This is a genomic window from Phormidesmis priestleyi BC1401 (assembly GCF_001650195.1).
Classification (GTDB): domain Bacteria; phylum Cyanobacteriota; class Cyanobacteriia; order Leptolyngbyales; family Leptolyngbyaceae; genus Phormidesmis_A; species Phormidesmis_A priestleyi_B.
Genome location: NZ_LXYR01000007.1, coordinates 1 through 56,574, shown reverse-complemented (window position 1 = coordinate 56,574; position 56,574 = coordinate 1). Strand labels below are relative to the sequence as shown.

At 49.1% G+C, this 56,574-nt stretch carries 59 protein-coding genes and 1 riboswitch (1 of these 60 only partly in view); of the genes, 25 read left to right on the top strand and 34 right to left on the bottom strand.

The features are described 5' to 3' along the window. Positions 1–877: the 3' end of a two-component system sensor histidine kinase NblS gene (gene nblS / locus A8707_RS05890; protein ID WP_068815871.1), read on the top strand. Its footprint begins 1,094 nt before the window's first position; 877 of the gene's 1,971 nt are visible here — the last part of the coding sequence; its start codon lies beyond the left edge, outside the window; it ends in the stop codon at positions 875–877. Between the two features lie 111 nt (positions 878–988). Here nblS and A8707_RS05885 read toward each other — a convergent pair whose 3' ends face one another. From A8707_RS05885 to A8707_RS05870, 4 genes are read right to left on the bottom strand one after another with little or no spacing between them, the layout of a single operon-like run. Next, the gene (locus A8707_RS05885; protein ID WP_068815870.1) at positions 989–1,678 is read right to left on the bottom strand and encodes a cysteine hydrolase family protein; all 690 of its coding nucleotides are present in this window, start codon (positions 1,676–1,678) and stop codon (positions 989–991) included. 4 nt (positions 1,679–1,682) lie between these two features. After that, positions 1,683–3,230, bottom strand: coding sequence for an ABC transporter ATP-binding protein (locus A8707_RS05880; protein WP_068815869.1), 1,548 nt, complete (start codon positions 3,228–3,230; stop codon positions 1,683–1,685). A 36-nt stretch (positions 3,231–3,266) separates the two neighbouring features. Then, on the bottom strand, positions 3,267–4,214 hold the full coding sequence (locus tag A8707_RS05875; protein ID WP_068815868.1) for an ABC transporter permease: 948 nt from the start codon (positions 4,212–4,214) through the stop codon (positions 3,267–3,269). Between the two features lie 47 nt (positions 4,215–4,261). Further along, positions 4,262–5,356, bottom strand: a complete 1,095-nt coding sequence (locus tag A8707_RS05870; RefSeq protein ID WP_068815867.1) for an ABC transporter permease — start codon at positions 5,354–5,356, stop codon at positions 4,262–4,264. Between the two features lie 154 nt (positions 5,357–5,510). Between A8707_RS05870 and A8707_RS05865 the strand changes: the two genes are divergently transcribed. After that, complete coding sequence (locus tag A8707_RS05865; RefSeq protein ID WP_068815866.1) at positions 5,511–6,977, top strand: ArnT family glycosyltransferase; 1,467 nt, start codon at positions 5,511–5,513, stop codon at positions 6,975–6,977. Next, entirely contained in the window at positions 6,978–7,346 is a 369-nt protein-coding gene (folB, locus tag A8707_RS05860) for a dihydroneopterin aldolase (protein WP_068815865.1), read from the top strand. On the opposite strand, the gene nfi is transcribed toward folB, so the two are convergent. Beyond that, entirely contained in the window at positions 7,332–7,991 is a 660-nt protein-coding gene (gene nfi / locus A8707_RS05855; protein ID WP_068815864.1) for a deoxyribonuclease V, read from the bottom strand. The two genes, folB and nfi, sit on opposite strands and share 15 nt — an antisense overlap. Positions 7,992–8,057: 66 nt before the next feature. Here nfi and A8707_RS05850 point away from each other — a divergent pair, with 66 nt between their 5' ends. Then, complete coding sequence (locus A8707_RS05850) at positions 8,058–10,361, top strand: bifunctional serine/threonine-protein kinase/ABC transporter substrate-binding protein (protein ID WP_068815863.1); 2,304 nt, start codon at positions 8,058–8,060, stop codon at positions 10,359–10,361. Here A8707_RS05850 and A8707_RS30145 read toward each other — a convergent pair. The 3 genes from A8707_RS30145 to murG all read right to left on the bottom strand — a co-directional run bounded on the left by A8707_RS30145 (position 10,347) and on the right by murG (position 12,111). After that, a complete protein-coding gene (locus A8707_RS30145; protein WP_269452673.1) occupies positions 10,347–10,469 on the bottom strand; it encodes a hypothetical protein in 123 nt (40 codons plus the stop codon). The genes A8707_RS05850 and A8707_RS30145 overlap by 15 nt on opposite strands. A gap of 110 nt (positions 10,470–10,579) precedes the next feature. Continuing rightward, on the bottom strand, positions 10,580–10,993 hold the full coding sequence (locus tag A8707_RS05845) for a type II toxin-antitoxin system VapC family toxin (RefSeq protein ID WP_068815862.1): 414 nt from the start codon (positions 10,991–10,993) through the stop codon (positions 10,580–10,582). 17 nt (positions 10,994–11,010) lie between these two features. Then, positions 11,011–12,111 carry an undecaprenyldiphospho-muramoylpentapeptide beta-N-acetylglucosaminyltransferase gene (gene murG / locus A8707_RS05840; RefSeq protein ID WP_068815861.1) on the bottom strand — a complete coding sequence of 367 codons (1,101 nt, stop codon included), beginning with the start codon at positions 12,109–12,111 and terminating at the stop codon, positions 11,011–11,013. A 148-nt stretch (positions 12,112–12,259) separates the two neighbouring features. On the opposite strand from murG, the gene A8707_RS05835 reads away from it, so the two are divergent. Further along, positions 12,260–13,108 carry a hypothetical protein gene (locus A8707_RS05835; RefSeq protein WP_068815860.1) on the top strand — a complete coding sequence of 283 codons (849 nt, stop codon included), beginning with the start codon at positions 12,260–12,262 and terminating at the stop codon, positions 13,106–13,108. 161 nt (positions 13,109–13,269) lie between these two features. Next, positions 13,270–13,491: a type II toxin-antitoxin system HicB family antitoxin gene (locus A8707_RS05830; protein WP_068815859.1), complete on the top strand. Its 222-nt coding sequence runs from the start codon at positions 13,270–13,272 to the stop codon at positions 13,489–13,491. 131 nt (positions 13,492–13,622) lie between these two features. Here the strand turns inward: A8707_RS05830 and A8707_RS05825 are convergent, their stop codons facing one another. From A8707_RS05825 to A8707_RS05800, 7 genes are read right to left on the bottom strand one after another with little or no spacing between them, the layout of a single operon-like run. After that, the gene (locus A8707_RS05825) at positions 13,623–13,841 is read right to left on the bottom strand and encodes a type II toxin-antitoxin system HicB family antitoxin (RefSeq protein WP_068815858.1); all 219 of its coding nucleotides are present in this window, start codon (positions 13,839–13,841) and stop codon (positions 13,623–13,625) included. Continuing rightward, positions 13,838–14,104, bottom strand: a complete 267-nt coding sequence (locus tag A8707_RS05820; protein WP_068815857.1) for a type II toxin-antitoxin system HicA family toxin — start codon at positions 14,102–14,104, stop codon at positions 13,838–13,840. Before A8707_RS05820 ends, A8707_RS05825 begins: the two co-directional genes overlap by 4 nt. 34 nt (positions 14,105–14,138) lie before the next feature. Continuing rightward, positions 14,139–14,309, bottom strand: a complete 171-nt coding sequence (locus tag A8707_RS28935) for a hypothetical protein (protein ID WP_197484639.1) — start codon at positions 14,307–14,309, stop codon at positions 14,139–14,141. After that, positions 14,306–15,778: a tetratricopeptide repeat protein gene (locus A8707_RS05815; protein WP_068815856.1), complete on the bottom strand. Its 1,473-nt coding sequence runs from the start codon at positions 15,776–15,778 to the stop codon at positions 14,306–14,308. The genes A8707_RS28935 and A8707_RS05815 overlap by 4 nt, the downstream gene beginning before the upstream one ends. Before the next feature lie 17 nt (positions 15,779–15,795). Continuing rightward, positions 15,796–17,097, bottom strand: coding sequence for a P-loop NTPase fold protein (locus A8707_RS05810; protein WP_068815855.1), 1,302 nt, complete (start codon positions 17,095–17,097; stop codon positions 15,796–15,798). 22 nt (positions 17,098–17,119) lie between these two features. Then, entirely contained in the window at positions 17,120–18,163 is a 1,044-nt protein-coding gene (locus tag A8707_RS05805) for a tetratricopeptide repeat protein (RefSeq protein ID WP_068815854.1), read from the bottom strand. A gap of 45 nt (positions 18,164–18,208) precedes the next feature. Beyond that, positions 18,209–18,874, bottom strand: coding sequence for an RNA polymerase sigma factor (locus tag A8707_RS05800; protein ID WP_197484638.1), 666 nt, complete (start codon positions 18,872–18,874; stop codon positions 18,209–18,211). A gap of 258 nt (positions 18,875–19,132) precedes the next feature. Here A8707_RS05800 and A8707_RS05795 point away from each other — a divergent pair, with 258 nt between their 5' ends. Beyond that, positions 19,133–19,657 (top strand): glyoxalase-like domain protein, encoded by a 525-nt coding sequence (locus A8707_RS05795; protein WP_197484637.1) that lies wholly within the window; start codon positions 19,133–19,135, stop codon positions 19,655–19,657. 354 nt (positions 19,658–20,011) lie between these two features. Here A8707_RS05795 and A8707_RS05790 read toward each other — a convergent pair whose 3' ends face one another. Further along, the gene (locus A8707_RS05790; RefSeq protein ID WP_068815851.1) at positions 20,012–20,326 is read right to left on the bottom strand and encodes an AbrB/MazE/SpoVT family DNA-binding domain-containing protein; all 315 of its coding nucleotides are present in this window, start codon (positions 20,324–20,326) and stop codon (positions 20,012–20,014) included. Positions 20,327–20,569: 243 nt separating this feature from the next. After that, positions 20,570–21,202 carry a transcriptional repressor LexA gene (gene lexA / locus A8707_RS05785; RefSeq protein WP_068815850.1) on the bottom strand — a complete coding sequence of 211 codons (633 nt, stop codon included), beginning with the start codon at positions 21,200–21,202 and terminating at the stop codon, positions 20,570–20,572. Between the two features lie 138 nt (positions 21,203–21,340). Between lexA and mnmG the strand changes: the two genes are divergently transcribed. The 3 genes from mnmG (at position 21,341) to A8707_RS05775 (ending at position 25,561) form a co-directional block, all read left to right on the top strand. Next, positions 21,341–23,266, top strand: coding sequence for a tRNA uridine-5-carboxymethylaminomethyl(34) synthesis enzyme MnmG (mnmG, locus tag A8707_RS05780; protein ID WP_331711683.1), 1,926 nt, complete (start codon positions 21,341–21,343; stop codon positions 23,264–23,266). 623 nt (positions 23,267–23,889) lie between these two features. Continuing rightward, positions 23,890–24,036: riboswitch (cobalamin riboswitch) on the top strand. Positions 24,037–24,272: 236 nt separating this feature from the next. Then, positions 24,273–24,425 (top strand): hypothetical protein, encoded by a 153-nt coding sequence (locus tag A8707_RS27910; protein WP_231947952.1) that lies wholly within the window; start codon positions 24,273–24,275, stop codon positions 24,423–24,425. 74 nt (positions 24,426–24,499) lie between these two features. Beyond that, on the top strand, positions 24,500–25,561 hold the full coding sequence (locus A8707_RS05775; RefSeq protein ID WP_331711682.1) for a methyltransferase domain-containing protein: 1,062 nt from the start codon (positions 24,500–24,502) through the stop codon (positions 25,559–25,561). A 130-nt stretch (positions 25,562–25,691) separates the two neighbouring features. Here A8707_RS05775 and A8707_RS05770 read toward each other — a convergent pair whose 3' ends face one another. Continuing rightward, a complete protein-coding gene (locus A8707_RS05770; protein ID WP_068815849.1) occupies positions 25,692–26,777 on the bottom strand; it encodes a phosphotransacetylase family protein in 1,086 nt (361 codons plus the stop codon). Between the two features lie 187 nt (positions 26,778–26,964). Next, positions 26,965–27,342 (bottom strand): type IV pilus biogenesis protein EbsA, encoded by a 378-nt coding sequence (gene ebsA / locus A8707_RS05765; RefSeq protein ID WP_068815848.1) that lies wholly within the window; start codon positions 27,340–27,342, stop codon positions 26,965–26,967. A 197-nt stretch (positions 27,343–27,539) separates the two neighbouring features. On the opposite strand from ebsA, the gene A8707_RS05760 reads away from it, so the two are divergent. After that, positions 27,540–28,409: a GDSL-type esterase/lipase family protein gene (locus A8707_RS05760; RefSeq protein WP_068815950.1), complete on the top strand. Its 870-nt coding sequence runs from the start codon at positions 27,540–27,542 to the stop codon at positions 28,407–28,409. Between the two features lie 49 nt (positions 28,410–28,458). Here A8707_RS05760 and A8707_RS05755 read toward each other — a convergent pair whose 3' ends face one another. The 3 genes from A8707_RS05755 to A8707_RS05745 are packed head-to-tail and all read right to left on the bottom strand — an operon-like array spanning position 28,459 to position 30,354. Then, the gene (locus A8707_RS05755; protein WP_068815847.1) at positions 28,459–28,908 is read right to left on the bottom strand and encodes a hypothetical protein; all 450 of its coding nucleotides are present in this window, start codon (positions 28,906–28,908) and stop codon (positions 28,459–28,461) included. 46 nt (positions 28,909–28,954) lie between these two features. Beyond that, positions 28,955–29,584, bottom strand: coding sequence for a HEAT repeat domain-containing protein (locus A8707_RS05750; protein ID WP_068815846.1), 630 nt, complete (start codon positions 29,582–29,584; stop codon positions 28,955–28,957). Continuing rightward, positions 29,581–30,354: a hypothetical protein gene (locus A8707_RS05745; RefSeq protein WP_068815845.1), complete on the bottom strand. Its 774-nt coding sequence runs from the start codon at positions 30,352–30,354 to the stop codon at positions 29,581–29,583. The genes A8707_RS05750 and A8707_RS05745 overlap by 4 nt, the downstream gene beginning before the upstream one ends. Positions 30,355–30,668: 314 nt before the next feature. On the opposite strand from A8707_RS05745, the gene A8707_RS05740 reads away from it, so the two are divergent. After that, positions 30,669–31,871, top strand: a complete 1,203-nt coding sequence (locus A8707_RS05740) for a 4-hydroxy-3-methylbut-2-enyl diphosphate reductase (protein WP_068815844.1) — start codon at positions 30,669–30,671, stop codon at positions 31,869–31,871. Positions 31,872–32,117: 246 nt separating this feature from the next. Here A8707_RS05740 and malQ read toward each other — a convergent pair whose 3' ends face one another. Then, positions 32,118–33,641: a 4-alpha-glucanotransferase gene (malQ, locus tag A8707_RS05735; protein ID WP_068815843.1), complete on the bottom strand. Its 1,524-nt coding sequence runs from the start codon at positions 33,639–33,641 to the stop codon at positions 32,118–32,120. 124 nt (positions 33,642–33,765) lie between these two features. Between malQ and A8707_RS05730 the strand changes: the two genes are divergently transcribed. The 3 genes from A8707_RS05730 (at position 33,766) to A8707_RS05720 (ending at position 35,436) form a co-directional block, all read left to right on the top strand. Continuing rightward, positions 33,766–34,224, top strand: coding sequence for an NUDIX hydrolase (locus tag A8707_RS05730; RefSeq protein ID WP_331711681.1), 459 nt, complete (start codon positions 33,766–33,768; stop codon positions 34,222–34,224). A gap of 114 nt (positions 34,225–34,338) precedes the next feature. Continuing rightward, positions 34,339–34,950: a hypothetical protein gene (locus tag A8707_RS05725; protein ID WP_068815842.1), complete on the top strand. Its 612-nt coding sequence runs from the start codon at positions 34,339–34,341 to the stop codon at positions 34,948–34,950. 3 nt (positions 34,951–34,953) lie between these two features. Continuing rightward, complete coding sequence (locus A8707_RS05720; protein WP_068815841.1) at positions 34,954–35,436, top strand: DUF1643 domain-containing protein; 483 nt, start codon at positions 34,954–34,956, stop codon at positions 35,434–35,436. A 278-nt stretch (positions 35,437–35,714) separates the two neighbouring features. On the opposite strand, the gene A8707_RS05715 is transcribed toward A8707_RS05720, so the two are convergent. The 3 genes from A8707_RS05715 to A8707_RS05700 form a co-directional block, all read right to left on the bottom strand. Further along, entirely contained in the window at positions 35,715–37,358 is a 1,644-nt protein-coding gene (locus A8707_RS05715; RefSeq protein WP_068815840.1) for an ArnT family glycosyltransferase, read from the bottom strand. 339 nt (positions 37,359–37,697) lie between these two features. Beyond that, positions 37,698–38,525, bottom strand: coding sequence for an SGNH/GDSL hydrolase family protein (locus A8707_RS05710; protein WP_068815839.1), 828 nt, complete (start codon positions 38,523–38,525; stop codon positions 37,698–37,700). Between the two features lie 381 nt (positions 38,526–38,906). Next, positions 38,907–39,983: a tetratricopeptide repeat protein gene (locus A8707_RS05700; protein WP_068815837.1), complete on the bottom strand. Its 1,077-nt coding sequence runs from the start codon at positions 39,981–39,983 to the stop codon at positions 38,907–38,909. A gap of 321 nt (positions 39,984–40,304) precedes the next feature. On the opposite strand from A8707_RS05700, the gene A8707_RS05695 reads away from it, so the two are divergent. Further along, on the top strand, positions 40,305–41,282 hold the full coding sequence (locus tag A8707_RS05695) for an N-acetylmuramoyl-L-alanine amidase-like domain-containing protein (protein WP_068815836.1): 978 nt from the start codon (positions 40,305–40,307) through the stop codon (positions 41,280–41,282). Here A8707_RS05695 and A8707_RS05690 read toward each other — a convergent pair. Both A8707_RS05690 and A8707_RS05685 read right to left on the bottom strand, forming a co-directional pair. After that, positions 41,279–42,598, bottom strand: a complete 1,320-nt coding sequence (locus tag A8707_RS05690; protein WP_068815948.1) for a D-alanyl-D-alanine carboxypeptidase — start codon at positions 42,596–42,598, stop codon at positions 41,279–41,281. The genes A8707_RS05695 and A8707_RS05690 overlap by 4 nt on opposite strands. A 164-nt stretch (positions 42,599–42,762) precedes the next feature. After that, positions 42,763–42,996 carry a Nif11-like leader peptide family natural product precursor gene (locus A8707_RS05685; protein WP_068815835.1) on the bottom strand — a complete coding sequence of 78 codons (234 nt, stop codon included), beginning with the start codon at positions 42,994–42,996 and terminating at the stop codon, positions 42,763–42,765. A 329-nt stretch (positions 42,997–43,325) separates the two neighbouring features. Between A8707_RS05685 and A8707_RS28930 the strand changes: the two genes are divergently transcribed. The 4 genes from A8707_RS28930 (at position 43,326) to A8707_RS05660 (ending at position 46,325) form a co-directional block, all read left to right on the top strand. Further along, complete coding sequence (locus A8707_RS28930) at positions 43,326–44,105, top strand: hypothetical protein (protein WP_197484635.1); 780 nt, start codon at positions 43,326–43,328, stop codon at positions 44,103–44,105. A gap of 6 nt (positions 44,106–44,111) precedes the next feature. Beyond that, complete coding sequence (locus tag A8707_RS05675) at positions 44,112–44,552, top strand: surface-adhesin E family protein (RefSeq protein WP_231947951.1); 441 nt, start codon at positions 44,112–44,114, stop codon at positions 44,550–44,552. Positions 44,553–44,933: 381 nt separating this feature from the next. After that, positions 44,934–45,146, top strand: a complete 213-nt coding sequence (locus A8707_RS05665; protein ID WP_068815832.1) for a type II toxin-antitoxin system HicB family antitoxin — start codon at positions 44,934–44,936, stop codon at positions 45,144–45,146. Positions 45,147–45,356: 210 nt separating this feature from the next. Next, on the top strand, positions 45,357–46,325 hold the full coding sequence (locus A8707_RS05660; RefSeq protein WP_068815946.1) for a patatin-like phospholipase family protein: 969 nt from the start codon (positions 45,357–45,359) through the stop codon (positions 46,323–46,325). Between the two features lie 650 nt (positions 46,326–46,975). On the opposite strand, the gene A8707_RS05655 is transcribed toward A8707_RS05660, so the two are convergent. The 3 genes from A8707_RS05655 to A8707_RS05645 all read right to left on the bottom strand — a co-directional run bounded on the left by A8707_RS05655 (position 46,976) and on the right by A8707_RS05645 (position 49,238). After that, positions 46,976–47,449: a hypothetical protein gene (locus A8707_RS05655; protein WP_068815831.1), complete on the bottom strand. Its 474-nt coding sequence runs from the start codon at positions 47,447–47,449 to the stop codon at positions 46,976–46,978. Positions 47,450–47,474: 25 nt separating this feature from the next. After that, a complete protein-coding gene (locus A8707_RS05650; RefSeq protein ID WP_068815830.1) occupies positions 47,475–47,900 on the bottom strand; it encodes a hypothetical protein in 426 nt (141 codons plus the stop codon). Between the two features lie 75 nt (positions 47,901–47,975). Next, a complete protein-coding gene (locus tag A8707_RS05645; protein ID WP_068815829.1) occupies positions 47,976–49,238 on the bottom strand; it encodes an FGGY-family carbohydrate kinase in 1,263 nt (420 codons plus the stop codon). Between the two features lie 27 nt (positions 49,239–49,265). On the opposite strand from A8707_RS05645, the gene A8707_RS28925 reads away from it, so the two are divergent. Beyond that, a complete protein-coding gene (locus A8707_RS28925) occupies positions 49,266–49,457 on the top strand; it encodes a hypothetical protein (RefSeq protein ID WP_197484634.1) in 192 nt (63 codons plus the stop codon). Between the two features lie 82 nt (positions 49,458–49,539). Then, positions 49,540–50,034: an FCD domain-containing protein gene (locus A8707_RS28920; RefSeq protein ID WP_082906239.1), complete on the top strand. Its 495-nt coding sequence runs from the start codon at positions 49,540–49,542 to the stop codon at positions 50,032–50,034. A gap of 248 nt (positions 50,035–50,282) precedes the next feature. Here A8707_RS28920 and A8707_RS05635 read toward each other — a convergent pair whose 3' ends face one another. From A8707_RS05635 to A8707_RS05625, 3 genes are all read right to left on the bottom strand, one after another. Next, positions 50,283–50,543: a hypothetical protein gene (locus A8707_RS05635; RefSeq protein WP_156518375.1), complete on the bottom strand. Its 261-nt coding sequence runs from the start codon at positions 50,541–50,543 to the stop codon at positions 50,283–50,285. After that, positions 50,522–50,803 (bottom strand): DUF6444 domain-containing protein, encoded by a 282-nt coding sequence (locus A8707_RS30565; protein ID WP_068815826.1) that lies wholly within the window; start codon positions 50,801–50,803, stop codon positions 50,522–50,524. Before A8707_RS30565 ends, A8707_RS05635 begins: the two co-directional genes overlap by 22 nt. Positions 50,804–50,933: 130 nt before the next feature. Beyond that, positions 50,934–51,599: a 5'-methylthioadenosine/S-adenosylhomocysteine nucleosidase family protein gene (locus A8707_RS05625; RefSeq protein ID WP_068815825.1), complete on the bottom strand. Its 666-nt coding sequence runs from the start codon at positions 51,597–51,599 to the stop codon at positions 50,934–50,936. 124 nt (positions 51,600–51,723) lie between these two features. Here A8707_RS05625 and A8707_RS05620 point away from each other — a divergent pair, with 124 nt between their 5' ends. Genes A8707_RS05620 through hpnH form a run of 3 tightly spaced genes read left to right on the top strand, consistent with a single transcriptional unit; the run spans position 51,724 to position 56,375 of the window. Next, on the top strand, positions 51,724–54,327 hold the full coding sequence (locus A8707_RS05620; protein WP_068815824.1) for an efflux RND transporter permease subunit: 2,604 nt from the start codon (positions 51,724–51,726) through the stop codon (positions 54,325–54,327). Then, positions 54,324–55,313, top strand: a complete 990-nt coding sequence (gene hpnA / locus A8707_RS05615; RefSeq protein WP_068815823.1) for a hopanoid-associated sugar epimerase — start codon at positions 54,324–54,326, stop codon at positions 55,311–55,313. Before A8707_RS05620 ends, hpnA begins: the two co-directional genes overlap by 4 nt. A 45-nt stretch (positions 55,314–55,358) precedes the next feature. After that, positions 55,359–56,375 (top strand): adenosyl-hopene transferase HpnH, encoded by a 1,017-nt coding sequence (gene hpnH, locus A8707_RS05610; protein ID WP_068815822.1) that lies wholly within the window; start codon positions 55,359–55,361, stop codon positions 56,373–56,375. The last annotated feature ends 199 nt before the right edge of the window (positions 56,376–56,574 follow it).

The window sequence follows — 56,574 nt, the reverse complement described above, 5'->3', positions numbered from 1 at the left end:
GAGAATTTTGTTAAACACCGTTCTAGATGCTTCTAAGGAAAATGTCAAAGGTGTAGCGGTGACGGTGCAAGATGTGACTCGCGAAGCGGAGCTAAATGAGGCGAAAAGTCAGTTTATTAGCAATGTGTCTCACGAGTTGAGAACGCCGTTGTTTAACATCAAGTCATTCATCGAAACGCTGTATGAATATGGCGAAGACTTGACCGAGGCAGAACGGCAAGAGTTTCTAGAGACGGCAAATCGAGAGACCGATCGCTTGACTCGCCTCGTCAATGATGTGCTGGATCTGTCGCGTTTAGAGTCATGCAAGATTTACCACCTCGAAGCGGTTGATTTGGCACAGCCGATCGAGCAAATTCTTCGCACTTATCAACTCAATGCTAGAGATAAAGGCATTGAGTTGCTGCAAGAAGTCGAGGTCGATTTACCTCCGGTTTTAGGACATTACGATCTGCTCTTGCAGGTGTTTGCCAATCTAGTGGGCAATGCCCTCAAGTTTACCGAAACGGGCGGCAAGGTGATGATTCGTGCTCATCTACAGGCTCCCGAAATCGTGCGAATCGAGATCACAGATACAGGTCTCGGTATTGATCAGGAAGACCAGAACGCGATTTTTGAGCGCTTTTTCCGAGTTGAAAATCGCGTTCACACGCTAGAAGGAACGGGCTTAGGACTCTCGATCGTCCGCAATATTATTCAACGTCATCGCAGCCGAGTCTGTCTCGTCAGTGAAGTTGGAGTCGGAACGACATTCTGGTTTGATCTGGCGGTTTATCAGGATGAAGTGGCAGCGATCGAAGCTCTAAAGCTAGCCGAAGAATCTCACACGATCGAGGCGGCTGTCTCTGAGCCAAGTGCCGTCAGCGCACGTTTATGAGACGTAAGTGATGGGTTCTAATAGTTCAAATTTGCGGCAGAAAGTGATCTCAGAAACCTCATCGGTAGCTTTCAACCAACCGTTGCCATAAAGTGTTGAACTGCTGCAACTCTAAACTATTGCTGGGTTACTCCAAGATCGCAAGCCTTGCAGAACTCGATCGGTGGTGGCAGTCCAGCCAATAATGCCGCCTTGAGCGCGTACCATCTCTAACGTCGATCGCTTAAATTCTGGAAAGTAGCTCTCGGTTGCATCTTCGACTAAGAGACACTCATAGCCGCGATCGTTGGCTTCTCGCATGGTCGTTTGCACACAGACTTCGGTCGTCACCCCGGTGATCAGCAGGTGAGTCACGTTACGCTCTTTTAACAACGGTTCTAAGTTGGTGTTGTAGAACGCGCCTTTGCCGGGTTTAGAAATCACAATCTCACCGGGAAGGGGAGCCAATTCGGGAATGATGCCGTTCCCCGGTTCGCCCAAGACGAGAATGCGTCCCATCGGTGCAGCATCTCCGATCGTCAGTTTCCCCTTCCCCCGTTTGAGCTTTGAGACGGGACAGTCTGACAAATCAGGTTGATGACCTTCAGTGGTGTGAAAAATGGGAAGGTGCCGCGATCGACAGCCGTCTAATAACCGCTTGAGAGTCGGCACGATCGCCTGTAACAGGCTGACATCGTTTCCCAAAATGTCGCCAAATCCGCCCAGTTCCATAAAGTCGCGCTGCATATCAATGACGATCAGCGCGATGTTGCTGTCTTCAGGCAATTCGTAGTCATAGGGCTGTGCAGAGATAACCGTCATAGGGTTAATGTCCTGCCATGCTGCGTCCGATCGAGGCAAAATCAGCCTCCGCGATCGAGCTTTCATAGGCAAATTTGCCTTCACTGATCACGAGGATGCGGTCGGATAATTTCAGCAACTCGTCTAAGTCTTCGCTGACTAACAGCACGGCAACCCCTCGATTTCGAGCTTCTAAGATTTCACTGTGAATATAATCGACGGCGGCAAAGTCTAGACCAAAACAGGGATTTGCGGCAATCAGAAGGTTGATATGATCCGAGGAAAGCTCTCGTGCCAAAACCGTGCGCTGGACGTTGCCGCCAGAGAGATTGCTGATCGGGGTTTCGGGGGAAGGCGTTTTGATGTTGAAGGTTTTGATCAAACTCTGAGCCGCCTCTCGAATCGGTTTAAACAGCAGCACCCAACCTTTGGATTGGGGAGGACGATCGAACGTTCGCAGTGCCAAGTTTTCTGCCACGCTCATGTGAGGAACGCAGGCATTTTTGAGCGGCTCCTCTGGCAGCACAAAGACTCGATGTTGGAACATTTCGGTGCGGCTAGCTCGATAGACTTCGCCATTCACCAACACCTGCCCATCGGTGGCGGTGCGCTGACCCGCTAACACTTCGACTAATTCGCGCTGACCATTGCCAGAGATGCCCGCGATGCCGACAATTTCGCCACTGTTGACGGTCAGGTCTACGCCCGAAACCGCTTCTAACCCGTTGTCTTTGTTGGCGTGAATCGCTTGAATTTGCAGCACCGGGGCAGGATCGGGATGCAGCGTCTTTTGAACGGTTTGCGGAATGCGCTTTTCGCCCATCATCATCTCTGCCATATCGGCGATCGTCAGATCTTTAACTCTGCCGCTGCCAGCAAATTTGCCTTTTCGCAGAATGGTGATCTCGTCTACAAAGGCAGTCACCTCACGGAATTTGTGGCTGATCAGCAGCACGCTCAAATGCCCCGCGACGACTTCTTCACGAATCAAGCCCAGCACCTCATCGGCTTCACCAGGCGTTAGCACTGAGGTTGGCTCGTCTAGAATCAAGATTTTACTTTTGAGATAAAGCTGTTTGAGAATCTCTAGCTTCTGCTTTTCCCCAGCCGCGAGTTGCGCCACGGGCACGCTTAACGGCAGTTTGAATGGAGCCGTTGCCATAAACGCATTTAGCACTTCATATTCAGCTTTCCAATCAATCAGCGCAGCACTTTCATAGCGACAAAGCACAAGATTTTCGGCTACCGTCATCGCGGGGACAGAGGTGAAATGCTGATAGACCATCCCGATCCCATGTTTCTGGGCATCACGAGGACTGTCGATCGCCTGCACCTGCTGATTAAATCGCACCTCCCCAGAGGTCGGTTTATAAAAGCCCATGACGCACTTTACGAGCGTACTTTTTCCGGCTCCGTTTTCCCCCAACAGCGCGTGAAACGTTCCGGGTTTTAAGGTCAGCGAGACATTATCTAACGCGATCAGTTGACCAAATTGCTTGGTCATATTGACGACTTCGAGTTCGGGAGGCAAAGTAAGTTCTTTCATCTCGATCGTTTTGACGGCTGGCTTCATAGGGTTCACCACATTTAGAATGATACCGATGCAAACTTAGGTCAGAGTTCCTAACGCGCCCGGTGCGCCAGTCAGCGTCTTTTTAGGAGAACAGGTGATAATCATAATCAGCAGAGTCAAAATATAGGGCGACGCGTTGAAAAGATAATAGCCGCCCTCAATGCCGACAGCTTGCAGCGCAGGTCCGATCGATTGTGCCCCACCAAACAGCAGCGATGCCCAAAGACACTGAATCGGATTCCAGCGAGCAAAAATTACTAATGCAACCGCCATCAAGCCCTGACCGCTAGAAATCCGCTCTGTCCAGCTACCGGGGTAGTAGAGCGACAGATACGCTCCGCCGATTCCTGCCAAAAAGCTGCCTGCAATAATGCACAGCATTCGCACTTTCTTAATCGAGATTCCCATCGCTAACGCCGCATCGGGGCTATCGCCCACAGCACGAATAAACAAACCCCAGCGAGTAGACTTAAAGAACCACGCCATTAACGGCGCAATCAACACTCCAACCATCAGCAAAGGACTCACCTTTAAAGCAGACTGAATCTGAGGAATGTTGCTCCATGCGCCCAGTTCAAATGCAGGAAGTTGAGGCGCAGACGGTTGAATAAAGGGTTTACCAAAAAAGAAGGCGATGCCACTGCCGAAGATAATCATGGCGATGCCGACCGCGACATCATTGACTTTGGGCTGTTGAGAGAGCCACGCGTGGATGAAGCCTAACACCATTCCTGCCAAACCTGCGACTAATACGCCCAGCCAGGGTGCGATCGCCGAGCCGACCGTCTTTTCGCTCAGATAGGAAACTGCGTAGGCGCTCATGGCTCCGGTCAACAGCGTCCCTTCTAATCCAAGGTTGACTTTGCCGCTTTTCTCGGTCAAACACTCGCCCAAACTCACAAACAAAAACGGAGCGCTGCCGCGTAACATACCAGCCATGATTCCTAACGGAACGCCCCACCATCCGAGTGCTTCTGTTGCCATTTCAATGTCCTTTTGTTAGATGCGATCGCGAATTAATTTCCGAGAGTTTATCCCGCTAGAGGTGCTGAAGATGTGGGTGGAGTCACTACGTCGGGTTCTTTAAAGATGGCAAATCGTCCGTATAAAGATTCGCTGTAGAGAACGACGAGAAACACCAAGCCTTGAAAGACGTAGACTGTAGCATCGGGTAAGCCTAACTGTCGCTGCAAGATGCTGCCGCTTGCGAGAATGCCACCGAGCAGAATGGCAACGACACTAGCCGCGATCGGGTTATGTCGCGCAATAAATGCCACCAAAATTCCCGCATAGCCGTAGTTGGCGTTGAGTGATTCGTTTGCCCGACCGTGAACTGCCGCAACTTCGACCATTCCCGCTAACCCAGCAGATGATCCGGCTAGAAAGCAGATAGCGATCGTCAACTTCCCAACGGGCAATCCCGCAATTCGAGCGGCTTTGACGTTTCCACCTGCCGTCCGCGCTGCAAACCCGAACGTGGTGCGCTGGATCAAATAGTAAGCAATAATGCACACAACAATGCCATAAAGCAACCCATAATGGACTCGCGTAAAGGGAATCGTACCCAGCTTATCGATATCAGGAATCGGGAAAGTAGAGGGTTTGTTGAGCGAAGACGGATCACGCATCGGACCGCCGACCAGATGGTTGAGCAGCGCGATCGCGATGTAGTTCATCAGTAGGCTACTAATCGTCTCGTTAACGGCTCGATAGTGACGCAATGCTCCAACTGCGCCGATCCATAGCCCTCCGGCAATAATTCCCGCGATCGCCATTGCCAATTGGACGACGATCGGGGGGGCAAAATCGGCGACGCTTAACCCAGCAGCGACCGCGGCGATTCCGCCCATGACGAGCGCCCCTTCGTTGCCGATGATCACCAGCCCCAATCGTGCAGGAAGCGCGGTACACAAAGAGGTCAACATCAACGGTGCCGCCCGAATCAAGGTGTTTTGAAAGGCGAACCAACTGCCAAACGCCGCTTTATAAATCGCCCCATACACCGCGAAGGGATTTGCGCCAGCGGCAGCACAAAACAGCCCAAACAGAAAGAGTGAGAAAATCAGGGCAGCGATCGGAATCGAAACGGCTTCGAGGGTTCTGCGCCAGCGAGAGTAAGTCAGCATACGCAACCGGGTAAGAATGATAAATGAATATAATCCTTTTTGTTGAATAAAAGTGCATCATAGTGGACTAAATTTAACGATCGTGACAGGCGATCGAATGTCCCTAGAAGATTGACGAAAATCTGTGGCGATTGATATCTGACTCTCTACAATAATGCCCAAATCTTGGTTGCCTTCTCTAATTGCCTTTATTTTGCTGCGTCTCGTGTTTTGGTTGACAGCGTTCCCAAATTCTGATGAAGCTTATTATTGGCTTTGGGGTCAGCATCTAAACTGGTCTTACTATGACCATCCGCCCCTAAATGCTTGGATTCAAGGGCTGTTTACGGCAGCTTTCGGGCGATCGACGTTCACGCTGCGGTTACCAACCGTAATCAGTAGCGTCATAATCGCTTATATTTATGGTCGAATCGTTCATTATCTTTATCGAGATTCCATTCAGCAACGGTTTTGGCTCGTAATCAGTTTAGTCGCTGCATCCCCTTTATATTTTTTATTTTTAGCGTTGGCATGGCACGACCATTTATTGATTCTGTTTTCATTAACCTCTGGGTATTTATTCGTTACATTTCTTGATGGTTACACAGTCGATCGAAAAGGAGAGACGTGGCGACTTTATGGATCGGCGGTGGCGATCGGGCTTGCAGTTCTATCCAAATACAATGCGATATTTGTGCCCCTCGGATTTCTCGCCGCTATGATTGCCGATCGCCGACTGCGACCTCTTTTCTGGGATCGACGGCTCTATGTTGCGATCGCGATCGCCGCGACTGCGCTGATTCCAATTTTGCTGTGGAATCTCTCGAATGATTTTCAGTCATTTCATTATTATGTCGATCGCAGTGTTCATCCGGTTAATTCTGGAATTAAATTAGGTTCATTCACTGCATTCGTTGGTATTTCATTTCTAGTTGTTTCTCCATTCTATTGGAGCGGGTTTTATCATAGTCTCAAGCAACCCAGTCAGTTAATTCGCTCTGATTCTGTTTATTCTACTATTGCATTTTGGGTGTTTACTGTTTCGACCGTCATTCTTACCGTTATTTCTCTAATCTCTGCTGCGCTTTATTACTGGAATATTACGGCTTACCTTTTATTATTTCCATTACTTCCATCCGTTTTGATTCGACCTTCAAACGTGAAGCCAAAAGCATTTTTGGGCTTTCAGATTTACGGTTTATTTTTTGCAACGCTGTTGGTTATACATTATTGCTTTTTGCCATTATCTGCGTTGATTAGTAGAGATGCTGATCCAGATTCGCGAATGCTGTATGGATGGCAGGAAGTCGCAGTTGTCGTTAAGCAGCAAGCAGCAGAGTTAGAGCCATCTCCCTTATTGATCACAACCGATTATCGATCGGCATCGGCGTTGGCATATCAACTCAATGACAAAACGGTGAGGGCAATCTCCGATCGAGTCGATCAATTTGACTTCTGGTATCCGAGCGATCGCCCCTTTCAAGGTAAAAACGCAGTCATTTTATCGGATGATTGGTTTCCGGTTCAGTCAAGTTTAGTTGCGAAGTTCGATCGCGTCTCGCAGCCGATCGCTGTTCCCGTAATCCGGTTTGGGGTGTGGATCAAGAACTACTATATTCAAAAAGGCTATGGGTTTAAATAAATGGACTGCATTCACCTCACTAACATTCGCGCGTATGGCTACACAGGCGCGCTACCGGAAGAACAGATCTTGGGACAGTGGTTTGAAGTCGATTTAACGCTGTGGATCGATCTCTCGCACGCCGGACAGAGCGATCGATTGGCAGATACCTTAAACTATTGCGATGTGATCGAAGTCGTTCAACACTTAATCAAGACTTCGCGCCTAGTGCTGCTAGAACGATTAGCGACGCTGATTGCAGACTCGATTCTCACGTTCGATCGCGTCACTCAGGTACGGGTGCAGTTGATTAAACCTGCGGCTCCGATTCCTGACTTTAGCGGCAAAATCACGATCGACCTAACGCGCAGTCAATCAGCCAGACGCTAATTTGTGAGCAAAGCGAGCCGTTTTGGGCAGGCGATATTTTGTGGTGCAGCCCATCACATAGGCGATCGCGGTTTCTAAACTAATGCGATGACCGAGTGAAATGTAGAGTGGAAGCGTGTTGGGGCGGGTTTTGAGCACTGCGCCGATTGTTTCACCGCGATCGGAGAGTGGCTCCCAAGTCCCGCGAATATCTGGCACGTCAGCGTGTTTGCCGATCAAACGAGATTTTGCTACCCCGATCGACGGCAAGTTGATCAACACTCCCAGATGACACGCGATGCCAAACCGCCGAGGGTGCGCGATTCCCTGACCATCACAGAGTAGTAAATCGGGCACGATTTTGACCGCTGCCAACGCGTCTAAAACTGCCGGAACTTCTCGAAATGAGAGAAATCCCGGAATGTAAGGAAACGTGGTGGGACGACGAGCGATCGCCTGATCACACAACTGCAACTCTGGATAACTCAGCACCGCGACCGCCGCACGAGTCACCGTCCCATCTGCCTCAAACCCGACATCGACCCCCGCAACGTAATTCACCACCCCGAATCGATCGTGGGTGACCACCTCTTTTCGTAAGGTTTGCTGAATCTCGATCGCCGCTTCTGCCGTCAACACCCATTCATGTCGCTGCTCAATCTTCATTTTTCATCCCTCGTCCTTCCTCTGCATATCGCTCTACAATCAGGTTGTCTACCATCTGCGGGTGCAATGCTAGGACGATTGCTCAGTTCGCGATATCGAATCGTTAGGGTGCTGGGTTCAGGAGGGTTTGGTCACACTTATGTTACTCAGGATACTCAGCGTCCTGGGCATCCTCTATGTGTCTTAAAGCACCTCAGCTTTGCCAGCCACAACCCCGCTATTTTGCAGCAAGCGAGACGAATGTTTCTCTCGGAGGCAGAAACCCTAGAGAAGCTGGGCGAACACGATCAAATTCCGCGACTGCTGGCATATTTTGAGGAAGACGAAGAGTTTTATCTCGTTCAAGAATTTGTTGAAGGACATCCCCTCAGCGACGAACTGCTGCCAGGGAAAAAGCTGTCAGAAGATCAGGTGATTTTGCTGTTAGAAGATGTGTTGAGCGTCCTGGAATTTGTTCATGCTCAAAACGTGATTCACCGCGACATCAAACCTGATAATTTGATGCGTCGCGATCGGGATCAAAAATTAGTCCTGATCGATTTTGGTGCGGTTAAAAATATCGAACACACGATCGCCGAAGCCACCGGAATCACCGAGATGAGTCTGCCTGTCTACACGTCAGGCTATGGAGCCAGCGAACAGTGTTTAGGCAAACCTCGCTTTAGCAGTGATGTCTACGCCTTGGGCGTGATTGGCATTCAAGCCTTAACGGGGGCACGTCCGATCCAGTTGCCGCAAGACCCCAACACCTGCGAATTAGTGTGGCGCGACCTAATCGACGTGCGGCAAGACCTCGCGGCGGTGTTAGAAAAAATGACTAAATTTCACTTTAGTCAACGCTATCAAACCGCCGCCGATGCCCTTCAGCAACTCCAGGCATTAGAGAATCAAACCAAAGTTCCGCTGTCTCGATTTGATGCCGTTCGGGGTGCAGGAAGTCCCCATCAAGATGCCTCCTTATCTAGGCAACCTCGCCATCGATTTTTAGACAGTGCCTCGATGCCGCTGACGATCGCGACTGGCATCGGCGCGGCTGTCTCCCTAGCGATCGCTGCTTGGGCAATCACTCGCACTCTAACGCCCACGACACTATCGACGACAACTCCGGCTCCAATTCAAAACCAAATCAGTTTTGGCGAGAAAATCCTTACACCGGGACCCGTTTCGCCCCTCAAGCAAGAAGCCGCTGAACAGATTGCCGCCGGAAATTTTGGACAAGCCACCACTCTGTTAGAAAAAGTGCGTCGAGCCGATCGTGCCGATCCAGAGACGTTGATCTACTTGAATAACGCTCAAATCGGTCCGCAAAAATTTTATACCATTGCCGTAATCGTGCCCCTCAGCACTCAACCCAGTTCTTCGGAAGAGGTTTTGCAAGGAGTCGCCCAAGCGCAAAATCAGGTCAATCAATCTGGGGGAATTAACGGAGTCCGGTTGAAAGTCGCGATCGCCACCGACAACAGCAATCCAGAAGTCGCCAAACAAGTCGCCAAGGCGTTTGTAGACGATCCGACAGTCTTAGGCGTGATTGGTCACGGCACCAGCGATACCACCCTCGCCGCCGCCAAGATCTATGAATCGGGCGAACTCGTCGCCATCTCTCCCGTCAGTTCAGCCGTCGCGCTATCGGGGTTCAGCCCCTACGTGTTTCGCACCATGCCCAGCGACCAACTCCCGGCAAAACAGCTTGGCAGCTATATGGTGACGCAGCTTAAGAAACGCAAAGCCGTTGTTTTTTTCAACTCTACCAGCGCTTATAGCAAGTCGCTGAAAGATGAGTTTAGCAAGGCTTTATTTTATGGCGATCAAGGTAAGGTTGTCGAAGAAATCGACTTAAGCAAACCCGACTTTAACCCGGTTGCCAGTGTCGATCGAGCGATTCAGAAAGGGGCACAGGTGATCATGCTGGCACCTAATAATGACTTCTTCGATCGTGCCCTTCTGGTCATCAGCGCCAATCAAAATCGATTGCCTTTGCTAGCAGGAGACGCGCTCTATTCAACCAAAACTTTGCAAATTGGAGGCAGAGCAGCCGCAGGCATGGTTTTATCGGTGCCGTCTTATCAGGTTGAGCTATCAAAATCTGCCTTTCAAAAGCAAGCCAAGACGCTGTGGGGCAGATCTGTGCGGTGGCGAACGGTGTTAGCATACGACGCGACCGAGGCGTTGATTGGGGCACTTCAGCGCACGTCAACTCGGAAGGGCATTCAGCGATCGCTGGCTAGTCCCGATTTCTCAGTCATGGGAGCCATTCATCCCGTCAAGTTTTCTGAAAGTGGCGATCGCACGATCGATCTCGAACTGGTGAAAGTAATGGCAGTACGATCGGGCAAGCAATACGAGTTCAGAGCACTCTCAAAGCAGAAATAAGTAGACAGGCGCAATTAAAGTCGGCTTGTGGGGATGGGTTTCGGCTCCGGTCAACCCGCTGGGAGTTCTAGCTTTGAGCGTTGAGCGGAGCCGAAACGCGTCTTCCAATCAATTCCATCTACCTCCTTAAGAGATTGTTAGCGCTACCCAAGTGTAAAGTTCGATCATTTGCCGCATCTGAATCTAAGAACACCGTTTAACGTCCTGACCCGTTAGAGTTATTTGCCTATGAGTTCGGTTGTGCTCCAGTCTACGATCGCCAACCCCGGCATCTGCTCAAAATCTCGTCGATCGCGGGTGACAACGGTAGCATTCAGGGAAAGAGCGATCGCTGCAATCCGCATATCTTGCCGCAAACGCTTCTTCCGTAAAGGTGGATTGGCTTGAAGGATTTGAACGTAGCAATCATCGGCAGCGGCATCAAATTTAAGCACCCGAAAACTGCGAATAAACTCAACGGTTAGCCGAAGATTCTCATATTCAACTGTTAAATTACGCAGATCAGATAAATTATTCAACCGTCCCATCCATCCGTTGAAGATCTCTTGAACTGTGACGATCGTGCCTGATGGCTGAGTTTCTAGCCTTAGAGTCACTTTTAATCCGCTAGGTTGAGGATTCTGTAGGTTCATAGATTTTCCGAAAGCGCCTAGCCATGATTATATCTATAAGCAGAAGCCTGGATTTGTTGTCGAATCAATTGCGCCAACTGTTCGGCACTGTCCACGATCGCTAAAGAAGCGGCTTGTTTTGTCATTTGCTGAAGTCGATCAGGCGATTTCAACAACCTCAAAACTTGCTTTTCTAAAAGGTCTGGCGTGAGATCTGCCTGTCGATAAACCTCTGCGGCACCTGCTTGGGCAAAGATCGCCGCGTTGAAGGCTTGGTGATCCTCCGCCGCAAAGGGGTAAGGAATCAGAATCGATGGGGTGTGAGTGACTGCCAACTCAGTTAGAGTGCCAGCACCCGATCGACTAATCGCCAAATCTGCCCGTTGAAACAGAGCCGCCATATTGTTGTAGAAAGGCAAGACCACGTAGTGAGGATGCTGAAGACTGGTTGCGTCTGGATCGCTTTCACCCGTGAGATGCACAATCCACGCGCCTGCGTCAAACCAAGTCGAAGCAGCTTGTCGCACCATTTTGTTGAGCGCAACGGCTCCCTGACTGCCGCCAACCACCACAATCAGCGGCACCTGGTTAGGAATGGACAAATCGTCTAGACCGTCTAGGGCAGAGCGAAACTGCGATCGCACGGGAGTTCCCACACAGATCGTTTGACTGCGAGGCAAACAGGTTGCAGCGGCAGCAAATCCGATCGCGACGACACTGCACCAGGGCGCAAACCAGCGAGTCACTTTTCCCGGCAGAGCGTTTGACTCGTGGAGAATCACGGGCAAGCCGAGCGACCGAGCCGCCAAAATCGCTGGAGCCGCAATATATCCGCCCGTGGTGAATACGCCGTCAAAGTTGCCTTGCTTGAGCAGCGCTCTGACCTGACGAATCGAGCGAATCAATCCTAAAAGTATCTTTAAGGTGCCGAGTCCTAATTTTTGTTGAAATCCGGTGACAGAAATAGTGTGTAGGGGATAGCGATCGCCCACCAACTGCGTTTCTAACCGATCGGGCACGCCTAACCACTCGATTTGAAACTCAGGAAGCTGTTCAGCCGTGGCGATCGCCGGAAAAACGTGTCCTCCGGTGCCGCTTGCAGCAATCAATAAACGAATTGGTTTTAAGGTAGATTGCACAAGCAAGTTTGGAAATGACAGAGTGATTTTACCGCTAATTTCGAGTTGCGGTCATTTATGAATTCAAATGATCAATCACACAGAGTTCCGTAAATTGATTACTATCTTAGATGGCTGACCTCTGCCCTAATTATTGAAGCGATTTCCTATGCGTCATTTTCTGACTGTTCGATCGACTCTTGCTTCTCAAAATTCTAGACAGAACCCGTTTCGATCGCTGTTTTTGCTGACGTTGGGGTTGGCGATTGCGGGAGGCGGAAGCTTACGGAGCGATCGGGCAAGCGCTGCCACGCCAGAAACGGTTCCTCCGCAGCTAAAACAGGCGTTGACGCAGATCGATGCGGCGGCAAATCGCAAGAATTTGCAGGGAGTGATGCAGTTCTATAGCCCCACTTTTACGCACTCAGATGGGCTAAATCGGCGCTCGCTCGAACAGGCGTTACAGCAGCTCTGGGCACAGTATCCAAATCTGACTTATCGCACTGAGCTAAAATCTTGGCAACCAGACGGGCGAGGCGTTCGCGCTGAGACGGTGACTTATATTTCAGGCACGCAGACAGTGAATGGGCAACCGCTTAAGCTCGATTCGACGTTGCGATCGCGGCAGCGATTTGAGGGGCAAACCATCGTTCAGCAAGACGTGTTAGCCGAGATGAGCAAAGTCATGTCAGGTGAAAACCCGCCCGATGTGAAGGTGAGTTTGCCAGAGCAAGTGCGAGTCGGGCAAGACTTTAATTTTGATGCGATCGTTCAAGATCCTCTCGGCAGTGATCTGCTCTTAGGGTCAGCGCTAGAAGAATTGGTTAAACCGAGCGGCTACTTAAATCCAACGATCGCAGATTTAGAACTACTTCCGTCTGGGGGCATCTTTAAAATTGGTCGCGCCTCTAACACCCCCGACGCTCGCTGGATTTCTGCGGTGTTGGTGCGGCACGGAGGCACCACAATGGTGACGCAGCGATTGCGAACTGTTTCAAACACCCCAGCACTTAAGTAAATGCATCACGACTGAGACCTGCTAGATACCTGAAAAAATCCTCAATTGAGTGTGATCGTAATAATCGCATTCAAGAATGGTGATGATGTTCCCCTTTATCTAGAAAAACAACTGCGGAAGGCAAAGCTAGAACTGGAATCGGAACAATAGGAGCTAGACGAATGAATTACCGCCATAGCTTAATCATTCAATGGTCAGAAGAAGATCAACTTTACCTCATCACAATTCCTGAATTTTCACAATTAGTGATGCAACCCTGTACGCATGGAGAAAATTATGAAGAGGCAGTTCGGAACGCTCAAGAAGCGATCGAGAGTTATCTAGCCTATTGCCAGGAAGAAGGCATCACCCCTCCTCAACCAATGATTCCACAAGTTGCTTAATCTTTGAGTAATACTTGAAAACAATTATCCTCCAAGAATTGCGGCGCGATCGTCACCCCAAATGATCTTAAGATTGGCATTCAGTTTTACCACAGACTTCAGGCTGACCTTGTAAGGAAAAGGGTTGACTTTTAATTGAGTTGGTAGATTGCAGGTCGATATTTAGGTTCAGGAATTGGCTTCCCTGACGCTTTTGCCGCTTCAATCCATACAGATTTGGCAATCTCGACTTCGTGGACGGCTTCTTCAGGAGTGGCACCAAATGCAGAGCAAAACTTTAGGTCTGGAATGTCAGCGATGTAGCCTTCATCATCTTTGCTGTAGAACACATTGATATGGTAGTTGTTCATTCTTTCTCTCCAGCGTCTTTTATAGTGAGACTATATTGCTCAAGCAGCGTTAGAAATTGTCGAATTTGGTAAGATTTTGCCTGTCCTTTTTGATTTTGAAGGTTGACAAGCTCAGGAATATCAGGATGCTCGAAGACGTGGTGACTTCCTCCCACTCTAGATTGATAGAATCCAAATGCTTCTACCAGTGTAACTATGTCATTGAACGAAACATTTCTCTGATTATTGAGGATTTTTGCGAGTAGCTTACGCTTCTTGGTCATTGCAGGTCACATAGAGTCAAGCTCAATCGCTTCTTTAATATTTGAGTAGTGCTTGAAAATGATCGCTCTGTTGCTGCTGTAGCTTTTCTTTCTGTTGTTGCCAGTACGAAAGTTCTTCTAAAAGCGTCATGTTTTTGGTGTATTCGTGGACTTTTTTGGCTCCCGATCGCTTCATTTCAACACAATGAAAGTCTTTATTCTTCATTTTGGTTGTCCTTGAATTAAAGCTTGAAAACGATCGTCACTGCGAACCCTCTCAAAATCAGCATCGGTTTCTGCCATCTCACGATATTTAGGGTCGAGGTCGATCGCTTGCTTGAGAGTGGCGATCGCTAACTCAACCTGACCCTGCAACCCATAACAACGAGCTTTGATGTAGATTGCGCTATCGTAGTCTGGATTAATTTTTAGGGCTTGGTCACAGCTCGCGATCGCATCTTCGTAGCGTTGTAATTTACTCAGTGCAATGCCACGCACAAGCCAGGCTTCATATTTACCCGGTTTGTATTTCAGTGCTTGGTCATAGCTGACGATCTCATCTTCATAGCGTTGTAGTTTACCCAATGCAGTGCCTCGGTTGTACCAGGCGTAATTGTCGTCCGGTTTGTATTTTAGGGCTTGGTCATAGGTGGTGATCGCTTCCTCGTAGCGTTGTAGCTTATTCAATACCAATCCGCGACTGTACCAGGCATAATGGTCGTCTGGCTTGTACTTCAGCGCTTCGTCAAAGCTAGCGATCGCCTCCTCGTAACGTTTTAACTCAGACAGTGCAATGCCGCGAATGTACCAAGCTATATAGAAATCTGGCTTGAGTTTCAGCGCCTGGTCGTAACTAGTGATTGCTGCTTCGTATCGTTGCAACTTACTCAGGGCGATGCCACGAAAGTACCAGGCGTAATGGTCGTTCGCTTTGTATTTCAGTACTTGATCAAAGTTAGCGATCACCGCTTCATATCGTTCAGAGACAAAGAAAATATTGCCTTGCTCAAACAACAGATGTACCTTGACTTCCGGCGTTTGCTCAGGTTCACTAGCCCAGCATTGGATTTCTGCAACTCTGCGGTTTCTTTCTGCTTGCGTCCAAGTCAGATACTCGTCATATTTTCCCAACAGCCGCAGAGATTCTTGCTCTAAGGCATCTGAATTAGTTGGAAACTCATATACACCCGATCGCCAATCAAAAAAATCGGGCGCACGACGAATCAAATACTTCATCGCAAATAATGGCAGCAGAAACACGAAGCGAATAGGAAAATTATCGCGAAACCGTTCTCGCTGTAGATTGAGATTGCCTAACAGTCGCGGAACCGCTTTCCAACTGTAAGAATAAATCTCCTCACTGCTCCAGCCCTCTTCTCGTTTAGTCGCCTCATAGCTCAACAGCGAATACTCCAACCCCTGCACAAACAGAACCTCAGTGTCGTCATGCGCTTGCAAATAATCTGCAACACACTGATAGAAATTTCCATCCATCGCCGCATCAAACTTTAGAACCTCAATCTTCTGCGGCAAATCCTGTCGAATGCGGGCTATCAGTTTCGTTCCCTCTGATGGCGAACACTGGACAAAATATAAGCCAAAACCTTTTTTGCGGCGCAGCCCTCGCAGCAACCCCTGATATTCGATCGCCGGATCAAGGGGCGGTTCTTCATTCCAATCAAAAGCCTCTTGCATGATTGTTGTCCTAGAACCTATGGATAACGCTGCAACTCCTCAACGCCTCTCAGCAGGGGATGAATGTCATGCCAACGAATCATCTCCCCATTAGTATCAGTATATCGATACTCCAACACACAGCGCTTAAACAGCAAATTTCGATAGTCGTCATCATTCGCAATGCGCTTGGTCTTAAACACAGCCGACAGCTTTTCCCAATCGCCCTCATCCACCGTATCGCGGTAAGTGTTTCGAGCGCGGGCTATGGCTCGTCGCAAAGCACTTGCAGGAATCGGTAGCGTATCTGTCCAATCGAGGGAGCCTTGAATCAACTGCATCAATTCCCGCAGATGTCCCCCACTCATTAAGCAGAGTTGATCGACCGTTCCCGCAGCGTCAAAAATGTCTTGCTCCAACGTCACATTTTGAGCAAATTGAGCAATGCGCTGGTGAATCAGTTCCTTCACTTTAGCGATACCGTCAGCGTAAACATCTCCATTGCGCTGGTGTATCATCAGCATGGGTAAAACTTGACAATCACCATAATTATCTCGCAGCACAGACGCTCGATTAGAATACACGAGTGAAATCGGCACCGTATAAATGACATGACACTCTAAGCCGCGCAGTTGATTGCTGCGATCGATAAAAATCTCGTCATGATTAGTGCGCCCTTCCCCACGCGGCGACGGCACAATGCGATCGAGATTATCCACGATCACCACCAGCTTTTTCGTTGCTAATTTCTGTGTGGCTTCCTGAATAAATTCATTCAACGCTTCAATCAGCGAGATGGAGTGAATATCAATCTGTTCACGAATCTTTTGACGGGTGCTGGGAACTTGCCGCAGCGTTGCCGTCAGCTTTGCAAACTGTGAAACCTGCTGTTCGATTTTCAAATCATCAAATTTGATCTCAGTTAGCGCCAGATCTTTAAGCGACTGCCAACGCGACTTAAGCCAATTGGTTAACGGTGAAGGATTTGCCTGGTTTTGCAAGTCTTCAAGAATGTGGCGAGTGCAAGAGAGCAAAACATCGGTATATTGGGCATCTTCTTCATCAATATCATCATCTGCCGCAAAATAGACGACTTTGATTCCCTTGCTCTCCAGGTCTGCTCTCAGTCGCAGCAGTTCGGTTGATTTTCCGACTCCGCGATGCCCAGTATAAATTTGGCAAGTGGGTTTGTTCGATCGCTCAATCTTCTTTCCCAGTTCGCGCAGAATATCGTCGTTGCCTCGCACTGCATGACAATCGACATAAAACGGGTCTCCTGGCAGAAGCGGACGAAACGGATCAAACGCATTGTAAATATCATCTAACAGTTTTGGATTCATTGATTTGCGCCACTCCTCCACGTCAACGAATAAACTTGCGCGATCGCAGCGTCCCAATTTGCGTCAACAGTCCCTGCTGCTCTTGCGTGTCGTTAATCCCTTGAGCGATGGCGAACGCTTGTTGATAATAGCTATCGGCGGCAGTCAAATCGCCCTTGGCTTTGTAGAATTGCGCCAAACCTTTCAGCGCTGAGATCACCTGTTTAGAATCGTTTTGCTCCAACGCCAGTGCCAGTCGTCGATCGAGGGTTTCAGACGCATTGGAGTTTTGTCCCAAGCCGTAGAATGCGCGAGTCAGCCCTTCTAACGCACGGAACTGACTGGGACGATCGAGACTATTCTGTGAGACAAACAGCGCTTGTCGATAGCTCACCAGTGCCGTCCGATAATCGCGAGTCGCTTGGTAGGCATCGCCCAAATTGTTCAGCGTGTTGGCTACACCCGGATCGCTGGCTTGCTCACGCAACGGTTTCGCCTGCTCATAGTAGCGAATTGCATCTCTGTAGTTGCCCTGTGAGTAGGCGACGAGTCCCAGGTTGCTCAACGACAAGCCTAGCCCAGCGGGATCATTGATGTCTTTAGCGACTTTAAAGCCCTCTGCAAACGCTTTTTGCGCCTCCGAAACGCTGGCACGCTGCAACAGCAAGGTTCCTAAATTGTTAGCGGCATAGATTTGATTTTGGAAATTTTTAGTGTCACGGGCGATCGCTAAACTGCGCCGCACCGCATCTTCGGCTTCAGTAAACCGTCCTACTTGCGAATAGGCTTTACTCAGCGACTCGTAGGTAGTGCCTTCTGCCTCAACTTCTTTAATGGTGTGATAGATTTCTAGCGCTTGCAGCCAAGACCCGATCGCTTTATCAGAATATCCTACTTGCTGCTGCTGATTGCCCAAGCGCACGAGCCGATCGGCTTCAACGCGAGAAGTTCCGCGTGTGCCGTTGTAGAGTTTGATGCTTAACTGATCGCTCAGGTCTGACGCGATCGCTGGAGTCAGCGCAACTCCACCCGCCAACAGTTGAGCGAATCCCATCCCAACCGCCACTCGTGCTAACGTCCAACGCATTTCAGAACCTCCAGCCAGCAATATTAAGCGAACACAGAATCGTGACTAATCCAGACTAGCTTCTAAAGACGCTGAATCCAATCCGTATCCTTGAACGCTAGCGTTCCCATCTAGATAGATAGCTCTAATATCGTCTGGCAAAGTCGTTTCTAGTAGCTGATAGCCCTCACTCAGCCGTGCTTTGACTTCTGCCGGAGGAACGTATTCGCCCTCTGCTTGCAGATAGGCAGAAATTCGCGTGTCGCTCCAACGAAAGGTTTGCGCTAACGTCACCATCAATCGCAGCGTCGGCGGCAGGTGATCGAGTGCTCGATCGAGATAGCACCAAAAGGGCGGCGACATTGCCCGCAGGTTATAGTGAATTTCCTCCACGGGCGGCAGTTCTGCCTGATTAATGCAGAGGGCTGTGACGTTAATCAACCAACTCTGAAACGTGATTTCTTCGGAGCCAAACGATCGCAGATCGAGTCCGCCCATTTCAAAAAAGAGGTGTCGCCACAGCCGAGCAAACAAATAATCAGCCTGGACGGGCGACTTAGCTCGATGCTGAATCAGCGTATAGACCATCGGGCTATATCGGCAAAAAATGGCTGTAAAGTGTTGTCCAGCATCGGGATATCGCTGAAATAGCGTCAGTAATTCTTGGTCATTGTAATGAGACAGCGACTTGACGACCGGGTGATTGGCTTCTGGAAAAGTTGGGATAGCCACAGCTTGGATTCAAACTATAGGACGTGCATTGTAACTATATACAGCGTCTTTCTCGATTGGGAGATCTTTTTTTGCAAAATGTAGCGTCTTTTGAGGCTGAGATGGCTTAGATCTCCGCTCTGATCACCCAAATTTCTAAGTTTTTACCCCCTTTGTTACGGATTTGAGCAGATTGAGCTTGATAGAATGAATAGACTCAGGGATACTGATCACTAAGTTTGTTAATCGGCTCCGATCGTCCACTCGTTTTGGTCTTCTATGGGATTAGATAGTTTATTCTCCACCCAGGGAATCATGGTCATGCTGCTGGGTGCTTACGCGGCTGCTATGTGGATGTTTTTGACCAGTGCGCCCAAGGTGCATACGGTGATGGTGTCAGATGTGGAGTTGGCACGAGATTTTTATGAAGGAATGCTCAATCTTCCGGTGGCGGATGTGCCGCTGCACTATTACTACAACTACGAGCAGTCACTGGGCACCGCAGGCATCAGCCCCATGTATCTGTCTGGCAGTCTGGGCAGCACGACAGCGCGCGGCAATGGCAATGATGGTTTGTGGTATCAGCTTAAAAAGAACACGCAGCTTCATGTCATTTCGGGCGCGAGTTTAGGCGAAAAAGAGCGTCAGCGTCATGTGTGCTTCGATCGAGACTGTCTCGACCAAATTCTGCTGCGCGTTCAAGCATCGAGTTTGAAACACAAGATTCGACGTGAGAAACCGCTTAATTTCTTAGTCAAAGATTTCTCTGGTCATGTTGTCGAGCTTGCAGAAGTTTCTAATTAAAGCAAAGTCGGTAACCATTTAAGAGAGCGGACGCAATGTTCGCTCTCTTTGCATTTTGAGGATTTTAGGCGTTGCTGAATCTAGGGATGAATTCCCTCCTCTTCTGCGGGCTACTGTGTACACACAAGTTGATCGATCCGTCATTGCCAAAATCTTTCGCCCCCTAAATCCCCCATTCTGGCAGGGCTGATTAGTTGTCACCAGATAAAATCTACAAGCTTGAGTCTTCGTTCAGCATCAGAATGATGCCTTAACGCAAGATAAAGGGTACAGATTTTCTTTCTCGACCTTAAATTAGCCCTGCCCATTCTGGGGGATTTAGGGGCTTACAGGTGTAGGTTTGCGGTGAAGCTGTTAAGAAGAGTTGAATGAGAGTGAAAGCGTCAGTTGAGGGACAAGGGGCGACATCGTCAGCGGTTGCTGCCGGATGAGGAGCGACGGCAGCACGATTAACCCTAAGAGAAAACAGGATACCTGACGGGAGTAGGAACGCTGGGCAACGGGGTTGCCCCAGTCAATTTCGCTGTGAATGGTTTCGGGGGTGATCCCTTCTAGAAGTTCATCTAAGGTGTATTGGGGATGCGTTTGAGGTTTGAGCAGGATATTACCGTCAACGATCTCGAATTGGAGTTCAGTACCAGGAGTGATGTTGAGGGCGTTGGCGATCATCTAGGGGATGCTGAGGGTCAGGTTTCCGGTGGGGGTTCTGAGTGAGGGTTCTAGTGGTGGATTCTGACATGAGGGTTCTAAATAGAATCAAGGTGTATTTACTGTAAGCAAGCAGCACTGTGCAACATTGCTTGAAGGTGAAAATCACATCCTCCGTCAATGGGACATTCAAGCGTCGAGAAGATTCTTTTATGTTTTGTGAGGCATTTTGGTTCACTTTTAAGGAATTTTTTGATGTGCTGATCAAGCGAGTTTGCGTATCAACCCGACAAAAACGCCATCAATGTCTACCTCGTCTGCATTCTTTTCGATCACCGGATAGCTGGAATTGGCAGGTTGCAAGATGACTTTGCGATCGCTCCAAAACAGATATTTTAGGGTGGTCTGAGTCTGACATCTAGCCGCGACAATTTCACCGTTTTTGATGGTTCTCGGTTCTAACTCTTGACGCAAAATCACGGTGTCTCCATCGGCGATTGCTGCCCCGATCATACTGTCGCCGCGAACGCGCAACGCAAAATAACTCGCCATTTGATGACGCGATTTGCCTGCAAAATAGGTCAGGGTTGAAGCATCGATAAACTCTTCGATCGTCTCCTGTGGAAAGGTTTCGACTAACCCGCTTGCCGCAATCACACCTAAAACCGGAATCTTTCGTGATCTCGGTCGGCGGATCTTCAGCGATCGCGCTCGTCCCGTCTCCCAATCGACATAACCCGCGTTTCGTAAATCTTTTAAGTGAACCTGCACCGTATCTTTTGAGGCGTAACCCATTGCGAACGCCATCTCTTCACGCGATGGAACGTAGTGGTGCCAGTCAATGTAGTCTTCAATCCAATCTAGAAGCCGTTGTTTAGGGGAAGAGAGATCAGTCATGGCAATAAGAACAGGTGTACTGATAATAGATCAGAATAAGCGATCGAGACGCTCTAACATTTAAAGTTCCCTCTAAGCTGTGAATGACTGCAACCCCGTTGAATGCCAGCGCTAGCCGTTAAAATAGAGCCTGACCTCTTGCAGTTCCCCATTGCTATGAACGCCCCGATCGATTTTATTGATGCTTATGATGTGGTCGTCGTCGGAGCCGGACATTCTGGCTGTGAAGCAGCACTGGCAAGCGCTCGGCTTGGCTGTCGCACGTTACTGCTGACGCTCAACCTCGATAAAATCGCGTGGCAACCCTGCAACCCAGCGGTCGGCGGTCCGGCAAAGTCGCAGCTTGTGCATGAAGTCGATGCGCTGGGCGGCGAGATCGGTAAGGTCAGCGATCGAACCTACTTACAAAAGCGAATTCTCAATGCGTCACGAGGTCCGGCGGTGTGGGCACTAAGAGCGCAAACTGATAAACGCGAATATGCAGCCGTGATGAAAGGCGTAGTCGAAAATCAGGAGAATTTAACCATCCGTGAAGGCATGGCGACGGATCTCGTCTTGGGCGCAAACGATGAGATTATCGGAGTGCAAACCTACTTTGGGGTGGCATTTGAATGCAAAGCCGTTGTGTTAACCACCGGGACATTTTTGGGCGGAATGATTTGGGTCGGCAACAAATCAATGGCAGCAGGACGAGCCGGAGAGTTTGCGGCAGTCGGATTGACTGAGACGCTAAATCGAATGGGATTTGAGACGGGGCGCTTGAAAACTGGAACCCCTGCAAGAGTCGATCGGCGCTCTGTCAACTTCTCTCAACTCGAACCGCAGCCCGGTGATACCGATGTTCGCTGGTTTAGTTTTGATCCCGATTTGTGGGTCGAGCGTGAGCAGATTCCTTGTCATCTGACTCGCACCACGGCTGAAACTCATCGCATTATCAGAGAAAATCTTCACCTCTCGCCTGTGTATGGCGGCTGGGTCGATTCTAAAGGTCCGCGCTATTGCCCCAGCATCGAAGATAAAATTGTCCGTTTTGCCGATAAAGAAAGCCATCAGATTTTTATCGAGCCAGAAGGACGCGACATTCCAGAGCTTTATATTCAAGGATTCTCGACCGGATTGCCAGAAACAATTCAGCTACAAATGCTGCGATCGCTCCCTGGTTTAGAAAATTGCGCAATGCTTCGTCCCGCTTATGCAGTCGATTATGACTACTTACCCGCGACGCAGTGCTATCCCACTTTGATGACCAAAAAAGTGGATGGGCTGTTTTGTGCAGGTCAGATTAACGGCACCACAGGCTATGAAGAAGCGGCGGCTCAGGGACTTGTGGCTGGCGTGAATGCGGCTCGATTCTGTCGTCATCAGGAGATGATCGTCTTTCCGCGTGAGCAGAGCTATATCGGGACGCTGATTGATGATTTGTGTACCAAAGATTTGCGCGAACCTTATCGAGTGCTGACCTCTCGATCGGAATATCGCTTGCTACTCCGCTCAGACAATGCCGATCAGCGTCTCACACCCTTGGGTCGAGAGATTGGACTGATTGACGATCGCCGTTGGCAACTCTACGCTACCAAACAAGAAAACATTACGGCTGAAAAAGAGCGATTGCACGAGACTCGCGTTAAAGAACACGATGAGATTGGCAAAGCGATTGCTAAAAATACTCAACAGGCAATCAAAGGATCAATCACTCTGGCAGAACTCTTACGCCGTTCTGGATTTCACTATGGCGATTTAGACCAACATGGATTAGGAAATGGTGCGCTCGATCGGGCTGAAAAAGAAGGCGCAGAAATTGACATCAAATATTCGGGTTACATTCAACGCCAGCAGCATCAGATCGATCAAACTGCCCGACAAGAACATCGCAAACTGCCCAAAGATTTAAATTACGCCGCCATTACAACCCTGTCAAAAGAAGCAAGAGAGAAATTGGCAAAGGTGCAACCGATGACGATCGGGCAAGCGACTCGCATTGGTGGCGTAAACCCCGCAGACATCAACGCCCTGCTGGTCTATTTAGAGATCCGATCGCGTCAAAATGCAGAAGTGTTGACCTGACGCAACTCACACGCCTTTAGGAATTGCAGAGTGATGGAAGTATTGTGGATTGCTCAGTCCTCGTCAGCGCTTTGGTAGGTTGAGCGATGTCGAAACCGATGGACAACGACAGCAAGAGATTTTTCTCGCAAGTCTCTTAGGAACGTGGATTTATTAAAGTGCAACTTCTTACCCTCACCCTAGCCCTCTCCCCAAGGCTAGGGAACATGACTCTAGCTCCCTTCTCCTTGCAGGGCTGATTAGTTGTCACCAGATAAAATCTACAAGCTTGAGTCTTCGTTCAGCATCAGAATGATGCCTTAACGCAAGATAAAGGGTACAGATTTTCTTTCTCGACCTTAAATTAGCCCTGCTTCTCCTTGGGGAAAAGGGTCGGCGAGGGCTTGCCCCACTTCGTGAGGAGGGCAGAAGACGCTCACAAGTCTTACAGGTTATTTAATCCACGATCCTTAGGATCAACAGTCCGAATAGCTTTAAATTTCAAAAGATCGAATGCGGGGTTCAGCATCCTTACTTAGGTCAAAGGCTAAGTAAGGATGCGGGTTTCAGCCTCTGTCTCAAAAAATGTTCGGAGTATTGTTGCATAAGCATTCAGTAGTTCATTGACCTTCGGCGCTGATATGGTACTAAAATAATCTATCCGTTCTGACGAGGAGCAGTCGCCAGAGGAAACGGGGAAAGTCTGGTGCAAGTCCGGCGCTGTCCCGCAACTGTCATGAGAGCGATCGCGCGCGCTAAGTCAGAATGCCCGCCGATGTGTAGTCCACACTGTTTCATCTGCGAGGTATAGAATGAGAACCTCTATGCAGGTTTCACGATGGCAGCGAACCGATCGATTCGTTTCATCAATGCCAGCCCAAGCAATTCTTCACGGTGTGCCGTGGTCACTCATTGTCTGGTTTATTTCAGCACTTACCCTCCTGTTCATAGGAGTCTCTCATCATGTTTTCAATGTTTAAATGGTCTGGGCTACTAGGCGCATCTTGCGCTCTCAGCGTTCTGTGTTTTGCAGTCATTGGCTTTTCTCAATCGCCCCAAGCCGCTGATCGCTCAAGCAATTCCACTGGAAGCCGAAGCGACAAAATATTTGGGGTCAGGGCAGAATAAGTCACCTATGCAACTCAGATTCCAAGCACGAGATGCAGCAGGTGTGCCATAAAGTTCACTGCTGCAAGTGAATCCTCTCGATTGCCACCGAGCAAAAGACGCGATCGCGTCCCGCTTCGCTAACGAATGGCAAAACTGCCGTATGCTCCTCCCACAATTGAGTCAAGCTTTGTCCTCATGAGTTTATTTTTTGTACTTGTCGTTTTCCTTCTGCTAACAGTGAGCATCGGGCTGTATTTAATCACCGCTCGCCGTTATCAATCGTCTGATTCTGTTGCCCGTTCCTATGACCAATGGACAAAAGACGGCATTTTAGAGTTTTATTGGGGCGACCATATTCATCTGGGTCATTACGGCTCACCGCCTCGCCGTAAGGATTTTTTGACCGCGAAATCTGACTTTGTGCACGAGATGGTGCAGTGGGGTGGTTTAGATCGCCTTTCCTCCGGCACAACCGTCCTAGATGTCGGCTGTGGCATTGGGGGAAGCAGTCGCATCCTCGCACACGATTATGGGTTTGATGTGACTGGAATTACGATTAGCCCCCAGCAGGTTAAACGGGCACAGGAACTTACGTCTGAGGAACTGACCGCACAGTTTCAGGTCGATGATGCAATGGCGCTCTCTTTCCCAGATGAAAGTTTTGATGTGGTCTGGTCGATCGAGGCAGGTCCCCATATGCCCGACAAAGCCATTTTTGCCAGAGAGCTGCTGCGCGTCCTCAAGCCGGGCGGGGTGCTGGTGGTAGCGGATTGGAATCAGCGAGACGATCGCCAAATCCCGCTCAACGTCTGGGAAAAACCTGTGATGCGGCAACTGCTCGATCAGTGGTCTCATCCCGCCTTTGCCAGCATTGAGGAATTTGCTGAACTTTTAGAGGCAACGGGATGGGTTGAGGGAGACGTGACCACCGCAGACTGGACAGAACCAACCCTTCCTTCCTGGCTCGATTCCATCTGGCAGGGCATCGCTCGACCGAGCGGACTGGTGCAATTTGGGTTAGCGGGTTTGACCAAATCGCTGCGAGAAGTGCCGACGCTGCTCCTGATGCGGCTAGCGTTTGGCACTGGGTTGTGTCGATTTGGGATGTTTCGTGCTGTCCGGGCTAACGCAATGCAGTCACAACTCGCCTCAACCGTAAAGGCTCAAGCTCCGTTCACGAATCAATTAATCAACAGGTATGAGTAAATTCTCTCGTTGGGTCATTCCCCTAAACTGTCGCAGCATCGAACCTCTCTATGCTGATCAAACCATTGAATATGAGGACTTTCCCTGCACGATCGATGTGATAGGTTCATTGCTACACACCTTAACGAGATCACGCCGCTTTAGATTCTAAGCCGAGTTCTGACAGCAAGCGATCGCTGTCAAAATATTCGTCGATCATTTGGCAAACGCATTGAAACTTAATCGGCTCATGGAACCGCACTTGACCAAACGCCTGATCGACGATCTCCACGGTCGATAACGTGTCTAAATCAACTGACAAAATCGGAATCTCTAAATCTTCAGCCCGACTAACAATCTCCTTTGACGGCGAAATGTGACCCGTCAAAATCAAGCATTGAGTCGAAGTTTCCAACGCAGCGAGTTGCAGATCTGTGCGATCGCCCCCTGTCACGACCGCCATATTGTGACGTGCCCGAAAATATTTGAGCGCAGAATTGACATTCATTGCCCCGATCGTCAGACTTTCGACCATCAGATCCATGCGATCGGCGCGACACAGCACCTCGGCTTTAAGCTGACGCACCAACTCACCCACGCTGACGCTGCGAAGCAATGTGCTGCTGGGCATCACGCCGAATACTTTAATGCCGTGCTTTTCTAAAAAGGGAATAACTAACGCGTTGACAACATCAAACTGCTCAGTAGACACATCGTTGATAAGCACGCCCAAGAGTCGATCGCCCAGGCTCTGCTTCGCTGAAATCAGCCCATCTAAAAGCAGCAATGAGTGGAATCGAGTCACCAACAGCACCGATGCTTGAATGGTTTCAGCAATCTGCAAGAGCGACAGGTCAAACAATCTGCCCTCGTCTAAAGTTCCTGAACCTTCTAAAATCACTAGGTCTCCCTGCTGCTGCCGAGACTGTTGCGCCAATAGCTCCTGGTAGTTGACCTGATCCTCTCCCAGCAATCGCTTTTGAACGGTGTCATTGCCAAGCGTTAACAGAGTCGGTTGCAGACGGTTTTGAGGAAGCTCTAGCGTTTGGGCAACAAATTGGACATCGCCATCATCATCATCCATTTTAGATTGCCCCCACCCACCTGCTAAGGGCTTTCCATAGGCGATGTCTAGCCCCCTCGCTTTGAGTTGATGCGCGATACCCAAAATTGTTGCTGACTTACCGCTATAAGCTTCTAGCGACCCAATCAGTAAATGCTTCGCGGACTTTGGCACGTCCTAACTCCGTTTAAATCTTTGGTGAGCAATTCGATATGCTTATTCTAGGGTGATAGTAATGTTTATAGATAAAAAATAACTGTAGTCACGACCCTAGAAGATCGTGCTCAGAGTTCTGAGAGGAATTACTACAGGGTTTGTATTATTTATCACAACGAGCTTGCCAAAATTCAAGCCGTCACCTTCAATCTTCCAATCGCAGCAGTTTGCGATAAAACGACTGAGAGAAATCGGCGAGACGGGCGCGTCTGAAGTTCATAATTACTTCAATCAAAAAATCGATAAACTCAAAGTTTGCCATCATGACTTCATAGCTCAACTCAGCATTGCCGTCAAATTGGATGCGACAGCGGCACAGATCAGCAGGCAATGATGAGACATTCCAAGTCGCAATGAAGGGAATGCTGTCGCCTCCCTCGATTTTGCGCTGACCTTCTAGCGCACCTTTTTGATGCAAGCTGATAGCAAAAGGCAACATTTGTTTTTTGTTTGCCTGAGGATAATAAGGCACATAAACCCCAACTTGCTGTGGAGGTGCGGGCTGTAGTTGCTCGATAGACATACTAAATTTACCTGCTTCGTCGATCTAAAAGTGCGTTTTTGGTGAGAGATGGTGCTTGTTAGTATGCCCTATGGTTTTCTCGGTCGCGCAATTTTCTGATGAATCGCGTGCAAGACCCTCTGATCGTCGATCGCTCACTTAAAAAATTCACACTCGCGTTCTTCCACTACAATCGATGTCATTCTACGCGGTTCATCATGGCAGTCGCAACTCACAAGTCCTTTCCTAGCTGGGCATTTTTGTCTTTAGCCGCCAACGTTCTGCTAGTCGCAACGGTGGTCTTGCTGATCGCTAGATATGGGCGATCGCCGAGTCCTTCTCAGATCAAAATCTCTCCGATCGCGTCCCCTATGTCTAGCGCCGAAGAAGCTGCTGCGCTGGCTACCAAGCTAAAATCGCGACAACAGCTTACTTATAGTCAATGGGTTGACTTGTTGGGGCATGAAGCAAAAGCCGTCGCCAAAAACAAGCCCGATCGCTTAACCATTTTAGCCGGAGACTCGCTCAGTCTGTGGTTTCCGTCTGAGTTGTTGCCGAGCGATCGGACGTGGCTTAATCAAAGCATCTCTGGCGAAACGTCAACCGGGTTGCTCAAACGCTTAAATCTGTTGAAGGACACCGAGCCACAAGCCGTCTTTGTGATGATCGGCATCAACGACCTGACAAAAGGTTCCTCTGATCAGGAAGTGCTGGACACCTATCGGCAAATCATTGACCAGTTAAAGCAGGCTCACCCAAAATCTAAGCTGGTTGTGCAGTCAATTTTGCCTCACAGCGCGAACCCAGATGCAAGTCTAGAAAACCGTCAGCAGATTTTGGACACGTCCAATGAGCGGATTCACACCCTCAATCAAGCGATCGAGACGATCGCCAAAGAGTCAGGAGTTTCTTATCTCAATTTGCAGCCGCTATTTGCTGACAGCGAAGGATATCTGCGATCGGAACTCACCACCGATGGCTTGCACCTAAATCGGCAGGGATATTTAGTGTGGCGATCGGCGATTCAAACCTTTAGCCAATTGATGCTGTCTCAACCAGCCGAGAAACCCCAAACACTCTCTAACTGATCAAGATACTCGCCGATCTCACTGGTTCTTTTTGAGCGTCGAATCTTGATCAGTCCAACTTTTTGGTGATACCTGCGCTCAACTTCGTTTTATCGATCTGCCCATTTTCTACAGCATCCTTGATCCAGTTGAGAACTGTTTTCTCTGGAATTCGCTCTCTGCATGAGTGTATCAACATAGTTTCGGCTAATTTTACAAGCTTGGTAGCTGTAAGTTCTACAAGATCTCTATGCCAAAAATTTGCCATTTCGTAGGGAGTTGCTCCTTGATTGATCTTGACTTTGATTCCAGTGTCTGCAAGCAAGTCGATATCAAATACAGCATAATCAAGATTAGAAATTGAATCTCGATTTGAAGCAAGCGCAGCTATAACTTGCTTTAGGTTGGAATTATCATCTTCCACCTGCCACACTGATAGGGTGTTATTTCCTGTAGCAAGATCTCCTAAAGGGTCAGCTTGGATTTCTCCTTTTGGCAACCAGGGTATATCATCGCTCATGTACCACCTATTTTTTCGTATAGCCCTCAAAAGTAGCGGCACTAATTCAGCTCTCCAACTGCTCCAGAACTGACTCCATATCTGCTTTAAGCTCAGAACACTGCTCTTTTTTAATGGCAATCTTCAAGTAAGGGATAGCACGTCTGTCATCCATGGAAGCAAGACCCAAGATTGCCCCGTCTCTAACACGAGTAGATGACAAACTTAGACTTCGCTCAAGTAACCATCGACGGTATTCGTAGGATTCTGCATGATCTACACGACCCAGCCACCGTAGAGCTTCGCCAGCGATTTCTGGATCAACTTCCTCACACACAATCAAACGAGTTATTGCCTCCAGTGCATCCTCGCTATATTTTTTGACAAAGTAACTGAGCTTCCGTGAGAATGCACTTTCCATTCCATCCTCAAAAACCTCTCCTTTTGCTGTCCAGAAGATAGCTTCGGTTTTTGAGTAAAGAGCATCTGAAGGTTCATAAAACTCAGTTGAAGCTCCGACAGGTTTCCTTCTCTGAGAAGCTTTCAGAGCTTTCGCGGGTTGAGTACTTGCTGAAAGGGCTTGAACTCGAACCGCTCGGTTTGATTGAGTTGAGCTAGGAAACGTCACAGCAGATTGCTGTAGTGTGTATGCAGAATCTGTGCCTGACAGAGTATAAGTTTCTCCAGTTACGTTCATTTGATATCTCCCTTGCTTGCTATTTCTCTACCAAGTTCAACCAATTCTTGAAAGACATGAGACAGTTTCTCCGAGCCTACCTCTTCTGAAAAGTTTGGTGTGGTGTTTATATCTAATTCAAGACGGACAGAAAATCGAGGTGGTTTAGTAATGTACTGCTCAAGCCTGCTTGGATCAAAAGCAAAACTCGTCAAAAGACTGACACTCCATTTAGACAAGCGATTGATTGATAAGTCAGAGGTTTTGGTAGAAGCAGATTTTCTAGGTCGATTAATTTGGTAAGAAAAATCAGATGAGTTTTCATCTAAATTGAATGGGAGATAAGCAGAAACCCACTCATAACCCTCTTTTGAACTGTTGACGGGTTTAATCAAGACTGCTCCAAAAGCCAAGCGTTGTGTTGGAGGAGCTTCTTCCAGCCAGCGAATCATTAGTTTAAGAAATGAGTCCACTGATTCCGTGAATAGACCTAGCGTGGGAAATTCTGGATCAGATACGTCTGTGATTGGAACTAATTGCCAATCTGCTCTAGTTGGCTGAGTTATTAAAACTAACTGCCCATCGACCCGTTCATCTTTAAATCTTCCTTCTTCTTGTCTAATACCTGTTCTGGGTTCAGAGGTCTTTCGCTCTGGCAATTCTCCTGTCAGCTTTTTCCACGAGTCCTGCTCTACAATCTGGGCAGATGGACTAAGGAAAGCTGTTAACCTAAAGCTCTCAGCCTGCCAATAGATAGAATTGGGATTTTGTTTACCCTCTAACTCAGACATTCAACCACCTGTAGCACGGATTCTAGAGAGCCATTCCTTGTCTATCTCAACCCTAATCTACCCCGTGGGGGGCAGTAACGTAAAGAGTTGAACCCTGTAGTTTCAGCGAAGGGATATTTGCCATCGTAACAGACCACTGAACCAGAACGAAACTTATAAGATGTCTATTAAGATACAAATATTATTGTCATTTGGTTAGCTCAACCACTGATGCGCTCAACCCTGGAGCACATTTCAACGGTCTGTCACCCAACCGCTTATGATCACATAATAAATGGTGAGTACATTGGCGGCACTTAAGGGAAAAAGACGGGATGGATACCAAAGCGTTTAAGCGATCGCTCAACAGTTCTGAAAACTATCACCGCAAAGGGTTTGGTCACGAGACCGAGGTTGCGGGGGTTATGGAGTCTGAATATCAAAGCGATTTGATTCAGCAAATCCGAGATCGGCAATACACCCTGACGCGAGGCGATGTCACGATTCGATTAGCGGAGGCGTTTGGGTTTTGTTGGGGCGTTGAGCGGGCTGTGGCGATGGCGTATGAAACTCGGCAACACTTCCCCACCGAGCGGATTTGGATCACGAATGAAATTATCCACAATCCCTCAGTCAATCAGCGGTTGCGAGAGATGAACGTACATTTTATCTCGTTGATTAATGGCGAAAAAGACTTCTCTGGGGTCGGAGTGGGCGACGTGGTGATTTTGCCTGCGTTTGGTGCCAGCGTTCAAGAAATGCAGATTCTCAACGATCGCGGCTGCAAAATTGTCGATACGACCTGCCCGTGGGTGTCAAAAGTTTGGAACACCGTCGAGAAGCACAAAAAAGTCGCGCACACCTCGATTATTCACGGCAAATATAACCACGAGGAAACCGTTGCCACGAGTTCGTTTGCCGGGATCTATCTGATCGTGTTGAACCTGGCAGAAGCCGAATATGTGGCAAACTACATTCTCAACGGCGGCGATCGTCACGAATTTTTGACCAAATTTCAGCAATCGGTTTCGGTAGGATTTGACCCCGATCGAGACTTAGAGCGCGTCGGCATCGCCAATCAAACCACGATGCTCAAAGGCGAAACCGAGCAGATCGGCAAACTGTTTGAGCACACGATGATGCGAAAATATGGTCCCGATCAGCTTAATCAGCACTTCCTCAGCTTCAACACTATTTGCGATGCCACCCAAGAACGGCAAGATGCCATGTTTGAGCTAGTAGACGAAAAACTCGATCTGATGGTCGTGATTGGAGGCTATAACTCATCTAACACGACGCACTTGCAGGAGATTGCGGTCGATCGTCAGATTCCTTCTTATCACATTGACAGCGCCGAACGCATTGGGGCAAATGGCATCGAGCACAAGCCTCTCAACTGCGAGCTAGAAGTCGTTCAAAATTGGCTCCCTGACGGCAAAATCGTGGTCGGCATCACCTCCGGCGCGTCTACACCTGATAAAGTCGTCGCCGATGTGATTGAGAAAATCTTTGAGTTAAAAGCCGCAGCCGTGGTTTGAAGGTTGAAGGTAGCTGTTTTGAGAGTCTAGATGCCCTATTCAGCCTGCCTCCAAGATTAGCAAAACACATGAATTGCCCTCCTCACGAAGTGGGGCAAGCCCTCGCCAACCCTTCTCCCCGAGGAGAAGGGAGCCAGAATTCTTGTTCCCTCTCCTTCTGGGAGAGGGCTAGGGTGAGGGCGAATCTAGCGGTTCATATCTAGATTCAGCAACGCCCTTTAATTTTATGGTAGATAAACAGAGGGGCTAATTGGATTCACTTTCTTGATGTTGTCGCAGCCGACCCGAAACGCGCGTCAGAGTTTTGAGCTTTTCGCCTAACTCGTGACTCAACATCTCCGATCGATAGCGCCATCCCCAATTTCCCTCGGCAGTGCCCGGAAAGTTCATTCTTGCCGAGTTGTCGAGTCCCATTAAATCTTGCAGGGGAATCAGAGCTTGATTTGAAATCGAAGTCAACGCCATGCGAATCAACTCCCAGTGCACCCCGTCATTGCCGATGTTACCCATATAAAGCCAGAGTTGCTCCTTCTCCCAATCGGATGCAGAGTCATACCACCCGATCGTCGTGTCGTTGTCATGAGTGCCCGTATAGACGACGCTGTTGTGCCTAAAGTTGAAGGGCAGAAAGGGATTGCCCGGATCAGAGCCGAATGCAAACTGTAGAATTTTCATGCCAGGGAAGTCGAAGCGATCGCGCAAAGCTTCGACTTCTGGAGTGATCACACCCAAATCTTCAGCCATAATCGGCAGTCTGCCTAGCTTGAGCCGCAGCACTTCAAAAAACTCTTCACCAGGCGCTTTAATCCACTCACCATTCATCGCCGTTGTCTCACCTTGAGGCACCGCCCAATAAGCCTCAAACCCTCTGAAGTGGTCAATGCGGATGATATCTACATAATCTAACATTGCCTCAAATCGCCGCAGCCACCAGGCAAAGTCCGTCTCTTGCAAATGCTCCCAGTTATAGACCGGGTTGCCCCACAGTTGCCCCGTATCGCTAAAATAATCGGGAGGAACGCCCGCCATTAGTTTAGGTTCGCCCGTCTTTTCGTCAAGAGAGAAGTTTTCGGGGTTTGCCCACACATCCGCGCTGTCGTGAGCCACGTAAATGGGAATGTCGCCAATGATTTCGATATGACGATCGTTGGCGTATTGTTTGATCTCTGCCCAATGGTGAAAGAACTCAAACTGAAGATATTTGTGATAATAAATCTCGCCATTTAAGCGTTGACGGGCTGGTTCAAGCGCGCTGGGCTGACGATGCGCCAGGTCTGGCTCCCAGTGGTGCCAGCTTTTGCCGTCGTGTTCTCCCTTCAGCGCCATGAACAGCGCATAGTCATCGAGCCAATAGGCTTTGCTGTGGCAAAAGTCTGCAAATTTTTGCTGTTGTTCAGGAGAGGCTTGTGTTTTGAAGCGATCGCACGCCTTCTGCAACAGAGGCATCTTGAAGGCAGTGACGCGATCGAAGTCTACCCACCCGATCGGAAACTCAGGCACATTCCACAGATCTTCATCCCACAGCAGCCCTTGTTTTTGCAGCACCTCCAAACTGATCAGCAGTGGGTTGCCTGCTGTCGCTGAATAAGACGCATAGGGCGAGTTGCCATACCCGGTTGGACCCAATGGCAGCACTTGCCAAAACTGCTGTCCACTATTTGCCATAAAATCGATAAAGCGCTGTGCCTCTGAGCCTAATTCGCCCACGCCAAACCGACTGGGAAGACAAGTAGGATGCAGCAAAATGCCGCTTGATCTGGGAAAAGGCATAAGCAAGGGTGAAGAGTGAAGGACGAATTAGCAATAAGATGTGAAGACTGTAGCATGGCACGCTGAACGTTAGAATCGGTCAAAAGAAAGGATGGAATTTGGCTTGAACCCCGACTTTCACCCATTGTCCTTTATCCTCCTAGATGTGCTGGTGGCTCACAAAAATCCTTCTCCTACAGTGGACATTATTATTGAGATGATCGATCGCCCCGATCGTCCGATTATTCTGATTGAGCGCCTAAATCCTCCTTACGGTTGGGCGATCCCAGGCGGATTTATGGACTATGGCGAACCCGCAGAAGCCACCGCTCGTCGAGAAGCAATGGAAGAAATCGGCTTAGAGGTGGAATTAGTCGAGTTGCTCAATGTCTATTCTGACCCGGCGCGAGATGCCCGACAGCACACAGTCAGCATGGTTTATGTCGCCACCGCTCAGGGCGAACCGACCGCAGGAGACGATGCCAAAAACGCGAAAATTGTCAACGTTTGGGAGCTACCGCGCAATCTTTGCTTTGATCACGATCGGATCTTGCACGATTATCTGCAGCTCCGTCATTATGGAATTCGTCCGCGTTTGAGGTGACGATCGAGAAATTCTTAAGAAGACCCCGACAAACACGGCTCAAACGGGCATGACGCGCTAGGATTCAACCAAAGGGAACTTGAGCATCAGATACTCTGGCTAGAGGATTTTGAGATGTCAAAAATCTACAGCACCGAAGAGTTGGTCAAAATTCTCGCTGACGAGCGACGAGCCTGCATAAATGGGCAGCGTCTAAACTTGGCTGCAACGCCATCGGGCATCAATCCGATTATTGATCGCTTTGTCAAATCTGACGGCATTCAAAAATTCACTGCTTACAATGACTTTCGCAACACAGTGCACCTCTATCAGCGAGAGCATCAGGTTTCTGGAATCGTGTGGCAAACCATGACGATTAAAGGTAGCCCGTTTCGCTATCCTAGAATTGACGATCAGTTGATTAGTCTCAACAGCGATCGCATGATTCTAAGAGCGGCAAAAACGTCGATCGTGGCGTTTTGGCAAGAAGTCACCGACGGGATGAATTTCTATTTAAGTATGAATTGCGGGAAGTTTTATCAGCCGATGTCAGGCAATGATTTCGATCGCCTTCTCGATCGCACCGAATGGGCGACGCTGACGCGCCAAGGCAGCAATGACACACTAGAAATTTTGCTGCAATTAGGCTGGGGCAGACCCGAAGAAGCGCTCTATCACCGGGGTTTTCCTGAGTCGGGCAGTGAATATATTCATGCCGTGCTTCCAGGGAGATTTCCATTAGGGTGAGCGATGCATTCAGGTGCAGTATTTGACGATTCAAGCACATATCGATATTCGCTTTGGCGATCGTGGAGCCAGTTGCCCAAAGTCGGGTTTGTGATGCTCAACCCCAATCGAGCTGATGCGACCGTCAACGATCCGACGATTCGACGATGTATCGGGTTTGCTCAAAACTGGGGCTATGGCGGTTTAGAAGTGGTGAATCTGTTTGCATATCGGGCAAAAAGTCCGCCACTTCTCAAGCAAATTGCAGACCCGATCGGTGAAGACAACGATCGCTATCTCTCTAGTTTGAGCGATCGAGTCGAGACGATCGTTCTTGCCTGGGGAAATTGGGGGACTTTGAGAGGGCGCGATCAGGCGGTGATTGAACGGTTGAATTCTCAGCAAAATCTCTATTGTCTGGGTGTCACAAAAACTGGACAACCTCGACATCCGCTCTATCTCAAACGCGATACTCTGCTGACTCAACTCATTTTGAGATCTTGCTAAACTCAGGCTACTCCGGTTCAGTCGAGCGGTTTTTGGTAAACAATGACCACACAATGAGAAGGACGCGAGATCGTAGCGTTAGGATCGAATTAGACCACCAGGTATCAGACAATGAAAGTGTCGTTGTCTGATACCTTCAAATGCGATTAGAGGCAGCCCACTATCAGGTTACTGGGGTTGCTGACTCGCATCAAACAGCGCTGACGCTCTTAAAAGATACCTGCTCACGATTCAAAGTGAGGTCAATCAAGGAACGATCGTGGTTGTGAGACTGCCGATTACGGTTTCTTAATCAGTTGCCACTTTTGAAATGAGCCGATGACGGGATATTGAGCGGGTTTGGTGGCTGCAATACTCGGATCGAGCCACGCATAGTCATCTCGTTCTAGAAGATTTATTTGGGTAAGAGGTCGTCCGATGTGCGGTGTGTAAAAGTTGAGCAGCAGATAAGTTTTACGATCGTCGCGACTCATCCGATCGTCGTTCACTACAAAACTGACGCGATGCGATTTCAGAACGGCTTCAATCTGGGGCGTTTGCAAAAATGTCTTTAGTTGAGGAACATAGTTTCCCCACAATCCTGTTAAACCGAGCATCGCTAGTCCCATCCAAGAGGTGAGTAGCCATCCTGCTAGCCATTGCTGCGATGATTTCGTCAAGTCTGTCTGATGTCGTCTCAGCCAGACAATCGGTAAAGTTAGCCACCCAAACCCTACAACAAGAGCCACGATCGAGCCTAAAAATAAAATCTCTAACTTCACACCCGGAATCGTAATCAGACGAGTCAAAATTGCGAAACTCATCGCGATCAGAATGACAGCAAAACCACCAAAAACTAAGTTTAAGCTCGTGAAAAGTCGATATTGTTTGCGGTTTGCGTAGAGAATAGCGAGTTGGTTGAGCGCGATCGCTGCCAACAATCCCACAAAGGGCATTAACTGAAGCGGGTAATAGTGAGTGCGAGTCCCAAATAACGTCAGTTCGACGAATAATAAAATGGGATATCCCAGCAATAATAATCGAGCGTGATTGTCTTTTAGAAGTTGTCGGACATCGCGATCGTAGAACGCCAACCACAATCCCGCCAACGCAAAAAATACCCACGGAAAGCCATTCGCCGGGATGTTCCAGATATAGTAAAACGGACCTGCTCCCAAATAAGTCTGTCCTTTGAGATGAATGAGTTTGCCGAACAATTCTGCGATCGGTTTATTACCATAGTTCGCGATCGCGGCTCTCAACCACACGATCGTAGGTAAAGCGCCCAACCCTAAACCCACATACAACCAGGGATTTGTGAGATGCCGATGACGCGACTGTTGCCCGATTAGATAGGGCAAAAGCGCCACCGCCGCCGGAATGATCATAAATCCTTTAATCAAAAATCCCCAGCCAACGCTACAGCCCGCCAGCAGTAACCACAAAGAATTTCGAGTTTTGAGTTGAGGATTGGTTGCTTCTAAAAGCGCCCAGATTCCGAGTAGCTCGATCGAGACAAGGACAGAATCTTGCGTTGCCAATCGCCCATATTGTACGACTAACGGAATGACGCTAAAAATCGCGGCTCCTAACCACGCCAAACGGGGATTTAAGAGATAGCAGCCGATTCGGTAAGTTAACAACACGCTGAAAACGAACGCGATCGCGCTTGGCAGTCGCGCCGTTCCTTCACTGGTGCCAAACATCAGATAACAGGCAGCTATCAGCCACTGAATTCCGATCGTCCGATCAAATCCCGCTTCGCCGCCCCACTGCACGCTGACCCAATCGCCCGTTTGCAGAATCGATCGGGCTTGAGCCGCATAAATGCCTTCGTCGTGCGCCATCAGGCTTTGCTGTCCACTTCTGAGCAGCACGAGAGGCAAGACCCAGAGCAACAGCGTCAAGTAGGGCAGCAGCCGAGAGTAAGAAAACCGTTTCATGAACAGCGATCGTCAGAAATGCAATGTTTCTGAATCCAGATATCAACCAAAGAATTTACCCTCACCCTAGCCCTCTCCCTGGGGAGAGGGAACAAGATTTCTAGCTCCCCTCTCCCTAGGGAGAGGCAGGGTGGTTTCATTGTCATTGAAGAAAATTCAAAAGCATTGAAAACTCGTTCCCTCTTGTCACAGCGTTGCTCCAATGGGAACGAAGCGATAAGCCTTTCAGAATTCCTCTGGCGACAATGAAACCACCCTGCCCAGATTGGGGGATTTAGGGGGCGACTGTCAAGCAAGTTAGCGTCAGCTCAAAATAACAGGTTATTTAATCCACGATCCTTAGCTCGATCTCTGCCCAACTTGCAGGGCTGAAAAGGCAATTTCGCTCAGTGCTCGATGCGCTGCCGTAGTCGGATGAATGCCATCCCAAAACAAGAAGGTGTCGGGTTGACGACAGCGATCGGGAGCCGAGAGGCAACCCGTCGTCACGTTGGTAAACCCAAACTTAGCTGGATTAGTTTCGGCTTCTTGATAAAGCGTGTTTGCGTCTAGTGAAATGATTTTAACTTTGGCTCCAACTCCTTTAAGAGACTGAGCCAAACTGAGGTTGTGAGCCTGAGTAACCGCACTGAGAGGGCTAGAATTGCTCGTGTTTCGCGTCGATGGAAGCTGCCCCAAATCAGGTAAGTTGCCGACTAAGATGTTTTGGGCACCCACCTTTGAGAGAGACTCGATCGCCTGCATCAGATTTTTGACCACGATCGTCGGACTGGTTGCCCCTTGCAGATAATCATTTGCGCCTGCCCAGATGACGTAGAGTGCCTGTGGGTCTGCCTGGGAGTGAGCCGTTGTGAAACTCTTCACCTGAGTGAGCAACCCAGGAACTCCATAAGAACCGTTCGCTCCGGTGGTTGCCCCTCCTGCCGCAAAGTTGTGAGCGCGATCGAGGGTGACTGCTAGCTTAGAAGCCAGATGCTCAACCCAAACCGGACCGTTTGAATAGCGTCCTTGAAAGTAAGGTGGGCTAGGAGGATAGGCTCCTCCAGTGGCGTTATAAATGGTGCCCGTATCTGAAAGGCTGTCGCCAAACACGTAGAGCTGATTGATGGGGCTGACTGCCTGATTTTTGCTATCAGAACTCGGTAGCAACGTTGCAAACATGACCATAGTAAATGCCAAAAGCGCTAAAGCGATTGCAAAGATGAGTTTTATTTTCACGGTTTCAGTGAGGGCTGGCTTGAATCAGTCGATCGATAAAGTCTTTAGACTAGACTCCACGCAGAATGAAGTCAGTCGCCCATTTAGCCAAAACCCCTTGAAACACCTGCGACTTCCAATGTAGCAACCCAGTTTGGTGCGCCGAGTGCGTAAACCCGAACCCCTAGAGGCAAAACATCTCACTCAATAAATCGTAGACCTCTTGCAAAAGTCCCTACCCTCACCCTAGATCCCTCTCCCAAACTTGGGAGAGGGACTTTGAAATCTGGCTCCCCTTCTCTCAAACTTGGGAGAAGGGGATGAGGGCATCTTCAGACTTTTGTAAGAGGTCTAGTCAGTCACTAAAATCGCCTGCCCGATCGCCCTGTGATAAGTCGCCCGCACACGAGGACCAAAGACAATCAAATCGTCTGTTTTGAGTGCCCAAGTCTGCTGCTTCTGCCCGTTGACTAGAAGCCCATTGGTGCTCGGTTTCCCATCTAAATTGCCGTCTGTAATCGTGTAGGTATAGCTGCCATCTTCGTGGTTGACTCGCCGCAGCACTGCATGATATCGAGATGCAAACTGCGATCGTAAACAGATGTCATTCTTCGGATCTCGTCCGATCGTGTAGTGTTTGTTTTCTAACGCAATCTCGCGCTGTCCGGCATCATCCTCAACGATGAATAGAGGCTGCGGACATCCTGCCGATTCAACCTCACCACCCTCTTTAGGCGAAGTTGATTCATCTATCGGCGCTGAATCGTCGTAGCCATCTCCATACCAGGTTGGCTTAGTGGTCGGCTGCCGCAGTGAGTTTAGTCCAAGCTGCTGAGAGGCTAACAGACGAGCTTGCCACGAAACCTGATCATCTGCTTGCAGAGAGAGGGCACGATCGTAGTTGGCGATCGCCTCGGTATAGCGTTTTAGCTCGACCAGGGCGTTGCCACGATTGCGCCAGGTCAAATAGCTTTCAGAGTTAAGCTGCAAGGCGCGATTGTAGCTGGCGATCGCGTCTTCATAGTGACTCAACCCATAGAGCAAAGCGTTACCGCGATTTTGCCAAGCTCTGACATGAGCATGATTGAGTTGCAGCGTCTGGTCATAGCATTTGAGCGCCGCTTCATAGTCTCCTAGTCCATACTGCAGGGCATTGCCGCGATCGTGCCAAATCTCATCAACCGATCCGCGATTGGGGTCAGTTTCTAACGCCCGATCGTAACTCTCGATCGCTTCAGAATAGAAGCCCAAACTCTCTAGAGACAACCCGCGTTCATACCAGGCTTCCCAGAAGTCCGATCGTGTTTGCAAAACTTTGTTGTAGTGGGCAACCGCTTTCTCATGTTCTCCAGCAGCGGCACAGTCAAGCCCGTGGCGGAAACACGCAAGAGCATCACCCGTCAGGGGAAGACGATCGGTATCGAGCATGGCTGGATCTATTAAAAACTTCCCTAGCCTGAACTATTTTGAGCCTACCACAGGACGATTGAGGATGAAACGCGAACCTGATGAGATTGCTGAGTTTTCATAGGAACTATATAAAGTCAACGAGATTTATTCCGCATAATCTATCCTATTCGTCTTCCATAAACGAGATCAGGAAATTATTAAAGATAAATAATTAAATGATTTCTAGAGAGCTTTCAGCAAGTCTTCTAGAAATACTTAAGTCTGGGTATATTATTTAACACAAGTAGGGGGGCGATCGTAGGTTAGCCTCCGCAAGGTTAGTTGATGAGAACACCGGGTATGAAAAAACGAGTTAGGCTTTCGATCGTGGGGATGCTATTGGGCTGCGCGGCTGTGTCTCCGTGGATCTGGACAATTGGGCAACAGGCATTGTCTAGTCCAACCCTCCAATCAGTTTATCTAAAGCCGTCAAGCCTTACCCAGAATCCTGTTATGGAAGCTAAAACTCTCTCAACTGAGATGGCTTTGTCTGCTCAAGATGAGGTTAGTTTTCAACGAATTATGAAATACGCCCGTGATCGTGACTTATATCAGCGTCCAATGGGACGTGTGATGCAAGCGGTCGCAGAACAGCTATTGGCTACTCCCTATCAAGAAAATCTGCTAGAAGAATCATCAGCCGAAACGCTAACCCTATCGCTTCAGAAATTTGACTGCGTATTGTTGATAGAAAGCGTATTGGCAATCACGAGAGGAATTGTTAAGCGAGATTACTCAACGTCTACATACATTCAGAATATTCGTGAGCAACGTTATGTGAATGGTGAACTGAACGGATATTGCAGCCGTTTGCACTACTTTTCAGAATGGCTTGCCGAGAATCAAAAACGAAACATTATGAAAAGCCTCACCTCAAAATTAGATGGCGTTCCGATCAACAAGACCTTAAATTTTATGAGCACTCACTGGCAGGCTTATCCGCAGCTTGCCCACAGCGAAGCCAATCGTCAGTGCATTTCTGAGATGGAGTCAACCCTAGACAATGCCAGCATTCGCTATATTCCCACTGACCAGATTCAAAGCAAATATGCGTTGTTAGAATCGGGAGATGTGATCGCGATCGCGACCAAAATCCCTGGTTTAGATGTGACTCATACGGGGTTGGTTTATCGCAGCCCAAACGGAGGCATCGGCTTAATCCATTCTGCCCCCGTGAGAGGCGTGATGATTTCTCCCAATCTTCAGCGCTATGTCGAGAGAGTAGACGACGCGATCGGAATCCTCGTCGCCCGTCCCGTCGATCTGCGCACGCCTTAGTTGATCCGTTCACTCACGGTTGCTTTGCCCGATCGCTCCCCGTTCACAGACAGCTCTGCTGGAGACGTTTGCGCTGCGCCCCACTGACTTGACAGCCGTTGTAAAAGGGATTCTTGCTCTGACCGAAACCCCTCTAGATTTGCGCTGCCGCCATTCATCACCACAAACCAAACAACGCCCTTTTTGGTCGTCGGCAACGCCCCCGCTAGCGCACTAACCGCATCCAAACTGCCCGACTTCGTAACTGCCAACGTCGGGATTTTACGCGCATCTAAAATTCCCGTATCCTGTCCGACAACAGTGAAGATATCGGCAACTGTCAGCTTAGAGGGTTCGAGAAATCGCTCGATCGCCAAAAACATTGCACAAACCGCACGAGGAGAAATCCGATTTTCGGCGGCTAACCCCGACCCGTTGACCAGCAGCACTTCTGACTGAGGAACATTCGCCGCTTGAGCCGCTTTAAACGAAACAACTTTTGCCCCGCCCACCGTGCTAGCGATAATTTCTGCCATCACGTTGTTGCTGTAGCGATTCATTTTCTTGAGCAGTTCAGCCAGCGGCAGCGATTGATGACGCAACAGCGGCTTAACGTTAGCAGGAATCGTATTTGCGACTTTGACAGACCCCGCGATCGCCACTTGCGGACGAGGCGTTCCGGGTGGCAAAGTGAGATGTTGGGCTTTGACTTCTTCAGTCCAGGTGGCGGCGTTGAATGCCTGTTTGAGCAACGCACCAGACTTTTGAGTGTCTACCTCAAAGTTCATATAAAATCTGCCGACGACAATCACATTGCCCGTTATCTGGCGGATTTGTAGCTGATTGAGCAGATTCCCTAATGCGATCGCGTCTTCCCACACCAATAAGGGATCGCTGCCGCCTTGAATAATCAAATCTCCTTTGAGAACGCCGTTCTCGATCAGTCCCGTTGAGCCAATTTCGGTCACAAATCGATGGTCAACGCCAAAGGTTTGCAGCGCCGCTAAAGAAGTCGCCACTTTGGTGAGCGATGCCGCCGATAGAGGCGTTGTCCCTTGATGATTGACTAATAGCGTTGTGCCCGACTGCATCCACACGCCTTGAGATTTTTCGGAAAACCCCTGACTCGCTAATTTTTTGAGATATTGCTGAATCGTGCCACTCGTTGCCGCATCGGGTGAAGTGGTCGCAGCAAGCACAAAAGGACTTTGACTAGACGGCAAAGAGGCGGGTGAAGAAATCACTTGAGGCGCGATCGATTTAGACGCTTCAGCCGTGCAGCCAGTCGTCAACCCTAGAATGAGTAACGCCAGCGAAAAGGGACGAGATTTGAGCATGATTTTAGAGAAGAACTGCCACAACATCACAGCGTTTCTCAAGATATGCTAAGCGATCGTCCGTTACCCAGTCACATTTCTCACAAATTTATTAGATCATTTGTTCTAATTTCACGCGATAGAGACGTTCCACCAGAACGTCTCTAAAGGGTTCACCCCATTTTCTATCGGGGAACGATGCGTTCGCGACCTCCAACGCCAGGGTTAAATAGAGACGCAAGTTCAGCTTCAGAAATCTGATCGAGAGCGCTTTCTAAGTCATCTTCTGTAAAGTGATAACCCCGCTCAGAGGCAATCTGAACAAACGCTTTAGGATCGCTGGTAGCTCGCACTCTTGATTGCAGCGCTTGATCTTTCCTAACAGCTTTAAAAAATTCTGCGGCGCGATGTTGAGACATAATTTTATCCCTCATTTGTGATGATAGTGAGAGCCAAACATAAACAACCTTTTGCAGATGCATCGATAAAGTTGAGAAAATCAACTTTGTGCAAAAGGTTTTTCAGACTCTTTATCTTCAAGGTTAGAAGGAATCGCTCAGATTGTGAGAAATTCGATAGCAAAGTTTACTAATATGTGAACAAGAATTACGGTGGTGATGTTGTTCACATCATGGATACTGAGATCAAACCTATTCTGTTAGGGTGACACTTTTAAACTGGGTTAGCATCTCTTGACCTTCTCAAAAGGTTCATTCTTATTCACTTCCATGACAAAAATTTTGATTCAGTGAAGCAACCAATCTTTAAGATAAGCCGTCAAAAGCATTTATCCATTAGCTTTAGATTCACGGGGCAACTTATGCGATCGCGATGGGTCGGATTAATCGGTGGTTTTGGGGTCAGCCTTTGCCTGAGCGCACTGCCTGCTCAAGCTCAAATTTCAGAAACTCAGGTTGGGAAGATGGTCGAAGCTCTGCGGCAAGCAGCCCCCAAAACGGCAACTAAAGATGATGGTCTCTATAGCGAATGGCAGGTGAAGCCAGACGCGATTTCTCGATGGTCAAAGCAATGCACGGGTCGCCAGCTTTCATCAACCGAGTTTGAAGCGAACTCCACAACGGCACGATCGGTCGTCACTTGCGTCGTTCGCGATGCCCTGCGTGACGAATATCGCGCCAGCGGCAACAACGAATTTATAGCGGTGCGACGAGTGGCTGCTTGGTGGATGACAGGCGATGCCACCAGCTATAGCAAAACGGCGATCGCGCCCTATGTCGAGGAAGTCGTCAGTCTCTATAAATGGCGGACTCCAACCGTTGCAACCGCGCCTACCCCTAGGACGAATGGCAATCAGACCTCGATCTTCGATCGCTATATGCAAGCAGGCTATGCTGCCGAGCAGCAAAAAGATGCGGCGACTGCGTTGCTCTACTTCTCACGGGCATTAGATGAGCGTCCAAATGATCCGTTCGCGATCCAGGCGATGCGAAACGCGCAGGCATCGATCGAGCAATCCGCTAAACCGTCTTCTAAACCCTCAGCCGAACAACCCTCTCTTAAGCGTTAACCGATCGTGATTAAACAACTTTTTCAATGGGTCATGGTTGGAGCAATGGTGGCGTATGCTCCGATCGCGTCTGCTGTCGAATGGACAAAGATTTCTGAGAATTCTGTAAATGACAAGTTCTTTGTCGATACAAATTCGATTCAGCGCAATGGCTCAAGCGTCTGGTATTGGGAATATCGCGAGTTTCCCCAACCAAACAACGCTTTTTTAGACACTAAAGTCGATCAGCCGTTACACGGTGCTGTGATTCGCTGGTCGGTAGACTGCACGACCAAATCGCAGCGCATGAGAAAGGTTAATGCCTACACTAAAAACAGGAAGCTGATTCAAAAGTTTGAGTATGGCGATAGCGGAATGCTCTCTCAGCCAAAGCCCGGAAGCAGTGCCTATGCAGTCGTAGACTATGTTTGCACTCCTAAAGATGAGGCAAAGTCTGAGTCTCGATAAATAGATCGTTACTGTCAACTGCATAACCAGATCCGCAGCTTCTTCAAGTTTTAGGGTCAGTCAGGTAAAATTAAGAACCTTACTTTGAATGTCAAAAATTTGAGCCTGAAGAAGTGGAAAGGAAAACTCAGTGAGTCAGCGAGATAAGCTACTGGTCAAAATCTTACTGGGAACCTCCGATGCGAACATGCCCTTTGAGCCACTGTGTCAACTGCTAGTCAGCCTTGGTTTTGATGAACGTATCCAAGGAAGCCATCACATTTTCTCAAAGGAAGGGGTTGAAGAAATTTTAAATCTTCAAGCCCAAGCAAGGAAAAGCCAAAGCCTATCAGGTTAAGCAAGTTCGTAACATAATTTTGAAGTATCAACTCGGAGGTCAAGATGAAGATTAAGTATGAACTGATTATTTATTGGAGCGAGGTCGATCAAGTCTTCATTGTTGAAGTGCCCGAACTGCCTGGTTGTGTGGCAGATGGCGAAACGTATCAGGAAGCTGTGCAAAATGTCGAAGTCGTGATTCAACAATGGATTGAAACTGCACAAGAATTAGGGCGACCCATCCCAGAACCTAAAGGGCGGCTACTGTTTGCATAAGCTTGTTCGATCGTGGTTCCATGAGCAGTCAATTAAAAATGAGAGGAAGGTTTTGTTGATTTAGCTCGATCGAGGTACTATCTAGAAAGTTTCTGCCTATTCGCCTAACTTAGGATGATATACGGAGACTTGCTCTCTGATAAGAAGTTCAATGTCACTTGTTGGGAATACTACATCCACGCCAGTTCCGTAGAACAAGGATTTGTAGCTATGATTAAAATCTTGTCGATCGATGGAGGAGGCATTAGAGGCATTCTTCCAGCAATGTTGTTAGCCGAAATTGAAAAGCGAACAAACAGAACAACTGTAGAATTGTTTGATTTAATTGCTGGTACTTCCACTGGCGGAATTTTAGCTTTGGGACTCAGTAAGCCAGACTTAGATTCTGAGGGAAAGCCAAAATACAATGCTCAGAAATTGGTAAATCTGTATGAGAAGGAAGGCAGTAAAATCTTTCGTCTTGATTTACTTGAGGGTGTTTGGACTACCACAGGCATGGCTCTTCATCCTAAATATCCCCATAAAGGACTTGAAGAAGTTTTGGATACCTACTTTGGTGATACTCGTCTCAGTGAGTCTCTAAAGGATGTTCTAATCACAAGTTATGACTTGGAACGTCGCTGTCCTCAGATTTTCCTCAGTAGTCAAGCGAAGAAAAAAGCTAGCGAAGACTTTCCAATGAAATTGGTCGGACGAGCAACTTCTGCTGCACCGACGTATTTTGAGCCTCTTAAACTAAACAAGCCTAACTCATCGGATTATTATGCTTTAGTAGATGGTGGTGTTTATGCCAATAATCCTACCTTGTATGCTTATGCAGAGGCAAAACGAGTTCATAAAGATGTAAATGATTTCTTGCTTATTTCACTGGGTACTGGAGAACTCTCTCTGAGAATGCCATATGAAGAAGCAAGAACATGGGGGTTAGCTAAATGGGCTCAACCAATTCTAGACGTTGTTTTTGATGGTGTTAGTGATGCTGTACATTCCCAACTTCAGCAGTTGATTCCTGAAGACAAGTATTACCGTATTCAACCAAGTCTCATGGGAGTTGATGAGAGAATGGATAATGCCAAGCGAGATAATATCGTCGCACTAAAAGTTCTGGCAGATAATGTGATTCGAGACAACGATAGGTTGATTGATAAGCTCTGTAAGCTTCTTCTTGAAGAAGTGTAAATAGCCTGTATTATTGATACTCTCAAATCAACAGTCCGGACAATTTTAAATCGCCAACGGTGGAATGCGGGTTTCAGCATCATCACTGAGGCAAATACCAACGGTGGAATGAGGGTTTCAGCCTCTGCCTCAAAAAATGTCCGGAGTATTGCAAACCTGTCTAAAAAGTGTATGCACTCGGAACGGAGGAATACGCTATCGGTTTATGATGCAAAGTAGTAATGTCATCCGGTGACACACAGCACAGACCGTTAAGCATTGGAGGGCACACAGGTATCGACGGACGAAGACGATTTCCGGCTCTCTGATTTACCAATTGAGATTCACTGCTCTAAGTGGGGATTGCCTGAAAGCATTGTTCAGTCTTTTCCGTTGCTAACTCTTGAACAAGTTTACGGAGTGATCGCGTTTTACTTCACTAACCATGCTGAAGGTATTACAAGTAGCCGCTAGAGCAATACTTCGGACAAAATTTGAGCAGGTTTCAGACCTCAAACCCTGATTCAGCCGTAGGCTTGATCTTTTTTTCAAAGTCAGAGGTGGAGCTAACTTTGAAAAAATAGCTCAGTCCTGAAGCCATAAGCCCTGAAAGCCTTTTGAAACCGTTCAAAAAAATGTCCGGAGTATTGCTAGAGGGGACGAGGTAAAAACTAATCACCCGTGCCATTCTTTGACTTTGGCTTGTTTAATTCTTTGCACTTCGCGTCTGCGGCTTGATGCGCTTCGACATATTCCTTGCCGCCTAACATCACATCACCATAATATTCGTAAGGCGATTTGCCATAAATGGGCAGCGACTCATCTTCGGGATAGTCTTCTTGAGCTTCCTCGATCGCCTTCTTTAACTGCTTAACCGTCAGCCGTTGAGCCGGAAAATAAAAAAGCTGATCGGCTTTGCGATTGAGATGGGGAAACGTCGGATCGACTAAGCGATCGTTCAACTCTAACCAACCATGCTCGATCGGCTTAAAGGGCGCACCCTCGTAGACTAAAAACCCCTGCACATACGTTGCGTCTTCTGTGACCAACGCCGCTTTATAAGCATTGTCAAAACTGGCTTTTCCTTTCGTCTTTACCTGTTTGGCAACCGCTTGAGATTGCTCAACATCCAATGGTTTATCCATCTGCGACCCACCACAAATCACTATCTCAAGAGTAGTTCACTGAGAGCAATTGGTGATTGAGAAAAACAACGAGTTCTTTGACGGTGGAAAGGTGATGCAGATCAAAGCAATGGCTGATATCGACTCCAAAGCGATCGTAAAAATCGTCACAGAGATTGGCTTCCCAATCAAACCAGCAGACTAGGGGGAGGTTCAGATCTTCGATGAGGCGATCGCTGGGCAATAGGTGAGCTGACATCAAGCCAGAATAGACTTCCATCTGCTGATAGACAAATTCTGCAATCTCGCTAGAGACTTCTAAGGGTTGCCAAAAAGTTTTATACCATGCCCTTGAGCCATAGAATGGGCGATCGCGCAAGGCAGAATTAACACGCTGTCTGAGCCGTAAATCAGGACTCAGATCTCCATAGGTTTTTAAGCTTTGAATTAAATTGATCAACCTGCGCCACATGCTGAATGATGTTGTTAAAAGAGGTGATTTCCTCGCTTGTTTTCAGTATTCCCACTGTGAAATCCAACTCTCTGTTTATCGAAAAACTCGATCGCGTGACTGCATTGCTAAGTTAGCCGTTCCATAAGCTGCCTCAGTTTGAGCCGATCGACGCACAGAAACTCGAAGGTGACGCTCTCGAATCACAGCCCAAGACTCGTTAGTCGCGCCTCCTCCAGCGGTATAGACTTGTGTTAATTTACTCGCGCCAAAAGATTGTAGCAGGCGATAGCCTTCAGCTTCAAGTCGGGCAATGCTCTCTAGCAGACCGTGCAGAAACGCAGTTCGATCGCTAGGGCGTGGCTCTAACCGAGGCGACAGATCAGGATCATTGATAGGAAAGCGATCGCCTGGTTTGAGCAGAGGGTAATAATCGAGCGGACTAGCTCGATCGAGAGGAATTTGCCGACTGAATTCTGCTAATTCTGCGTCGCTAAAGAAGCGTCGAAGCACTGCCCCGCCTGTGTTAGACGCTCCGCCGACCAGCCATAAATCTCCGAGCCGATGGCTATAAATTCCATAGCGGCTATCTTCGACACGGGTTTGACTGAGCAACTTTAGCACCAGCGTTGAACCGAGAGAAGTCACTGCCTCACCGGGGTTTTTGACTCCACTCGCTAAGAATGCGGCGATGCTGTCGGTCGTTCCTGCACAGATAAGGCAGGTGGAGGGCAAGCCGAATTGGGTTGCGATCGTCGGCGTAACTTCTCCAATTGGGGTGCCAGGCGCAACGACGCGAGGCAGCAAGGCTCGAAACGGGAGGGCATCGATCCAGTCAGGATAGCAGAGCCGCTCTACGTCATAGCCCAACTTGAGGCTATTGTGATAGTCGCTGATGCCCAGTTGCCCGTGCAGCAAATACGCCAACCAATCAGCTTGATGAAGAAAAACGTGAGCTGATGAAAAATCGGGCTGTTGACTCCACCAAATTAGCTTGGCAAGGCTAGAAGTGGCGCTCACAACGGTGTGGTTTGGGGGAGCGATCGCCCTCACCTGATCCAGCACGTCAGCAGCGCGAGCATCGCTATAGAGAATCGGTTCACAAATGGGTTGCCCGTGTGAATCGCAGAGCAGCACCGTTGAAGATGTGCCGTTAATTGCGATCGCGCCGATCTGCGATCGCATCGACCGAGGAATTTGCTCGATTAAACTGAAGAGTGCAGTTTGCCAATCTGTAGACATCTCCACAGAACGCTGAACAAACGGACAACGGGATTGAAATTGAATCGCCCCGCTCAAATCGATGAGCATCGATCGAGCGCCAGATGTGCCAAAATCTAACCCTAAATAGAGATTCATATCGATAGTCTCAAGCTGTATTAGGTTGTGATATCTACCATTTTGGAGCTTTCGCAGCAGGTCTTTCGCCACGATCGCTACACCGTTCTCAATCTCTTCACGAGCAGACCTGTCAAGCTCTGCGAACGGCAATTCTTGTGGGTAAATGGGCAGGGGGCGATCAAGATAAGCGAAAACAAGTTAGCAGACAGGCTACAGGTTGTCAGAACCCCGATCTGAGCAGCTAGACGAGACCGATCGAGCCATCACACAGGTCGAAAAAGCAATCGCAAAAGAATCGCACTCGTCAACGACCTAGTAACTGCTGCACCTCAACTATGAATTTTATTGCCTAATCGCCAAAAGTGCGGACAACTCCTGGCTAATGTCTTTGCTCGATCGAGTCTTCGACAAGATGACTCTGCCGAGAATTCGGACGATGCAGCACAACCCTCATGGGTTGGAGATTTTCAGCAAACATCGACACATTCATCAAGGGATTGTCGATCGTCAGCCTCAAGTTGCTACGCAAGCTATTCAAAGCCACTTGATGGCAAGCAAAGAGCGAGTCATTCGTGAGATTCAAACCCTTCAAATCACGGCGTTGCTGAATCCAATTACGAATTGCCCTCCTCACGAAGTGGGGCAAGCCCTCGACAACCCCGCTCCCGCAGGAGAAGAGAGCGAAAAATCTTGTTCCCTCTCCTGTGAGCTACTGTGCATACGCAAGTCTTTGTCACCTCGTTTCAGTCGGCTTCAGCCTCTAAATCCCCCAAAATTAGGGGACGTTGACCCTGAGCAATGGCTTGAACGCTAAACCGCTTTCTGGCTCAAAGTTCCCCAGAATGGCAGGGTTGGTTTGTTGAAAAAAGAAAGATAGACGGTGGAGGTCGTGCGTCACTCCTTTGACACAACATTTATACAATCCCCGTTGATCCGCAGTTCTGTTTCGTCAAAGTGTCTCACCGCAGACCCTTGCATTCCTGCTTTGGTCTGCCTGGACACCTCCGCCAGTTGCTCGAAACAACGCACTCAACTGTTGAACAGCGCACCTTCTAAAACGATTTATCCCAACACATCCTGCATCAATTGACAGACCCGTTCGGGTGGCAACATTTGATACTCTGACAAATACGCCAGCAGGCTTTTCACCCCAGACCCGTACTGCACGACGTTCGAGACTCCAACTGGGAATTCTCCTCGGTTCAGCACTTCACAATCTAGGCAGCACTTCACTTCTGCCTGATGGTCTCTCACGACTAACCGCATCGGCAGCAAGTCATGCACTTGCCGCACATCCCAACTCAAGACTTCGACGAACTCCAAGGACGCTCCACACCCTTGATACTAACTGACTTGATGGGTCTCGATTTCATCCACCTCGTCGCGCCGTTCCATGGGTTATTTGGATGTCCCTTCTGTCCCCCACTCTTCGTCCGCAAGCTCCGGGTTCGTTTCCCAAACCCATTACTCGATGGCGGCTTACTGCTGGTCTGACTATCCTTCTGTCGCTGATTCTCTAACGTTTCGATACAGGCTTCTAAGGTCGCAATCTGGACAAACAACCCCTCCACCAAAGCAATCATCGCGTCTTCTCCTTAGCACTTGGCAGAGGATGCCGACAACGAATACGCGATGATTGACTCAACGATTGTGCGCGCCCACCAACCCAGTGTGCAGGGTGTGAGGGAAGCTCATTCGCAATGCCGAAAAAAGTTAGGGAAGATGGGCGGCGATCGCTTCTATTGCCTGCAATCCTTTTAAAGAGCCTCGAATCAGTCGCAGGGCGGCGATCGGTTGACGGATCATCCCAAGTGCGAGAGGCAGCGATCGTAGTTTCCCGGCTGGGCTAATTGCTGCCGATAGGTCGGGTAAATCATGGTCAATGTCATCACTGACGACTCTCGCCATCGCAACGGGAACTCCTGCCTGAGCCAAGGTCGTCATAATGGCTGATCCTTCCATATCCACCACATCGGCTTGATGAATTTGTCCAAGCTGCTGCTTTTCGTGAGCCGAGGAGATGACGCGATCGCTCGTAAGCCCCCGAACCAGAGTTGTTTCTGTCAAATGTTGTTGGATTTGGTCTGTCAGGGTGGGATCGCACTCCCAGATCTTGCCCGACGCATTTCGACAGGACTGGTAGAGCACCCGATCGCCCACGCTCAATTTTGCGGTAAGACTCCCACATAAGCCCATGACTAAAACGCCTGATTGCAGGACTTCCGTAAAGGATGGGGAGCGCTGCCAGTGGGTCAAAAACTGGGTGACTGGCTCAACGCCGATCGGAAGGGCTACCACCTGCGGTGGACTTTTGCGGGACTTTAAACCGCGACAGACCGCTTGATATTCTGCACCTTGGGGGACGAGGAGAGTCAGCAAAAAGTATGAGGATAAAGTGTGACAGAATTCTATTTTGAGGATCTGTAGGATTATGGAACGTCCCTACAAACGACTCCATACTCTAATCTGGTAGACCTACGCATTTACTATTCAGTCGCACACTATGGTACAGCCAAATCGTAACCACTCTTCGCAAGAGCGCTTTAATATTTCTCGACTGGCGATCGCCGCCCCGTGGCTCACCATCGGCTTTTGGATCGCCGTCACCGTCGCGGGGATCATGGCATTTAGCTCTCTTAAATATGCGCTGTTTCCTGACATTGCCTTTCCGGTGGTGGTGGTGACTGCCAACGCACCCTTGACGACCGCCCTCGACACTGAGCGCGAGTTGACTCAGCCGATCGAGCAGACTCTGCGATCGCTCAAAGGCTTAGATGAGATTCAGTCTTCGACCTATCCGAGTCAGTCGGCGGTGAGCGTGTCGTTTAAAGTGGGGACGAGCCTAGAAGAGTCAGCTCGTGAGGTTGAGACGGCGATGAAGACGGTGACGTTGCCCAAAAATGGGACGTTTAAGGTGATCGCGCTCAACTTAAATGAGTCGGCGGCGGTGAGCTATGTGCTCGATAGTTCCTCTCGCAGTCTGGCTGACTTGACGACCGTGGCAAACGAGCAAATTGTGCCTGCGATCGCCAAGCTCCCCGGTGTGCTCAAAGTCTCACTGTTGGGGACGGGCGGACAAACTCCACTCTCGGCAGATCCCACGCCTCAAGCGGGACAGTTGGGAACGTTGGTGCGGTTCAATGGGGCAGACGCGCTAGCGTTTCAGGTGATCAAGCGGGGCGATGCCAACACGCTCGAAGTGGTGAGTGCGGTTGAAAAAGAAGTGGCGCGACTGCGAACGTTGCCGGACTTAAAGCTGACCGTAGCGGCGACTCAGGCAGACTACATTCAGAAAGCGACTCAATCGACGATCGATGCCTTAATCGAAGCGATTGCCCTTGCCGTGATCGTGATTTTTCCCTTTTTGAGAAGCTGGTCAGCCACCTTAATTTCGGCTCTAGCGATTCCGATTTCGCTGCTTGGGACGTTTATCGTCATGGCAATCTTCGGGTTTAACCTAGAGACGATTACGCTGTTGGCGTTAGCGCTGGTAATTGGCAGTGTGGTCGATGACGCGATCGTCGATGTTGAAAATATCAGCCGTCACATCGACAATGGCGAATCGCCCAAACAAGCTGCTTTACACGCGACGGACGAGATCGGCTTGCCTGTGACGGCAGCGACTTTAACGGCGGTTGCGGTGTTTCTGCCGATCGGGCTAATGGGCGGCGTAATCGGACAGTTCTTTAAACCGTTTGGCATTACCGTCGCCGCCTCAATGTTGATCTCGCTGCTGGTGGCGCGAACCCTCTCGCCCGTTTTGTCGATCTACCTGCTGCGCCCCAAAAAAGTGGGCGCTCCACCCCGATCGGGCGCGATTTGGACGAGGTTTTCGGCGGCTTATGGGCGGCTGTTGGCTTGGTCACTGCGCCATCGTGCCACTGTTACTGGAATTGCACTTCTCAACTTCGTCGCCGGAATTGCGCTGATTCCTCTGATTCCTCAAGGGTTTATTCCTAAGCTCGATCGGGGCGAGTTTTATGTTCGCTATGCGGCTCCGCTTCCGACTCAGGCGACTGCCTCAACCAACCCGCTAACGGCATCGCTGGCAGTGGCAAAACAGCTAGAAGATCAGGTGCGAAAATCGCCAGAAATTGACACGGTGTTTACGATCGTCGGCTCCCGCGAAGGAGAACCGAATAAAGGTAGTCTCTATGTGAAGTTGAAGAACGATCGCGCCACCTCCACTGCAAAGCTGCAAGACCAAATCCGATCGACGCTCCCCAATCTAGACGGGGTGACAACGAGCGTTGAAGATATTCCGTTTGTCGAGGCGGGAAGTCAGAAGCCGCTGCAAATCGCGATTCAGGGTGACGATCTTGCGGTGTTGAGTCGAGTTGCCACTGAGTTAAAAGCAAAAGTGCAAACGCTCCCCGGTTTTGTAGATGTGACGATCGTCGGGGCATCTAGCAACGAAATTCAGCAAATTGAGCGCAAAGCGGGTAAGCGAGTCGTTTATGTCAGCGCTAACTTAGGCAAAGGTTTGGCGTTGGGAGACGCGACGGAGACGATCGTCAAAGAAGCTAAAGCTTTAATTCCGCCCGGAGTCACCCTGAATTTGGGCGGCGATTCTGCGACGAGTAGCCAAATCTTTAGCAGTTTTGGGTCTACGTTGGCGTTGTCTGCTCTGTGTATTGTGGTGGTCTTAGTGGGGTTGTTTCGCAGTTGGGTCGATCCGTTAGTCGTCGGACTCTCATTGCCGTTAGCATTAGTGGGAGCAATGTTGGCGTTGCTGTTGACCCAAAGCGATTTTGGGATGATCTCGCTGATCGGCTTCGTGTTTCTGTTGGGGTTAACGACGAAGAATGCAATCCTAATCGTGGACTGTATCAATCAGTTACGCAAAGACGGCTTCGAGCGGACAGAAGCCATTCTCAAAGCAGGACCGATTCGGCTCAGACCGGTTTTGATGACGACGGCGGCAACGATTTTGGGTATGGCTCCGATCGCCCTCGGTTTGGGTGCGGGGTCGGAGTTACGATCGCCAATGGCAGTTGCGATCGCGGGTGGTCTCGTCACCTCGACGCTGCTCAGCCTGCTGGTTGTTCCGGTTGTCTATACGCTGCTGGATGATCTTAAACCCCGACCACGTGAGGTCAAATCATGAGTAAAGCATTTGTGACGGGCGGAACGGGCTTTGTCGGCGCAAATCTAGTCCGGCTGTTGCTGAAAAAAGGCTATCAGGTTCGGGCATTAGTCCGACAAGACAGCCGATTAGATAACTTGCAGGGACTTGACGTTGAACTCGTCAAAGGCGATTTGACCAATCCCGATTTAGCAAACCAGATGACCGGATGTGAGGTCTTATTTCACGTCGCGGCGCACTATTCGCTGTGGCAAACCGATCGCGATCGGCTCTATCAAGCCAACGTGATGGGAACCCGAAACGTTCTCGCGGCTGCCCGTCAAGCCGGGATCGAGCGCAGCGTTTACACCAGTTCGGTCGCGGCGATCGGAGTCGGTGATCACAGCCAACCCGTTGACGAAACTCATCAATCCCCGGTCGAAGACCTGATCGGATATTACAAGAAATCAAAATATTGGGCAGAGCAAGAAGCTGTTAAAGCCGCTCAAGCTGGACAAAATATCGTGATTGTGAATCCTAGCACTCCGATTGGCGCGTGGGATCTCAAACCAACCCCCACGGGCGAAGACATCATCTTGCGAATGCTGCGGCGAAAAATGCCTGCTTACGTCGAGACAGGTTTAAACTTCATCCATGTGGAAGATGTTGCTCAGGGTCACTTGCTGGCATTACAGAAAGGGAAGAGCGGCGATCGCTACATTCTCGGACACCAAAATCTAACGCTGAAACAACTGCTCGACCAACTCAGTCAACTCACAGGACTGCCTGCCCCGTCTCGATCGATTCCTGCCTGGATTCCTCTCAGCGTCGCCTGGGTCGATGAGCGAATTTTGGCACCTCTGGGCAAAACGCCGACCGTGCCGATCGATGGGGTGAGAATGTCTCAACACGCAATGTACTACGATGCTACTAAAGCAGTGCGCGATCTAGGGCTGCCCCAAACCCCCATCCACACAGCTTTAAAAGATGCCGTAGACTGGTTTGTATCGAATGGCTACGTAAATTAGCAGAGATCCAGCATCTCTGTCCCTGTGAGGAGAACGCAAAGACTTATGGCAATTCAATTACAGCAAGCGATCGAGGTTGGCAAATATCTGGTGATGCAGCGCCTCAAAGGACGCAAGCGGTTTCCGTTGACGCTGATGTTAGAGCCGCTGTTTCGATGCAATCTGGCTTGCTCTGGGTGTGGCAAAATTCAGCATCCGACCGAGATTCTCAAGCAAAACATGACTCCTGAACAGTGCTTTGCCGCCGTTGAAGAATGCGGTGCGCCTGTGGTGGCGATTCCGGGCGGTGAGCCGCTTTTGCATCCTCAGATTGACGAAATTGTGCGTGGGTTAGTGGCGCGCAAAAAGTTTGTTTACCTCTGCACCAACGGCATTCTTTTAGAAAAAAGTCTTGCCAAATTCACGCCGTCGCCTTATCTGACGTTTAGCGTTCATCTCGATGGCTTACAGGAATTACACGATAAATGCGTCGATCGCAAGGGCGTGTTTGACACTGCTATCAAAGCAATCAAAGCCGCGAAAGCAAACGGGTTTCGCGTCACGACCAACACGACGATTTTTGAAGGGGCTGACCCCAAAGAAATGCAGGCGTTTTTCGACTTTCTCGACACGCTTAACATTGACGGCATGATGGTGTCTCCGGGCTATAGCTATGAGTGGGCACCTAACCAAGACCATTTTCTCAAGCGCGAACAAACGAAATCGCTGTTTCGAGAAATCTTGGCTCCGATGAAAACAGGTCAGAAAAAGTGGAACTTTAACCACAATCCTCTATTTCTGGATTTTCTGATTGGTGAAAAAGACTACGAATGCACCCCTTGGGGAATGCCTAGCTACAGCGTTCTTGGATGGCAAAAACCCTGCTATTTGCTCAACGAAGGGCACTACACAACCTATAAAGAACTCTTGGCGAAGACCGACTGGGATCAATATGGTCGCAAGAGCGGAAACCCTAGCTGTGCCGATTGCATGGTGCACTGTGGCTATGAGCCAACCGCCGCAATGGACTCGATGCAGCCCGAAAATATCGGACGCTCGATCGGAGCGGTCTTTGGTACATAACTGTGGAATGACTCTCACCCCCCTCTCCCCAGGGAGAGGCAGGGTGGTTTCAAGGTCTAGAGAGAAAAATGAGGATGGACTGGAATCATCATAAAAGTAGCCGTCCATGTCCCTCATAGACCAATTAAAAACGATTCCCGATCCGCGAAGCAAGCGCGGTCAAAGCCATCCCCTCTGGTTGGTTCTGTTTCTAGCCTTG

Excerpts from the sequence above, each read along its gene's own strand:
- A8707_RS05665 (WP_068815832.1), top strand. The coding sequence starts at position 44,934 with ATGAAGATTAAGTATGAACTGATTATTTATTGGAGCGAGGTCGATCAA.
- A8707_RS05815 (WP_068815856.1), bottom strand. The coding sequence starts at position 15,778 with ATGCAAGAGGCTTTTGATTGGAATGAAGAACCGCCCCTTGATCCGGCG.
- A8707_RS05690 (WP_068815948.1), bottom strand. The coding sequence starts at position 42,598 with ATGCTCAAATCTCGTCCCTTTTCGCTGGCGTTACTCATTCTAGGGTTG.
- A8707_RS05660 (WP_068815946.1), top strand. The coding sequence starts at position 45,357 with ATGATTAAAATCTTGTCGATCGATGGAGGAGGCATTAGAGGCATTCTT.
- A8707_RS05835 (WP_068815860.1), top strand. The coding sequence starts at position 12,260 with ATGCGTCATTTTCTGACTGTTCGATCGACTCTTGCTTCTCAAAATTCT.
- A8707_RS05875 (WP_068815868.1), bottom strand. The coding sequence starts at position 4,214 with ATGGCAACAGAAGCACTCGGATGGTGGGGCGTTCCGTTAGGAATCATG.
- A8707_RS05880 (WP_068815869.1), bottom strand. The coding sequence starts at position 3,230 with ATGAAGCCAGCCGTCAAAACGATCGAGATGAAAGAACTTACTTTGCCT.
- A8707_RS05695 (WP_068815836.1), top strand. The coding sequence starts at position 40,305 with ATGAAAAAACGAGTTAGGCTTTCGATCGTGGGGATGCTATTGGGCTGC.
- A8707_RS05645 (WP_068815829.1), bottom strand. The coding sequence starts at position 49,238 with ATGAATCTCTATTTAGGGTTAGATTTTGGCACATCTGGCGCTCGATCG.
- A8707_RS30565 (WP_068815826.1), bottom strand. The coding sequence starts at position 50,803 with ATGATTGCTTTGGTGGAGGGGTTGTTTGTCCAGATTGCGACCTTAGAA.
- A8707_RS05720 (WP_068815841.1), top strand. The coding sequence starts at position 34,954 with ATGCATTCAGGTGCAGTATTTGACGATTCAAGCACATATCGATATTCG.
- hpnA (WP_068815823.1), top strand. The coding sequence starts at position 54,324 with ATGAGTAAAGCATTTGTGACGGGCGGAACGGGCTTTGTCGGCGCAAAT.
- A8707_RS05865 (WP_068815866.1), top strand. The coding sequence starts at position 5,511 with ATGCCCAAATCTTGGTTGCCTTCTCTAATTGCCTTTATTTTGCTGCGT.
- A8707_RS05845 (WP_068815862.1), bottom strand. The coding sequence starts at position 10,993 with ATGAACCTACAGAATCCTCAACCTAGCGGATTAAAAGTGACTCTAAGG.
- malQ (WP_068815843.1), bottom strand. The coding sequence starts at position 33,641 with ATGCCTTTTCCCAGATCAAGCGGCATTTTGCTGCATCCTACTTGTCTT.
- A8707_RS05650 (WP_068815830.1), bottom strand. The coding sequence starts at position 47,900 with ATGTGGCGCAGGTTGATCAATTTAATTCAAAGCTTAAAAACCTATGGA.
- A8707_RS05750 (WP_068815846.1), bottom strand. The coding sequence starts at position 29,584 with ATGAACGTAACTGGAGAAACTTATACTCTGTCAGGCACAGATTCTGCA.
- nfi (WP_068815864.1), bottom strand. The coding sequence starts at position 7,991 with ATGAAGATTGAGCAGCGACATGAATGGGTGTTGACGGCAGAAGCGGCG.
- A8707_RS05655 (WP_068815831.1), bottom strand. The coding sequence starts at position 47,449 with ATGGATAAACCATTGGATGTTGAGCAATCTCAAGCGGTTGCCAAACAG.
- A8707_RS05825 (WP_068815858.1), bottom strand. The coding sequence starts at position 13,841 with ATGAACAACTACCATATCAATGTGTTCTACAGCAAAGATGATGAAGGC.
- A8707_RS05725 (WP_068815842.1), top strand. The coding sequence starts at position 34,339 with ATGTCAAAAATCTACAGCACCGAAGAGTTGGTCAAAATTCTCGCTGAC.
- A8707_RS05755 (WP_068815847.1), bottom strand. The coding sequence starts at position 28,908 with ATGAGCGATGATATACCCTGGTTGCCAAAAGGAGAAATCCAAGCTGAC.
- lexA (WP_068815850.1), bottom strand. The coding sequence starts at position 21,202 with ATGACTGATCTCTCTTCCCCTAAACAACGGCTTCTAGATTGGATTGAA.
- A8707_RS05710 (WP_068815839.1), bottom strand. The coding sequence starts at position 38,525 with ATGGTCATGTTTGCAACGTTGCTACCGAGTTCTGATAGCAAAAATCAG.
- A8707_RS05810 (WP_068815855.1), bottom strand. The coding sequence starts at position 17,097 with ATGAATCCAAAACTGTTAGATGATATTTACAATGCGTTTGATCCGTTT.
- A8707_RS05790 (WP_068815851.1), bottom strand. The coding sequence starts at position 20,326 with ATGATCGCCAACGCCCTCAACATCACTCCTGGTACTGAACTCCAATTC.
- A8707_RS05870 (WP_068815867.1), bottom strand. The coding sequence starts at position 5,356 with ATGCTGACTTACTCTCGCTGGCGCAGAACCCTCGAAGCCGTTTCGATT.
- A8707_RS05700 (WP_068815837.1), bottom strand. The coding sequence starts at position 39,983 with ATGCTCGATACCGATCGTCTTCCCCTGACGGGTGATGCTCTTGCGTGT.
- A8707_RS05745 (WP_068815845.1), bottom strand. The coding sequence starts at position 30,354 with ATGTCTGAGTTAGAGGGTAAACAAAATCCCAATTCTATCTATTGGCAG.
- hpnH (WP_068815822.1), top strand. The coding sequence starts at position 55,359 with ATGGCAATTCAATTACAGCAAGCGATCGAGGTTGGCAAATATCTGGTG.
- A8707_RS05795 (WP_197484637.1), top strand. The coding sequence starts at position 19,133 with ATGGGATTAGATAGTTTATTCTCCACCCAGGGAATCATGGTCATGCTG.
- A8707_RS05830 (WP_068815859.1), top strand. The coding sequence starts at position 13,270 with ATGAATTACCGCCATAGCTTAATCATTCAATGGTCAGAAGAAGATCAA.
- A8707_RS05685 (WP_068815835.1), bottom strand. The coding sequence starts at position 42,996 with ATGTCTCAACATCGCGCCGCAGAATTTTTTAAAGCTGTTAGGAAAGAT.
- A8707_RS05620 (WP_068815824.1), top strand. The coding sequence starts at position 51,724 with ATGGTACAGCCAAATCGTAACCACTCTTCGCAAGAGCGCTTTAATATT.
- ebsA (WP_068815848.1), bottom strand. The coding sequence starts at position 27,342 with ATGTCTATCGAGCAACTACAGCCCGCACCTCCACAGCAAGTTGGGGTT.
- A8707_RS05740 (WP_068815844.1), top strand. The coding sequence starts at position 30,669 with ATGGATACCAAAGCGTTTAAGCGATCGCTCAACAGTTCTGAAAACTAT.
- folB (WP_068815865.1), top strand. The coding sequence starts at position 6,978 with ATGGACTGCATTCACCTCACTAACATTCGCGCGTATGGCTACACAGGC.
- A8707_RS05820 (WP_068815857.1), bottom strand. The coding sequence starts at position 14,104 with ATGACCAAGAAGCGTAAGCTACTCGCAAAAATCCTCAATAATCAGAGA.
- A8707_RS05850 (WP_068815863.1), top strand. The coding sequence starts at position 8,058 with ATGCTAGGACGATTGCTCAGTTCGCGATATCGAATCGTTAGGGTGCTG.
- A8707_RS05885 (WP_068815870.1), bottom strand. The coding sequence starts at position 1,678 with ATGACGGTTATCTCTGCACAGCCCTATGACTACGAATTGCCTGAAGAC.
- A8707_RS05715 (WP_068815840.1), bottom strand. The coding sequence starts at position 37,358 with ATGAAACGGTTTTCTTACTCTCGGCTGCTGCCCTACTTGACGCTGTTG.
- A8707_RS05775 (WP_331711682.1), top strand. The coding sequence starts at position 24,500 with ATGGCAAAACTGCCGTATGCTCCTCCCACAATTGAGTCAAGCTTTGTC.
- A8707_RS28935 (WP_197484639.1), bottom strand. The coding sequence starts at position 14,309 with ATGAAGAATAAAGACTTTCATTGTGTTGAAATGAAGCGATCGGGAGCC.
- A8707_RS05805 (WP_068815854.1), bottom strand. The coding sequence starts at position 18,163 with ATGCGTTGGACGTTAGCACGAGTGGCGGTTGGGATGGGATTCGCTCAA.
- A8707_RS05760 (WP_068815950.1), top strand. The coding sequence starts at position 27,540 with ATGGCAGTCGCAACTCACAAGTCCTTTCCTAGCTGGGCATTTTTGTCT.